Origin of the sequence: Microbacterium sp. NPDC076768, assembly GCF_040687205.1 — a bacterium.
In the GTDB taxonomy this organism is placed as follows: Bacteria; Actinomycetota; Actinomycetes; order Actinomycetales; family Microbacteriaceae; genus Microbacterium.
The window spans coordinates 1,085,690-1,143,360 of sequence record NZ_JBFBMU010000001.1 but is presented as its reverse complement, the minus strand read 5'-3'; the positions used below and the strand labels follow the sequence as shown (position 1 = coordinate 1,143,360).

53 protein-coding genes and 1 tRNA gene (2 of these 54 running past the window's edge) are annotated in these 57,671 nt (G+C 63.0%); 13 read left to right on the top strand and 41 right to left on the bottom strand.

Annotated elements, in window-relative coordinates; translation table 11 throughout:
• From AB0O87_RS05660 to AB0O87_RS05645, 4 genes are all read right to left on the bottom strand, one after another.
• Positions 1–609: the start of a cystathionine beta-synthase gene (locus tag AB0O87_RS05660; protein WP_363512508.1), read on the bottom strand. 780 nt of this gene lie to the left of the window's left edge; 609 of the gene's 1,389 nt are visible here — the first part of the coding sequence; the start codon lies at positions 607–609; the stop codon falls past the left edge of the window.
• 108 nt (positions 610–717) lie between these two features.
• Positions 718–1,680, bottom strand: a complete 963-nt coding sequence (locus AB0O87_RS05655) for a carbohydrate ABC transporter permease (RefSeq protein ID WP_363512506.1) — start codon at positions 1,678–1,680, stop codon at positions 718–720.
• Positions 1,677–2,816 (bottom strand): sugar ABC transporter permease, encoded by a 1,140-nt coding sequence (locus AB0O87_RS05650; RefSeq protein WP_363512504.1) that lies wholly within the window; start codon positions 2,814–2,816, stop codon positions 1,677–1,679. The genes AB0O87_RS05655 and AB0O87_RS05650 overlap by 4 nt, the downstream gene beginning before the upstream one ends.
• A 102-nt stretch (positions 2,817–2,918) precedes the next feature.
• On the bottom strand, positions 2,919–4,229 hold the full coding sequence (locus AB0O87_RS05645; RefSeq protein WP_363512502.1) for an ABC transporter substrate-binding protein: 1,311 nt from the start codon (positions 4,227–4,229) through the stop codon (positions 2,919–2,921).
• A 290-nt stretch (positions 4,230–4,519) separates the two neighbouring features.
• Here AB0O87_RS05645 and AB0O87_RS05640 point away from each other — a divergent pair, with 290 nt between their 5' ends.
• A complete protein-coding gene (locus tag AB0O87_RS05640; protein WP_363512500.1) occupies positions 4,520–5,524 on the top strand; it encodes a LacI family DNA-binding transcriptional regulator in 1,005 nt (334 codons plus the stop codon).
• A 123-nt stretch (positions 5,525–5,647) separates the two neighbouring features.
• On the opposite strand, the gene rplL is transcribed toward AB0O87_RS05640, so the two are convergent.
• The 3 genes from rplL to AB0O87_RS05625 form a co-directional block, all read right to left on the bottom strand.
• Positions 5,648–6,025: a 50S ribosomal protein L7/L12 gene (gene rplL / locus AB0O87_RS05635; protein WP_363512498.1), complete on the bottom strand. Its 378-nt coding sequence runs from the start codon at positions 6,023–6,025 to the stop codon at positions 5,648–5,650.
• A gap of 48 nt (positions 6,026–6,073) precedes the next feature.
• A complete protein-coding gene (gene rplJ, locus AB0O87_RS05630) occupies positions 6,074–6,562 on the bottom strand; it encodes a 50S ribosomal protein L10 (protein WP_363512496.1) in 489 nt (162 codons plus the stop codon).
• Positions 6,563–6,982: 420 nt separating this feature from the next.
• Positions 6,983–7,954 carry a hypothetical protein gene (locus AB0O87_RS05625; RefSeq protein ID WP_363512494.1) on the bottom strand — a complete coding sequence of 324 codons (972 nt, stop codon included), beginning with the start codon at positions 7,952–7,954 and terminating at the stop codon, positions 6,983–6,985.
• A gap of 217 nt (positions 7,955–8,171) precedes the next feature.
• Here AB0O87_RS05625 and AB0O87_RS05620 point away from each other — a divergent pair, with 217 nt between their 5' ends.
• The 3 genes from AB0O87_RS05620 (at position 8,172) to AB0O87_RS05610 (ending at position 11,221) form a co-directional block, all read left to right on the top strand.
• A complete protein-coding gene (locus AB0O87_RS05620) occupies positions 8,172–8,852 on the top strand; it encodes a YqaJ viral recombinase family protein (RefSeq protein WP_363512492.1) in 681 nt (226 codons plus the stop codon).
• Between the two features lie 145 nt (positions 8,853–8,997).
• A complete protein-coding gene (locus AB0O87_RS05615) occupies positions 8,998–10,728 on the top strand; it encodes an MDR family MFS transporter (protein ID WP_363512490.1) in 1,731 nt (576 codons plus the stop codon).
• Entirely contained in the window at positions 10,715–11,221 is a 507-nt protein-coding gene (locus AB0O87_RS05610; protein WP_363512488.1) for a MarR family transcriptional regulator, read from the top strand. The genes AB0O87_RS05615 and AB0O87_RS05610 overlap by 14 nt, the downstream gene beginning before the upstream one ends.
• Here the strand turns inward: AB0O87_RS05610 and AB0O87_RS05605 are convergent.
• A complete protein-coding gene (locus AB0O87_RS05605; RefSeq protein ID WP_363512486.1) occupies positions 11,154–12,104 on the bottom strand; it encodes a LysR family transcriptional regulator ArgP in 951 nt (316 codons plus the stop codon). The genes AB0O87_RS05610 and AB0O87_RS05605 overlap by 68 nt on opposite strands.
• A gap of 70 nt (positions 12,105–12,174) precedes the next feature.
• Between AB0O87_RS05605 and lysE the strand changes: the two genes are divergently transcribed.
• Entirely contained in the window at positions 12,175–12,852 is a 678-nt protein-coding gene (gene lysE, locus AB0O87_RS05600; RefSeq protein ID WP_363512484.1) for an L-lysine exporter, read from the top strand.
• 4 nt (positions 12,853–12,856) lie between these two features.
• Here the strand turns inward: lysE and AB0O87_RS05595 are convergent, their stop codons facing one another.
• The 9 genes from AB0O87_RS05595 to AB0O87_RS05555 all read right to left on the bottom strand — a co-directional run bounded on the left by AB0O87_RS05595 (position 12,857) and on the right by AB0O87_RS05555 (position 19,581).
• Positions 12,857–13,660 carry an amino acid ABC transporter ATP-binding protein gene (locus tag AB0O87_RS05595; protein WP_363512482.1) on the bottom strand — a complete coding sequence of 268 codons (804 nt, stop codon included), beginning with the start codon at positions 13,658–13,660 and terminating at the stop codon, positions 12,857–12,859.
• On the bottom strand, positions 13,647–14,312 hold the full coding sequence (locus AB0O87_RS05590) for an amino acid ABC transporter permease (RefSeq protein ID WP_363512480.1): 666 nt from the start codon (positions 14,310–14,312) through the stop codon (positions 13,647–13,649). Before AB0O87_RS05590 ends, AB0O87_RS05595 begins: the two co-directional genes overlap by 14 nt.
• 3 nt (positions 14,313–14,315) lie before the next feature.
• Positions 14,316–15,131 carry a transporter substrate-binding domain-containing protein gene (locus AB0O87_RS05585; RefSeq protein ID WP_363512478.1) on the bottom strand — a complete coding sequence of 272 codons (816 nt, stop codon included), beginning with the start codon at positions 15,129–15,131 and terminating at the stop codon, positions 14,316–14,318.
• A 223-nt stretch (positions 15,132–15,354) separates the two neighbouring features.
• Entirely contained in the window at positions 15,355–16,104 is a 750-nt protein-coding gene (locus AB0O87_RS05580) for a hypothetical protein (RefSeq protein ID WP_363512476.1), read from the bottom strand.
• Positions 16,105–16,621: 517 nt separating this feature from the next.
• On the bottom strand, positions 16,622–17,311 hold the full coding sequence (rplA, locus tag AB0O87_RS05575) for a 50S ribosomal protein L1 (RefSeq protein ID WP_363512474.1): 690 nt from the start codon (positions 17,309–17,311) through the stop codon (positions 16,622–16,624).
• Between the two features lie 11 nt (positions 17,312–17,322).
• Positions 17,323–17,754, bottom strand: a complete 432-nt coding sequence (gene rplK / locus AB0O87_RS05570; protein ID WP_363512472.1) for a 50S ribosomal protein L11 — start codon at positions 17,752–17,754, stop codon at positions 17,323–17,325.
• Positions 17,755–18,124: 370 nt separating this feature from the next.
• Complete coding sequence (nusG, locus tag AB0O87_RS05565) at positions 18,125–19,153, bottom strand: transcription termination/antitermination protein NusG (protein WP_363512470.1); 1,029 nt, start codon at positions 19,151–19,153, stop codon at positions 18,125–18,127.
• 42 nt (positions 19,154–19,195) lie between these two features.
• Positions 19,196–19,468, bottom strand: a complete 273-nt coding sequence (gene secE, locus AB0O87_RS05560) for a preprotein translocase subunit SecE (protein WP_363512468.1) — start codon at positions 19,466–19,468, stop codon at positions 19,196–19,198.
• 40 nt (positions 19,469–19,508) lie between these two features.
• A tRNA-Trp gene (locus AB0O87_RS05555) sits at positions 19,509–19,581 on the bottom strand.
• A 187-nt stretch (positions 19,582–19,768) separates the two neighbouring features.
• On the opposite strand from AB0O87_RS05555, the gene AB0O87_RS05550 reads away from it, so the two are divergent.
• Entirely contained in the window at positions 19,769–21,598 is a 1,830-nt protein-coding gene (locus AB0O87_RS05550; RefSeq protein ID WP_363512466.1) for an HSP90 family protein, read from the top strand.
• Between the two features lie 23 nt (positions 21,599–21,621).
• Positions 21,622–24,420, top strand: coding sequence for a hypothetical protein (locus AB0O87_RS05545; protein WP_363512464.1), 2,799 nt, complete (start codon positions 21,622–21,624; stop codon positions 24,418–24,420).
• Positions 24,421–24,427: 7 nt separating this feature from the next.
• On the opposite strand, the gene poxB is transcribed toward AB0O87_RS05545, so the two are convergent.
• From poxB to gabT, 8 genes are all read right to left on the bottom strand, one after another.
• The gene (gene poxB, locus AB0O87_RS05540) at positions 24,428–26,152 is read right to left on the bottom strand and encodes a ubiquinone-dependent pyruvate dehydrogenase (RefSeq protein WP_363512462.1); all 1,725 of its coding nucleotides are present in this window, start codon (positions 26,150–26,152) and stop codon (positions 24,428–24,430) included.
• Between the two features lie 39 nt (positions 26,153–26,191).
• Positions 26,192–26,629: a pyridoxamine 5'-phosphate oxidase family protein gene (locus AB0O87_RS05535; RefSeq protein WP_363512460.1), complete on the bottom strand. Its 438-nt coding sequence runs from the start codon at positions 26,627–26,629 to the stop codon at positions 26,192–26,194.
• A gap of 183 nt (positions 26,630–26,812) precedes the next feature.
• The gene (locus AB0O87_RS05530) at positions 26,813–28,177 is read right to left on the bottom strand and encodes an NAD-dependent succinate-semialdehyde dehydrogenase (RefSeq protein WP_363512458.1); all 1,365 of its coding nucleotides are present in this window, start codon (positions 28,175–28,177) and stop codon (positions 26,813–26,815) included.
• 120 nt (positions 28,178–28,297) lie between these two features.
• Positions 28,298–29,764 carry an NAD-dependent succinate-semialdehyde dehydrogenase gene (locus tag AB0O87_RS05525; RefSeq protein WP_363512456.1) on the bottom strand — a complete coding sequence of 489 codons (1,467 nt, stop codon included), beginning with the start codon at positions 29,762–29,764 and terminating at the stop codon, positions 28,298–28,300.
• Positions 29,765–29,790: 26 nt separating this feature from the next.
• Positions 29,791–31,335 (bottom strand): APC family permease, encoded by a 1,545-nt coding sequence (locus AB0O87_RS05520; RefSeq protein ID WP_363512454.1) that lies wholly within the window; start codon positions 31,333–31,335, stop codon positions 29,791–29,793.
• Complete coding sequence (locus AB0O87_RS05515; protein ID WP_363512452.1) at positions 31,335–32,219, bottom strand: universal stress protein; 885 nt, start codon at positions 32,217–32,219, stop codon at positions 31,335–31,337. The genes AB0O87_RS05520 and AB0O87_RS05515 overlap by 1 nt, the downstream gene beginning before the upstream one ends.
• On the bottom strand, positions 32,219–33,658 hold the full coding sequence (locus AB0O87_RS05510) for an NAD(P)/FAD-dependent oxidoreductase (protein ID WP_363512942.1): 1,440 nt from the start codon (positions 33,656–33,658) through the stop codon (positions 32,219–32,221). Before AB0O87_RS05510 ends, AB0O87_RS05515 begins: the two co-directional genes overlap by 1 nt.
• 61 nt (positions 33,659–33,719) lie before the next feature.
• A complete protein-coding gene (gene gabT, locus AB0O87_RS05505; protein ID WP_363512450.1) occupies positions 33,720–35,081 on the bottom strand; it encodes a 4-aminobutyrate--2-oxoglutarate transaminase in 1,362 nt (453 codons plus the stop codon).
• 98 nt (positions 35,082–35,179) lie between these two features.
• Here gabT and AB0O87_RS05500 point away from each other — a divergent pair, with 98 nt between their 5' ends.
• The gene (locus AB0O87_RS05500; protein ID WP_363512448.1) at positions 35,180–36,688 is read left to right on the top strand and encodes a PucR family transcriptional regulator ligand-binding domain-containing protein; all 1,509 of its coding nucleotides are present in this window, start codon (positions 35,180–35,182) and stop codon (positions 36,686–36,688) included.
• Positions 36,689–36,705: 17 nt separating this feature from the next.
• On the opposite strand, the gene AB0O87_RS05495 is transcribed toward AB0O87_RS05500, so the two are convergent.
• On the bottom strand, positions 36,706–38,166 hold the full coding sequence (locus tag AB0O87_RS05495; protein WP_363512446.1) for an MFS transporter: 1,461 nt from the start codon (positions 38,164–38,166) through the stop codon (positions 36,706–36,708).
• Between the two features lie 55 nt (positions 38,167–38,221).
• The gene (locus AB0O87_RS05490) at positions 38,222–39,562 is read right to left on the bottom strand and encodes a M20/M25/M40 family metallo-hydrolase (RefSeq protein ID WP_363512445.1); all 1,341 of its coding nucleotides are present in this window, start codon (positions 39,560–39,562) and stop codon (positions 38,222–38,224) included.
• Between the two features lie 115 nt (positions 39,563–39,677).
• Here AB0O87_RS05490 and AB0O87_RS05485 point away from each other — a divergent pair, with 115 nt between their 5' ends.
• Positions 39,678–39,899 (top strand): hypothetical protein, encoded by a 222-nt coding sequence (locus AB0O87_RS05485; protein WP_363512443.1) that lies wholly within the window; start codon positions 39,678–39,680, stop codon positions 39,897–39,899.
• A gap of 48 nt (positions 39,900–39,947) precedes the next feature.
• Here the strand turns inward: AB0O87_RS05485 and thrC are convergent, their stop codons facing one another.
• From thrC to AB0O87_RS05470, 3 genes are all read right to left on the bottom strand, one after another.
• Positions 39,948–41,351 carry a threonine synthase gene (gene thrC / locus AB0O87_RS05480; RefSeq protein WP_363512441.1) on the bottom strand — a complete coding sequence of 468 codons (1,404 nt, stop codon included), beginning with the start codon at positions 41,349–41,351 and terminating at the stop codon, positions 39,948–39,950.
• 99 nt (positions 41,352–41,450) lie between these two features.
• Positions 41,451–42,053 carry a response regulator transcription factor gene (locus AB0O87_RS05475; protein ID WP_363512439.1) on the bottom strand — a complete coding sequence of 201 codons (603 nt, stop codon included), beginning with the start codon at positions 42,051–42,053 and terminating at the stop codon, positions 41,451–41,453.
• On the bottom strand, positions 42,050–43,249 hold the full coding sequence (locus AB0O87_RS05470; RefSeq protein ID WP_363512437.1) for a histidine kinase: 1,200 nt from the start codon (positions 43,247–43,249) through the stop codon (positions 42,050–42,052). Before AB0O87_RS05470 ends, AB0O87_RS05475 begins: the two co-directional genes overlap by 4 nt.
• 156 nt (positions 43,250–43,405) lie before the next feature.
• On the opposite strand from AB0O87_RS05470, the gene AB0O87_RS05465 reads away from it, so the two are divergent.
• The 4 genes from AB0O87_RS05465 to AB0O87_RS05450 all read left to right on the top strand — a co-directional run bounded on the left by AB0O87_RS05465 (position 43,406) and on the right by AB0O87_RS05450 (position 46,000).
• Positions 43,406–43,945 carry a small multidrug efflux protein gene (locus tag AB0O87_RS05465; RefSeq protein ID WP_363512435.1) on the top strand — a complete coding sequence of 180 codons (540 nt, stop codon included), beginning with the start codon at positions 43,406–43,408 and terminating at the stop codon, positions 43,943–43,945.
• A 93-nt stretch (positions 43,946–44,038) separates the two neighbouring features.
• Positions 44,039–44,374 (top strand): metalloregulator ArsR/SmtB family transcription factor, encoded by a 336-nt coding sequence (locus tag AB0O87_RS05460; protein WP_363512433.1) that lies wholly within the window; start codon positions 44,039–44,041, stop codon positions 44,372–44,374.
• Positions 44,374–45,060 (top strand): cation transporter, encoded by a 687-nt coding sequence (locus tag AB0O87_RS05455; RefSeq protein ID WP_363512431.1) that lies wholly within the window; start codon positions 44,374–44,376, stop codon positions 45,058–45,060. The genes AB0O87_RS05460 and AB0O87_RS05455 overlap by 1 nt, the downstream gene beginning before the upstream one ends.
• Positions 45,061–45,094: 34 nt before the next feature.
• Positions 45,095–46,000, top strand: a complete 906-nt coding sequence (locus AB0O87_RS05450; protein ID WP_363512429.1) for an SDR family NAD(P)-dependent oxidoreductase — start codon at positions 45,095–45,097, stop codon at positions 45,998–46,000.
• Between the two features lie 7 nt (positions 46,001–46,007).
• Here AB0O87_RS05450 and AB0O87_RS05445 read toward each other — a convergent pair whose 3' ends face one another.
• The 11 genes from AB0O87_RS05445 to trxB form a co-directional block, all read right to left on the bottom strand.
• On the bottom strand, positions 46,008–47,285 hold the full coding sequence (locus AB0O87_RS05445) for a hemolysin family protein (protein WP_363512427.1): 1,278 nt from the start codon (positions 47,283–47,285) through the stop codon (positions 46,008–46,010).
• Positions 47,285–48,262, bottom strand: coding sequence for a TerC/Alx family metal homeostasis membrane protein (locus AB0O87_RS05440; protein WP_363512425.1), 978 nt, complete (start codon positions 48,260–48,262; stop codon positions 47,285–47,287). Before AB0O87_RS05440 ends, AB0O87_RS05445 begins: the two co-directional genes overlap by 1 nt.
• 180 nt (positions 48,263–48,442) lie before the next feature.
• Complete coding sequence (locus tag AB0O87_RS05435; protein ID WP_363512423.1) at positions 48,443–49,720, bottom strand: ankyrin repeat domain-containing protein; 1,278 nt, start codon at positions 49,718–49,720, stop codon at positions 48,443–48,445.
• Between the two features lie 18 nt (positions 49,721–49,738).
• Entirely contained in the window at positions 49,739–50,449 is a 711-nt protein-coding gene (locus AB0O87_RS05430; RefSeq protein ID WP_363512421.1) for a DUF4822 domain-containing protein, read from the bottom strand.
• Positions 50,450–50,579: 130 nt separating this feature from the next.
• Entirely contained in the window at positions 50,580–51,200 is a 621-nt protein-coding gene (locus AB0O87_RS05425) for a response regulator transcription factor (RefSeq protein ID WP_363512419.1), read from the bottom strand.
• Positions 51,197–52,414 (bottom strand): sensor histidine kinase, encoded by a 1,218-nt coding sequence (locus tag AB0O87_RS05420; RefSeq protein WP_363512417.1) that lies wholly within the window; start codon positions 52,412–52,414, stop codon positions 51,197–51,199. The genes AB0O87_RS05425 and AB0O87_RS05420 overlap by 4 nt, the downstream gene beginning before the upstream one ends.
• A 101-nt stretch (positions 52,415–52,515) precedes the next feature.
• A complete protein-coding gene (locus tag AB0O87_RS05415) occupies positions 52,516–54,723 on the bottom strand; it encodes a DUF5979 domain-containing protein (protein WP_363512415.1) in 2,208 nt (735 codons plus the stop codon).
• Positions 54,724–54,842: 119 nt separating this feature from the next.
• Positions 54,843–55,250 (bottom strand): arsenate reductase ArsC, encoded by a 408-nt coding sequence (locus tag AB0O87_RS05410; protein WP_363512413.1) that lies wholly within the window; start codon positions 55,248–55,250, stop codon positions 54,843–54,845.
• Positions 55,251–55,273: 23 nt separating this feature from the next.
• Positions 55,274–56,266, bottom strand: coding sequence for a metalloregulator ArsR/SmtB family transcription factor (locus AB0O87_RS05405; RefSeq protein WP_363512411.1), 993 nt, complete (start codon positions 56,264–56,266; stop codon positions 55,274–55,276).
• Positions 56,263–57,360 (bottom strand): ACR3 family arsenite efflux transporter, encoded by a 1,098-nt coding sequence (gene arsB, locus AB0O87_RS05400; RefSeq protein ID WP_363512410.1) that lies wholly within the window; start codon positions 57,358–57,360, stop codon positions 56,263–56,265. Before arsB ends, AB0O87_RS05405 begins: the two co-directional genes overlap by 4 nt.
• Positions 57,357–57,671, bottom strand: the 3' portion of a protein-coding gene (gene trxB, locus AB0O87_RS05395; protein WP_363512408.1) for a thioredoxin-disulfide reductase. It continues 660 nt past the right edge of the window; the window shows 315 of its 975 coding nt (coding positions 661–975); the start codon falls outside the window, past its right edge; the stop codon is at positions 57,357–57,359. The genes arsB and trxB overlap by 4 nt, the downstream gene beginning before the upstream one ends.

The following is a 57,671-nucleotide window of genomic DNA, read 5'->3' as shown; positions in this document are numbered from 1 at the left end:
GATGCGCACGCGATCATCCGAGATGTCACGCAGATACCGCCCGGTACCCGTGATCGTTCCACCGGTACCCACCCCTGCCACGAAGTGTGTGACCTTGCCCTCGGTGTCTCGCCAAATTTCCGGCCCTGTGCTCTCGTAGTGGCTGAGCGGCCCCTGGGGGTTGGCGTACTGGTTCGGTTTGAAAGCACCGGGGATCGCTCGCGCCAGGCGATCGCTCACTCCGTAGTACGACTCTGGGCTGTCTGGAGCGACCGCTGTCGGGGTCACCACGACCTCTGCGCCGTAGGCACGCAACACGTCGATCTTGTCTTCACCGACCTTGTCTGGCAGAACGAAGACACACTTGTAGCCGCGTTGCTGGGCCACGAGTGCCAGCCCGACCCCGGTGTTGCCGCTGGTGGGTTCGACGATCGTGCCACCGGGCTTCAGATCGCCTGCTGCCTCAGCCGCGTCAATAATTCGAGTGGCGATGCGGTCTTTCGACGAGCCACCAGGGTTGAGGTATTCGAGTTTGACGAGCACCGTGCACGCGACACCCTCTGCCACATGGCGGAGCTTCACAAGTGGCGTGTCACCGACGAGGTCGATGATCGAGTCTGCGTACTTCATGATTTCAGAGTAGACGCGCGAATGCCGCGACCGGGCCTGTGTTGCACCCGACCGCGGCATTCGTTGCGATCCCTGAGCTTGTCGAAGGTCCCTGAGCTTGTCGAAGGGTTAGCCCTTCGTCGACCCGGCCAGCAAGCCGCGCACGAAGTAGCGCTGCAGGGCAAAGAACACAATCAACGGAACGATGATCGAGACGAACGCACCAGCCGTGAGCAGGTACCAGTCGTTTCCTCTCGTTCCCGTGATCTCCGCCAAAAGCTTGGTGATCGGCGCCGCCGCTCCATCAGCGAACACCAACGCCACAAGCAGGTCGTTCCACACCCAGAGGAACTGGAAGATCGCGACAGAGGCGATCGCCGGCATCGTCAGCGGCAGAACAACACGGAAGAAGATCTGTCCGCGAGAGGCACCGTCGACGCGCGCCGCTTCGATGATCTCGCCCGGAATCTCGGACATGAAGTTGTGCAGCAGATAGATGGCCAGCGGGAGGGCGAACATCGTGTGCGCTATCCATACCTGCGCGTAGCCCTGGGAAGCATCCAGCGGCAGCGTTACTTGCAACCCGAAGAGATTGATCCCTCGCGAGAACGAACTCAGCAGCGGCACCAGGGCCATCTGGATCGGCACGATCTGCAGGGCGAACACGAAGATGAACAGCGCGTTGCGCCCCTTGAAGTCGATCCAGGCGAACGCGTATGCCGCCATCGACGCAATCATCAAAGGGATCAGCGTCGCCGGAATCGTGATCGCGATCGAGTTGACGAACGACTCGATCATCGTCAGCTGCGTGGTACCAGACTGCAGAACGTCGACGTAGTTCTCGAGTGTGACCTGCGGGTTAGCGAAGAACTCCCACCAACCGCTCGACTGGATCTGGTCACGCGGGCGGAACGACGAAATGAACAGCCCCAGCGTGGGGATCGTCCACAGCACGGCGATGAGAATAGAAGCGACCGATGCCCAGGGGCGAGACAGCCTCTTCTTTGCGCGACCGGCGGCTCCGTTCAACCCACCACCGGTGGTGATCGCCCTGGTGTTGTCAGCGGCTTCGGACTTCACGGTGTCGGTCATCGGATCTCCCGCTGCTTCTTGATCTGGCGTGCGTTGTAAATGACGATCGGCAGCACCAGCAGGAACAGGATGACGGAAAGTGCGGCGCTACGTCCGGCCTCAAACTTCGAGAACTGCGTATACATCTCGTTCGCAAGCACCGAGGTGCCGTAGTTTCCTGCTGTCATCGTCCTGACAATGTCGAACACCTTCAGTGAGGCGATCGAGATTGTGGTGAGCACCACGATCAATGCGGGGCGGATCGAAGGAATCGTCACAGAAATGAACCGCTCCCATGCGTTCGCGCCGTCCAGCTCCGCAGCCTCCAGAAGCTCCTGCGGGACACCCTTGATAGCTGCCGACAGCAGCACCATCGCGAAACCGGTCTGCACCCAGATGAGCACAACGATCAGGAAGAGGTTGTTCCACGGTTCGTTCAACAGCCACTGCTGCGGCTGGCCGCCCACCCACACCAAGATCTGATTGAGCAGACCAATCTGCTTGAACTCCGGTCCGCGGTACTCGTACATAAAGCGCCAGATGATGCTGGCCCCCACAAACGAGATCGCCATCGGCATGAACACAAGTACTTTGTAAATCTTCTCGCCACGGGTCCGATCGATGAAGACGGCGTAGGCGAGACCCACGATCGTCGAGACCGTCGGCACGAGCAGCACCCAGACGATCGTGTTGACGACCGCCGTGATTCCGTCTGACTGCGTGAAGATCCAGATGTAGTTGGCGAACCCGACGAACTCTTTGCCAGAAGAGTTGAGGAACGAGGAGTACATCGTCTGGATCGAGGGGAGCACGAGTCCCACCAGCAGCAACAGCAATGCCGGCGTCATGAACGCGACAAGCTGGATCAAGTACCCGACACCATCACGCGAGCGATAGTCGAGAAGGAAGAACACTCCACCGACAACGACGGCCACGCCCATCGCCCAGTAATAGGAACTGAAGAAGAACATCACGCCGAGTGGGATGAGCAAGCACATCGCCAGTCGGATCCAGGTGTACTTCGCACCCCTGCGTGGAGCTACGTCCACGCAAAGCAGGATGACGGCCACGACCACCGCAAAAGCGATGACCACAGCGACAGCCTGCAGGATCGGCGGGAGCGTGCCAATCCATTGGAAGAATGTTGTCGCGTTCACGGATTCCCCTTCATCACGCGGTGCGGATCGGCGATTCGCACATCGGTGTGCGGGATCGCGAAAGCAGAAGGGCCGCCTCCCAGAGGCGGCCCTCCTTCTTTATTAGCTGGCTGGCCAGCCCGTCTGGATCTGCGTGAGGACGTCGTCTGTCGACGTGCCGTTGATCCACGAGACCATGCCCTTCCAGAACGTTCCTGCGCCAACAGCACCCGGCATCAGGTCAGAAGCGTCGAAGCGGAACGTCGTGTCAGAGTCCTGAAGAATCTTGATGGTCTCCTGCAGGATCGGGTCCTTGGCGTTCGCCGGGTCAAGCCCATTGTTTGCCGAGGTAACGCCGCCGAGGCTGACGCGGGCGTTTGCCCACTCGGGGCTGGAGAGGTAGGCAAGAACCTTCTGCGTTGCCTCCGAGTCGCTGAATGCGCCCACGATCTCGCCCGCACCGGTGACAGCGGAGTCGTCTGCCGTCTCACCAGGAAGCATGAAGGCCCACACGTCGCCATCCTCAGAGATGTCGGTGCCCTCAGGGTAGAAGCCGGACAGGAACGAAGCCTGGTGGGTCAACGCGCACTCGCCTGCAGCGAGCTTGGGAGCAACATCACCGAACGCGGTCGAGTTGATGGAGCGGACGTCGCCGAAGCCAGCGTTGACGTTCGCCGGGTCCAGCAGAATCTCGCCGACCGAGTCGAAGGCCTGCTTGATCTGCGGGTCGGTGAACTCGATCTCGTTGGCAACCCACTGGTCGTAGACCTCTGGTCCGGCCTGACGAAGCACGTAGTCCTCGATCCAGTCCGTTCCCGGCCAACCGGTCGCGGTGCCCGACTCAAACCCGGCACACCACGCGGGTGTTCCGGTCGCCGCCTGGATCGACTCGGTCAGTGCTGTCATCTCATCGAGAGTCTCTGGGACTTCTACACCCCACTCGTCGAACTTGGTAGGTGAGTACCAGATCCACCCCTTGACGTTGGCCATCAGCGGCGCGCCGTAGAAGGTGTCGTCGACGGTGCCGTAATCGACCCAGTCTTCTGTCCAGTACTCGTTGGCGTTCTTTTCGACCTCTTCCGGTGCCGGCTTCAGGAAGTCACGCTGGGCGAAGTCTGCGAACAGACCAGGCTGCGGGAAGATCGCGATGTCTGGCGGGTTTCCACCCTGTGCCCTGGTTCCGAGCTGCGTCTCGAAGTCCTGGCTACCTTCGTACTTGATCGTGATGCCGTTTTCGTCAGCCCAATCGGACCAGGACTCCTGCAGGAGTTCCGCTTCGGCATCGACAATCGTGCCGTAAATGGTGACGGTAGCGTCTTCGCCGCTATCGCCGCCCGATGCTCCACCCGGAGCCCCGCAGCCGGCGAGCGCGATGCCTGCGACGCCCAACAGGGCGATCGGCGCGTAACGCCGGGAACGCTGTGACAGAGCCATGTGAATTCTCCTCTTCGAGTACAAGTTCCTGATTCGTGCGATGCCACCCCGGGGCATCGTTAGGGAACCGATTCCAGGACAACCTACTTGCCATAAGCACTCCCGCACAACATGAGCGAGTCACAAGCTCGCAACCATTCACTCCGCTGACTTCTCGCACATGGGAGCGCTCTCTCGCGTCACACCTGGAACCGGTTCCTTTTCTTCACGTTGGCGACTACGCTTTGTCGCGGTGCTTGAGCCGTCGCACCGCGTGAAACGCCCCCACGTTTTCAGGTCAAGGAGGACCAATGAGCACGATTGCGGATGTCGCATCGCGCGCTGGTGTCTCAAAGGCCACAGCGAGCCGGGCACTGAGCGGCCGCGGGTATGTCGCCGAAACCACCAGAGCGAGGGTGGCGAGCGCTGCCAGCGAGCTCGCCTACGTGGCCCATTCCTCTGCGACGAGTTTGGCCACAGGGCGCACACACACAGTCGGCCTCGTGATGCCACCGGTGAATCGCTGGTTCTTCGCCGAGTTGCTCGCCGGCGTACAGGAGTCATTGCTTGCGCTGGACTACGACCTCGCCCTCTACGGGGTCCCCGAAGGGTCAGCGACGAGAGAGCGGCTATTTGAAAGCGTTCTTCCCGGCAGGCGATTTGACGGGATCATCGCGGTCGGAATTCAACCGAGCGCCCACGAGCTTGAGCGGCTTCAGCGCACAGAACGCCCGTTGGTGATCCTCGGACCGTATGGAGAAGGCACCAGCGCGGTGTCGATCGACGACGTTGCCGCCGCCCGCATCGCCACCGAGCATCTGATCGAGCTCGGGCATACCAACATTGCGTTCATCGGTGGGCCAACGGGCGAGGCACCGGAGAGCTTTGGAGACGAACGGCGTCTTTGCGGCTATCAAGATGCGCTGGCTGCCGCTGGCATCTCGGCGAAAGCACGTGTCGTCGCAGCGGCGCCGACGATGCCGGGCGGCTATGCGGCTGCGGCGGGCTTGCTGGGCGACAGGCGCCACCGCCCGACGGCGATCATCGGGGTCTGTGATGAAGCCGCTATTGGCGCGATCATCGCAGCCAGACGTCTGGGTATCGCTGTTCCCACGGAACTGAGTGTGGTCGGCATCGACGATCACGAACATGCAGAGATGTTCGCCCTGACCACGATCGGCCAGTCACCTCGCGAACAAGGGCATGAAGCGGTGCGCCTGCTGACGAAGCAGATGGAGCAACCAGACCCTATACTCGAGCATCTTGCAGCGGAGTCGGCTCTTGTCGTGCGCAATACGACAACAGCCCCCCGCTAGAACGCCGTTCCCGGGTCAAGGCTTTTGTCTGCACACGCACTGTCCGCACACGCACTGTCTGCACACGCACGAAGGCCCCGAGTGAGAACCCGGGGCCTTCGATAAAACGCGTAAGCGTCGCGATTACTTGAGGGTAACCGTTGCGCCTGCCTCTTCGAGAGCAGCCTTTGCCTTCTCGGCGGTCTCCTTGTTAGCGCCCTCAAGGACAGCCTTGGGTGCACCGTCGACGACAGCCTTGGCCTCGCCGAGACCCAGCGAGGTGAGCTCGCGGACGGTCTTGATGACCTGGATCTTCTTGTCGCCAGCAGCCTCGAGGATGACGTCGAAGTCGACCTTCTCCTCGACCTCTTCGGCAGCAGCTCCGCCTGCGCCTGCAGCGGCGACGGGGGCAGCAGCGGTGACCTCGAACTTCTCCTCGAACGCCTTCACGAACTCGCTGAGCTCGACAAGGGTCAGGCCGGCGAACTGCTCAAGCAGTTCCTCGGTGGAAAGCTTCGCCATGATGTATCTCCTAGATAGATGGGGTTTTTAGACGAGATCGCAGATCGCTTACGCGGCTTCTGCGGTCTCCAGCTTTTCGCGAAGAGCATCGACGGTGGCAGCAGCCTTACCCATCGTTGCCTTCATCATGCCCGCAGCCTTCGCCAGCAGAGCCTCACGGCTCTCGAGCGCGGCGTACTTGTTGACCTCGTCCGCGGTGAGGGCATTGCCCTCGAAAACGCCGGACTTGATCACGAGAAGCGGGTTGGCCTTGGCGAAGTCACGAAGAGCCTTGGCGGTGGCGACAAAGTCACCGTGCACGAACGCGACAGCCGACGGACCCTTAAGGTCGTCGTCCAGCGCGGAGATGCCAGCCTTGTTGGCGGCGATCTTGGTCAGCGTGTTCTTCACCACGGCGTACTCAGCGTCCTGACGGATGCTGTTGCGCAGCTCCTTGAGCTGGGCAACCGTCAGACCGCGGTACTCGGTCAGCAGGACGGCGTTCGAGTTCTCGAATGACTTCGTGAGCTCGGCGACCGATGCATCCTTCTGCGCCATGGTCACTCCTTGGTGTGTACGAGGCGCCGCACGGTGGTGAGGCGCCGACCTTGACCACCTGCACAGAGAAAAAGCCCCGGCGCAAGCGCACGGAGCTTTGAAAGTTCGTGTCCTGCGCGGGCCCCTGCTGTGCAGAGCTTCGATCGCCACGTGCTTTCGCACACAACGATGACCAGCGGTCTTCGGTTACCCCAACTATACCCCACTTCTCCCCCACCCCCATCCACCCCCAGTCCCCCCAGTCCCCCCACTCCCACTCCCCGCACACCACCCAAAATCGCCGAGTGCACGGGCTATTGCCGAGTGCACGGGCTGTCGACGTGAATTCGCGGTGCATTCGGGCGTAGCCCGTGCACTCGGTGGAGTGGGTTGGGGGTGGGTGGGTTGGGGGTGGGGGGACGGGGGACGGGGGACGGGGTGTCAGGGTGGGGTGATGTGGAAGGAAGCGAGGCGGGCGGCGAGAGCGGCGGGGGTCGTGATGTGCTCCGAACCCCAGCGCGCGAATGCCCACTGCGTGCGTCCGCGGATCCAGTCTTCGCGCTGCTTCTCCGCCAGCAGAACCTGCTCAAGCGTGCGTCCTGAGCGCTGCGCCTCGTCTATGTACTTGCCTTTGCCGTCGAACTCGCCGAAGCATCGCACGTCAGCAAGTTCAAAGTCGACGAAGTAGCGGCGGCGACCTGGGCCATCGACAGGAATCTGCAGACCCGGATCGGCAAAGCCGAGCGTGCGCAGATGTAAGCGACTGATGCTCTCTCCCGGCAGTTGTGCCCGCCCGTCCGCGAAGTCCGCCACCCATCGGGCCTGCCGTACGCCCCGCGCTCCCCCTGCTTGGCCCAGACGCTTCACCATCGCGCGACGCCAAGCGACAACCGCATCGGTATCCCACTCCCACTGTCGCTCTGCCATCTGCCGTTCGGCCGCATCCGCTACAGCCACCGCGGCAGGCGCGGGCACCGAGCGAATGAGGTCGAAGACTGTTCGAGCGAGCGATGTGCACCGAATACCCGCACGCACAGTGATGTCAGAAGCCGGAAGCGGAGCCACATGCCGAAAGACATCCGGTGCACTCGAGATGCGCGTCGGTGCAGCCGTTGTCATATGCACGCGCACGAGCCGCATCGCGTGCAGCGGCAGATTCCACAGCACAGCGGCGGAGCTATGAGACATGATGGCCGGCCCGCTCGCATCGCGCGCCACCGCGATGACGTGCGCGTAATGCTGCTGCTCTGACCACAACGTTTCTCGCTCAGCCGCATCGATGAACCACCCCCGTCGGAGCGGGAACAACGCACCACTTTGCACAGCATCTGCAATGCGTCGATCCGTCCACCCACTTCGGAGCAGCATCACGCGGGACTGAACGAGCTGAGGCAATACGGGCGAAGTCGACATGCCCCATAGTTCCGCCCCGCCACTCCCACCCCCACGTCGCCCCACCCGTCTCCCGCACCCCCTGTTCCCTTCCCACATCTTCCGTGCTTTGTGCAGGAGCAGTCCCCCGCCTGCCGAGGGTGGGGACGGGGGGACGGGGGCGGGGGACGGGAGGACAGACGGGGCGGGGGCGGCGTGTGTGGGGAGGGAAGGGGGTGGGCGGAGATAGAGTCGAGGGGTGAATCCGGAACTCGCTGCACGCATCGTCGCGGACTCACGCGACCGCGTGGCGTGGTTGAGGGCGCGATCGCGCGGAATCACCGCCACCGATGTCGCATCGCTCACATCTGAGAACTCGATTGCGCGGGCGGCCGACTCGAAACTTGGCGGTGGGCCTCGCTTCAGCGGCAACGCCTACACCGACCACGGCAGGCGACGAGAACCGGAAATTGCCGCGTGGGTCGCCGCCACCCACGGCATCCTCCCCTCCTCCGCGCTCTTCCGCGCTGAGGTTGAACACCGGCACCTCGCGACCCCAGACGGCATTGCCGTGGATGCAGAAGGACGCGTCAAGCTCGCCGAGATCAAAACAACGAACAAGGCGTTCCGCGGAATCCCCCGCACCTATCTGCGCCAGGTGTGGTGGCAGCAGCACGTACTCGGTGCAGAGCGCACCCTGTTCGTCTGGGAAGAGCACGTCGACTTCGCCCCCATTCACGATGAACCTCGCTGCGTGTGGATCGACCGCGACGACCGCGAAATCGCGAAACTCGTGGGGCTCGCCACATCCCTCATTGACGAGCTTTACCGCCGTACGACCGGGCAACAGGTTCCGAGCAGAACGATCGATCCTGTCACCAGTCGCCGCGAGGAACTACGCGAACGCGACGCTTTCCGTGCGCTCGCTCTCGCCGACTGATCAACCACTCCCCTCGGCACTCGAGCGCACTCTTACCGATTAGTTGACGCACCTCAACGATCTGCGTATAGTTGACGCAGTTCAACCATCTTCGTGCGCGCCAGAGCTGTCGCAGCATCGTCTCTCTTACCGCGAAAGGTCACGAATGACCACGGATTCACCCGTCAAAATGACGCACCGCCAGGTGCTCGAGGCTCTCACCGGCCTCCTCCTCGGCATGTTCGTTTCGATGATCGCCACCACCGTCGTCTCCACCTCGATGCCCGTCATCGTGCACGACCTCGGTGGCGACCAGGCTGCCTACACCTGGGTTATCACGGCGACGCTTCTTACCACCGCGATCTCGACGCCGATCTGGGGAAAGCTCGCTGACCTCTTCAACCGCAAGCTCCTGATCCAGATCGCGATCATCATCTTCGTCGGCGCTACCGCGGCCGCTGGCTTCTCGCAAGACACGGGCACCCTGATCGCCTTCCGTGCACTGCAGGGCATCGGCGGCGGCGGACTCGCCGCACTGAGCCAAGTCATCATGGCCGACATCATCAGCCCACGCGAACGTGGACGCTACATGGGCCTGTTCGGCGCCGTGATGGCCGTCGCCACGGTCGGCGGCCCGCTGCTCGGCGGATGGATCACAGACGTCGCAAACTGGCGCTGGAACTTCTTCGTCGCCCTCCCCTTCGCCGTCGCCGCGCTGATCATCCTGCAGAAGACCCTGCACATCAGCACCGCACGCACGCGCAAGGCCTCGATCGACTACGTCGGCATTGTGTTGCTGTCTGCTTCGGTTTCTCTCATCCTCATCTGGATCACAAACGCCGGATCGACCTTCGACTGGTGGGGCACAGAGACCATCCTCATGGTGGGTGGATCATTGGTCGCCGCCATCGCGTTCATCATCGTCGAGCTGAAGGTGCGAGAGCCGCTCATCCCGCTCACCCTCTTCCGTGGACGCACTTTCACCCTCTCGGTGCTCGCGTCGATCTCTATCGGCGTGGCCATGTTCGGCACCTCGGTATACCTCGCGCAGTATATGCAGCTCTCGCGCGGTGCGACACCGACAGAGGCAGGCCTCATGACGCTGCCGATGATGGCCGGTCTCCTGATCTCTTCCATCGTCGTCGGCCAACTTGTCACTCGTTTCGGCAAGTGGAAGGGCTACCTGATTCTCGGTTCCGTTCTGCTGATCATCGGCTCCGCCACGTTGTCGACCCTGCACTACGACACGAACTTCGTGTTGGTATCGCTCTACATGTTTGCGATGGGTGCTGGCGTCGGCATGACGATGCAGAACCTCGTGTTGACTGTACAAAACGTCGCCAAGCCCAGCGAGATGGGCGTCGCGAGTTCCGGCGTCACCTTCTTCCGCAGCCTGGGTGGCACCGTCGGCGTTTCCGTGATGGGGGCGGTGCTCGCGAACAGCCTCACCAACCTCTTCACAGATGGCAAGGAGCGCGTGGGGGCAGCGATTGCGCAGCTCGGCGACAAGGGCGCTGAGGTCGCCGCGCAGCTCTCCAGCGGCACAGTCCCTGAAGTGCGACTCCTGCCGGAACCTGTGCGTTCCATCGTCGAAGACTTCTACGCTCAGGCGATCTCGAACGCGTTCCTGATCGGTATACCGCTCGCGGTCATCAGCCTGATCGCCATCCTCTTCCTCCCGAACCGTCCGCTCACCACGATGACGACCTCCGAGCGTGCCCACGCTGATGCGGCGAAGGATGCCGCATCAGACAAGAGCGTCCGCCCGACCGACGATGCGGCGCAGGTCGCTATCGATGACGCGACGGCACTCTCCGGCGCTCCCACCGGGAGCGTGACCGTGGTCGACAGAGCAGGCGATGGCCGCGACAAGGCGAACCCTGATGTCACACGCTGAGCAGAGCGCTGAGCAGAACGCTGAGTCTTCGGAGGCCCGGGCCGAAGCGGTCCGGGCCCTCGAGGCGGAGTTCGGCGAGCTAATCAGTCACTTCCGTCGCGTCATCACCGAGAACGCGAACAGGGTGAGCCCTGGGCTGTTGCCTGGCGCATACAAGATCTTCACGACGATTGCGCGATGCGAACAGGTGACCGTCTCGACCTTGTCCGAGCGCATGGTGATGGACAAGGGGCAGGTGAGCAGGATGGTGCGGGAGTTGGAAGATCTCAGCCTGGTCGAGCGCTCCGCCGATCCCTCAGACGGCCGCTCTTTTCTGCTGCAACTCACGGAACTCGGCACAGAGCGTCTCGCTGTGGCGCGACTACCTCAGGAGGGGATGTTGCTACGGACACTTTCCGACTGGAGTCTGTCTGACATCGACAACCTCACGCGCCTGCTCCATGCCCTTGGCTCCGGCGTAAAACCTGACTCTTCGGCTTCTGCTTCGTTCTGACGGGCTCAGCACTCAGTACACGACGGGCCTCTGCCGCAACTTCCGCTGCGATGCTGTCGAGGAGTTCTGATTGCAGGTTCCACTGCTGCCAATAAAGCTGCACGCGGACAGTGGGACCGCCGAGCGGGACGAGCCCTTCTGAATTCTGCAATACCGGCACCAGGCCCCAGCCCAGCCCAAAACTGACCGCGAGCGCGTAGTCGTGCGAGGCCGGAACGTAGTGACGAGGCACCCCCTCTTGGTCGACCGCCATCGCCGCAAGCCACTCTCTCTGCAGCGTGTCGCGGCGATCGAAGTCGACGAACGGCGCCGCCCGTAGAGCATCAACCGTCGCCCCCTGCGGGAACCAGCGCGCCGCAAAGCCCGGCTCCGCCATCGCCCGGTACTCGAGCATGCCGAGATTCGAGACAGAGCAACCAGCGACCGGAGTGTCTTCGCTGGTGACGGCGGCCATCACCGCCCCCGACTCCAACAGTCGCGCGGTGAAGTTCTGGTCGTCGCGGTGAAGGTCAAAGTCGATGCCACGTTCGTTGGAGAGCCGGCCGAGCGGCGCAAGAAACCACGTAGCCATCGAGTCGGCATTCACCGCCAGCGGGATGCTCACTCGGCGGCCACCGTCGTCTTCTTCCACTCCAACGCCCACCATCGCGTCGTGCTCCAACAATGCAATCTGCCGAGCCAGACGCACCACCGCTTCTCCGGCCGCGGTCAGACGCGCTGGCTTCGTGCGCACCACCAGAATGCGGCCGAGCTGTTGCTCGAGGGTCTTCAGACGCTGACTCACCGCCGACGGAGTGATCTGCAGTCTTCTCGATGCGGCGTCCAGGGTTCCTTCGTCGTCGATTGCGGCCACCGTGGCGGCGAGCTCTGGATCAATCTTCACATTAGTGATGCTAATGGTTCATCAGAAACCTTCGCTTCACTTCAGGTCAGCTACTTCCTAGTCTGAACACATGCTTCCCGTCCTCGCTGGCCTCGGTCTTGGCCTCTCTCTGATCGTCGCGATCGGTGCTCAGAACGTTTTCATCCTGCGCCAGGGCATTCGCCGTGAGCATGTACTCGCCGTCGTGATTATCTGCGCGGTATCTGACGCGGTTCTGATCGCGGTCGGCGTCGCGGGCCTCGGATTCGTCATCTCTGCCGCCCCCTGGCTCATCGTGGTTGCCCGATGGGCCGGCGCCGTGTTTCTGCTCACCTACGGTGTGCTGGCGGCCAGGCGCGCGTGGAGAGGTGGCGAAGAACTGCACGCAGAAGCACCCGAGAGCGAAGGGGCGAATGCGACGGCCTCGCCGGATGGCTCGACCCGTACCCTCGCGCGCCCACGGACGCGCACTCGTCTGGCTCCCGTGGTCATGACCGTGCTCGCGCTCACATGGCTGAATCCCCACGTGTACCTCGACACGGTACTGATGCTCGGATCAATTGCGAACACGTACGGCGACGACCGCTGGCTGTTTGGTGGCGGTGCGATCGCTGCCAGCCTGCTGTGGTTTGTCGGGCTGGGTTTCGGGGCGCGCTACCTGAGCCGCTGGCTGAATACACCTCGGTCGTGGCGCGTGCTCGATGCTCTCATCGCCATCATTATGGTGTCGATCGCGATCAGTCTCGTCTTGCCCGTATTGGGAGGCTGACCACTCACAGTCCGTCGAGCGGACGCATGATGCGCGTGAGGAATCGCTGCGTTCGCTCGTGCTTCGGTGCACGGAAGAGCTCGGCAGGCGGTCCCTGCTCGACCACCACACCGCCATCCATAAACAGCACATGGTCTGCGGCTTCGCGCGCAAAGCTCAGCTCATGAGTCACCACGGCCATCGTCCAGTTTTCATCCGCGAGCTCTTTGATCACGAGAAGCACCTCCCCCACGAGTTCAGGGTCGAGAGCACTCGTCGGTTCATCAAAGAGCAGCAGATCCGGCTTAAGGGCGAGAGCACGCACAATGCCGACGCGCTGCTGTTGCCCTCCGGACAGCTGGTGCGGGCGCGCGTCCGCCTTCTCTTCCAGGCCCACACGCGCAAGCAGAGCGAGAGCTTCCGCGACAACCTCTGCTTTCGGGCGCCCTTGCACCCGCCACGGCCCCTCGATGACGTTCTCAAGAACCGTCAAGTGCGGGAAGAGATTGTGATGTTGAAACACCATCGCCGAACGGTCCCGTAGCGCGAGTCGCTTCTGCTTCTGCACTCGCGGAGACGGCTTCGGGTCGGCGGCAAAATCGACCTCGGGCCCGCCATCGACGACGATCGTGCCCGCGTCAGGGGTTTCCAGACCGTTGAGGGCGCGCAGTACCGTGGTCTTCCCGGAACCACTGGGGCCGATCAGCACGACCACCTCGCCTCGGTGCAGGGTCAGGTCGATTCCGCGAAGCACCTCGTTATCGCCAAAGCTCTTACGCAGTCCGCGGGCGGTGAGCAAGGCCTCGGACGTATTTTCACTGGGAGACACGACTGTCGAGCCTCCTTTCGAGGGCACTCTGCCCGAAGGAAAGCACCAGGCAGAGAACCCAGTACACCAGCGCGGCGGCGAGGTACAGAGTCATAAACTCATAGGTCGTTGAAGCGATCTGTTGCGCTACCTTGAACAGCTCCGTCACCAGGATCAGCGATGTGAGCGATGTGTCTTTCACCAGCGAGATGAAGGTATTCGACAGCGGCGGCACCGACACCCGCGCGGCCTGAGGCAAAATGATGCGCGTCAGCGTGCGGGTGCGGTTCATGCCCACCGTGTAGGCCGCTTCCCACTGCCCCTGCGGAACGGAGAGGATCGCTGCCCGCACCACTTCGGCGCCATAACCGCCGACGTTGAGCGACAGGGCGATGATCGCACTCGGCCACGGATCGATCGTGACGCCGATCGACGGCATCCCGTAGAAAATAACGAACAGCTGCACCAGAAGCGGTGTGCCTCTGATCACCGAAATGTAGAAGCGGGCGATCCCTGAAACGAGCGGATTTCCCGAGATCCGCATCAGCGCGGCGCCGACAGCAATCACGAGCCCTAGCGCAAACGAGGCCAGCGCGAGCGGCACCGTCACCGTCAGGCCCGCCCAGGCGATGGGCCAGAGCGAGTCGAAAAACAGCTGCCAGGGGTTATCCATCCGCTACTGCGACACGTCTTCGCCGAAGTACTTCTCGCTGATCTCGGCCAGAGTGCCGTCAGCGCGCAGTTCCTCCAACGCCACGTCTACTGCCGAGGCGAGTGCCTCCTTGTCTTGTGTGAAAGCGAAAGCCTGCTCGCCTGCTTCCTCGGTCTCGGCTGCGATCTTGAGACCAGTGGGGCTGTTCGTCGTCTCGTAGTCGAGGAACGTGAGCTTGTCGTTGATCGTAGCGGCCACGCGTCCCTGGCGCAGCAGTTCGACGGCCTGCGCCCAACCCTCGACGCCCTCGACGTTGGCGCCAGACTCTGTCGCCAGCTCGTTCCAGTTACTCGTGAGCGACTGCGCGGTGGTCTTGCCATCGAGGTCATCAAAAGAAGAGATGGAGTCATCATCCTCCGTCACCACGATCACGCCGGGCGAAACCGTATAAGGAGCGCTGAAAAGGTACTTCGCTTCGCGCTCATCGTTGATGGAGACCTGGTTGGCGATCACATCGAAGCGACCGGCCTCAAGGCCTGCGAAGATCGCGTCCCACTGGGTCTCTTCGAACTTCACCTCAAGGTCGAGCTTGTCGGCGACAGCCTCGATGATCTCGACGTCGTACCCGGTGAGCTCGCCCGCGCCGTTGTCTTCGTGAAAGCTGAACGGACGGTAGGTTCCCTCGGTGGCAACGGTGAGCGTGCCTTCCTGCACCAGACCAAACTCGGAGCCTGTGGAGGTGTCACCACTCGTGCTATCGGGCGTGCTCGACGAGCTGCACGCGGTGAGCAACGCTCCGGCGGCAACGAGCGCGGCGATGGCAGTGAAACGACGAGACATGAACCCTCCTGGGGTAAAAAGCGCGGTGCGAGTTTACGCGACCGCGCACGAATTCCTTCACAGTACGCGGGACGCTGTCTTTCCCCGCATCTGATGACTCTCCGTGTCAACGCCCACCCTCCCCCCTTTGTTCCCCTTCCCTGTTTGCTCCCCTGTGCGCTCCCGTCGCACTTTCTGTCGCTTGGTGGGCGATCGGGCGACAGATAATGCGACGGGAGCGGGCTCAGCGTGCACGAAGGGCGCTACGAACACGGCGGACGAGTTCGACCTCGTTCTTCAAAAGCGCTGCGGTTACCTCAATGACGATCCAACCGGCGGCACGCAAGCGCGCCATCCGTTCCACATCCTTCGCGTAGGTGCGGCTGTGGAGGATCCCGTGATACTCCACAGCGACCTTCTCACGGAGATAGGCGAGGTCAAGGCAGGCAAGAAACTCGCCCTCGACGCCGAACACATCGACATTGAGAGCCGGTTCGGGAAGAGCGTAGTCACTCAGAATGCAGCGCACTCTCGTCTCCCGAGGAGACCACGAGTCTTCGCGAACGAGCTCGAGCGCGGTGCGCAATCGTCGGATCCCGACTCGCCGACCAGACGCCACCGCCTCGGCGAGATCCGCTCTGGACGTGATGGCGTCTCGGCCTGAATCTGGACGCCCTACTCCCACTCGCCACGCTCGACAAAGGTAGTCACCGACGGCGACGACGTCGTACAGCGGCAGCCTTCCGAGCGCCGCCCATGTGGTCGCCGCAGACGCCACCATGAGACCGTCGAGTTCTCGTGCATTCGACGTCTCGATACGTGCGCGGTGACCGATGACTCCATCGATCCGAGGAAGCGGCGCAGTACCGAAGACGCTGACGTGCACGGAGGGTGGCAAACGGGCAGCCGCTCCGTTGGCGTCGCGGGCGAGCGGAAACGGCGCTCCCCACAGCGCAGCAGCAGTTTCATGGCTGAAGAACTGGCCGCCGCTCATCCTCGGTGCGTATGCGCGAGCGCGCTCTCGCCGTTGTGCTGCTTGCCGTTCGAAATCGTCAACGTCGTCAGAGGGTCCTGCCGGTGCAACTTGTCGTACACGGACTCCAGCGAAAGGCCGCACGAGGTCGGCTCTCCGCATCCTCTCTGCAGTGATCCCTAACGCTGCAGCATCGTCAATGTGGAAAGTGTTTCCGAGTTCCGCAGGAAGTTGTCGAGGTGAGCGCATCTGCCACACCGTGTCAAACGGCTCCCGCTTCAGTTGCCCTTATCCACAGATCCTTCCCCCCACCCACCCTTGCTCCCGTCGCACTTTCTGTCGCTCCCCCGACGTTTGAGCGACAGAAAGTGCGACGGGAGCAGAGAGATCTGGGTGCGGAGGGGAGTCAGGACAGTACCGAGGGAGGTCGGGTGGGGAGGAGAGGTGGGGAGGAGAGGTGGGGAGGAGAGGTGGGGAGGAGAGGTGGGGACGCAAAAGCGCCCCCGGACGAATCCGGGGGCGCTTCAGAGAGTCAGACTCAGATGGAGTTGACGTCCAGCGGGATGCCGGGGCCGAACGTGGTCGACACCGCACCCTTCTGGATGTAACGGCCCTTCGAGCTCGACGGCTTCAGACGAACGATCTCCTCGAGCGCTGCACCGATGTTCTCGTTCAGCTGCTCAGCGGTGAAAGAAGCCTTACCAACGATGAAGTGCACGTTAGCGTGCTTGTCAACGCGGAACTCGATCTTTCCGCCCTTGATCTCCTCAACGGCCTTGGCCGGGTTCGGGGTCACGGTACCGGTCTTCGGGTTCGGCATCAGACCGCGCGGTCCGAGTACCTTTCCGAGACGACCGACCTGGCCCATGAGCTCCGGGGTGGAGACTGCAGAGTCAAAGTTGGTCCAGCCATCGGCAACCTTCTGGATGAGCTCGGCGCCGCCGACCTCATCTGCACCTGCGGCGATCGCTGCCTCGGCCGCTGGGCCGGTGGCGAAAACGATGACGCGAGCGGTCTTACCGGTGCCGTGGGGCAGAATGACGGTGCCGCGCACCATCTGGTCTGCCTTGCGGGGGTCAACGGCGAGCTTCAACGCAACCTCAACGGTCGAGTCGAACTTCGACGAGCCAGTCTCCTTTGCGAGAGCAACAGCCTCGGTCGGAGTGTAGAAACGGTCTGCCTCGATCTTCTCGGCGGCAGCCTTGTAAGCCTTGGACTTAGTAGCCATGATTATTCTCCTCAGCCCTCGACCGTGATGCCCATGGAACGAGCGGTGCCGGCGATAATCGAAATCGCGGCATCGATGTCGTTCGCGTTCAGGTCAGCCTGCTTGGTCTCGGCGATCTGGCGGACCTGGTCCTTGGTGATCTTCGCGACCTTGACGGTGTGCGGGGTCGCGGAGCCCTTGGGGACACCAGCGGCCTTCTTGATGAGCTCCGCTGCGGGCGGGGTCTTCAGGATGAACGTGAAGCTGCGGTCCTCGTAAACGGTGATCTCTACGGGGATGACGTTGCCGCGCTGCGACTCGGTCGCGGCGTTGTACGCCTTGCAGAACTCCATGATGTTAACGCCATGCTGACCGAGCGCGGGGCCGATCGGCGGCGCCGGGTTGGCTGCACCGGCGTTGATCTGAAGCTTGATCAGGCCGGTCACCTTCTTCTTCGGTGCCATTCTCTTTCCTTTCATCGAATCGAATACCAGAGCATTCGTTTCTCCCACAGGTCCGGCGTTTCCGAACCGTGGTTGTCTGTGCGTCCTTCGACAGGCTCAGGAACCCTTCGACAGGCTCAGGAACCCATTGCGAGTTCAGGAACTCAGCTGTGGGACATCACACAAACCACGTAAGTCTACCCGATGTTCGCCGTCCCGCGTGCCAGGCGACCTGCCCGCTCCCGTCGCACTTTCTGTCGCTCAATAGGCCTCCCAAGCGACAGAAAGTGCGACGGGAGCTAAAAGAGTTCTGGGGCGGAGGGGCGGAGGGGGCGGAGACGCGAGAACGGCCGCCCCGAAGGGGACGGCCGTTCTCGTGAGGTGTGTCTTGTTAGGCCATTTTGGTGACCTGGTCGAACGAGAGCTCGACCGGGGTCTCACGCTCGAAGAGCGAGACGAGAACGGTGAGCTTGCCGCTCTCCGGCTTGATCTCGCTGATCGAACCGGGAAGACCCGCGAACGAGCCTTCCTTGATCGTGATGGTCTCGCCGATCTCGAAGTCGACCTCGGCAGGAAGCGGACGAGCGACGGCGACGCCACCCTTCGACGCAATGTTCTTGGCCGTGGGGACGTCCTTGACCTCGACGAGCGACTTCAACATGTTGAAAGCCTCTTCGAAGCGCAGCGGCGTCGGGTTGTGCGCGTTACCCACGAAGCCGGTGACACCGGGGGTGTGACGAACAACAGACCAGGTGTCTTCGGTGAGCTCCATACGCACCAGCACATAGCCGGGGATGCGTACGCGAGTGACCATCTTGCGCTGGCCGTTCTTGATCTCGACGACATCTTCCATCGGGACCTCGACCTGGTAGATCTCGTCCTCGACCTCGAGCGTCGACTTACGCTGCTCGATGTTGGCCTTGACCTTGCGCTCGAAACCGGCGTAGGAGTGGATGACGTACCACTTGCCCGGAAGCATGCGCAGGTCCATCCGGAAAGACTCGTATGGGTCTTCCTCTGCGTCTTCAGCTTCGTCGTCGGCAGACGCTTCTTCGTCGCCGTTCACGTCGGGGCCGTCGTACGGGGCAACCTCTTCGGCTGCGGCGGCGTCGCTGTCAGCGGCATCTTCGGCCACAGCGTCGTTGAGAACCTCAGCGGCAGCCTGAGACTCAGCCGCTTCGTCCAGGTTGAGAGCGTCGTTCACGATCGCGTCAGCCTCCGGGTCGTTGATTTCGATGTCGGTGTCCTCCGTTGGGCCCTCTTCGCCGTCCACGTTTTCGACGTGAACCGCGACGTGCTCAGCCGGAGTGACCGAAAGCTCTTCAGCGGCGAGAACGTTGCCCTCCTGGGCTTCGTCTTCTTCGCTGGACTGCTCTGCGGCGGTCGCCCAGTCGGCGTCGTCGGAATATCGTTCAGACACGTTGTTTCATCTCCATAGCTGCGGGGTAATCCGCGGGGGTCATCAGCCAGGGATTCCGAACACCCAGGTCGTCAAGAGCGCGAACACTGTGTCCAAGCCGTAGACGATACCCATGACGATCAGAACGAAGACGAGCACCACCCCGGTGAACTTGAACAGTTCCTTGCGAGTCGGGGTGACGACCTTGCGGAGCTCGGCGATGACCTGACGGATGAACAGGGCGATACCCCCGAAGAACCGGGAGAAGGGGTTGCCCTTCTTCTCGCGGGTGGCGCCGGCCGCGACGACCTCGCCGCGCGGTTCGTCCTGATCCATCCTGAATGTACCTTTCGTGTGTCAGCGTTGCGCTGACGCGCAGGGCGGACAGGAATCGAACCTGCAACCTGCGGTTTTGGAGACCGCTGCTCTGCCAATTGAGCTACCGCCCTAGAGACCAAGTGGTCTCGGGGTGTTCCTCCACCCTGTCACGATCCTGAGCCCCGTAGGCCTTAGGCATGGCGAAAGAATGCAGAAAACAACTGCTCCACAAGCATACGGCATCGATCCGGTGGCGCCGAACCGGGATGCGCAACAGCGGTTCTTGTTAGGCTCGGCGAGCGGTTTTAGGCGGAAGGAGTGCGGGTGAGCACTGAAGTGCAGCAGTTCCAAGTGGACCTGCGAGGAGTCGTTGATCTGCTCAGCCGGCACATCTACTCAAGCCCGCGGGTGTACCTGCGAGAACTTCTCCAGAACGCGCGGGATGCGATTACGGCCCGCCGCGACGTAGACGGGGGCGGCGGAAGAATCCGGATCACCCCGCTGACGGCGGAAAATGGCGAGTTTGTCTTACGAGACGATGGGGTCGGTCTCACGGCAACAGAGGTCGCCGATCTATTGGCAACCGTCGGCCGAAGCTCAAAACGCGACATCTTCGACCTTCCCCGTAGCGACTACCTGGGACAGTTCGGCATCGGCCTTCTCAGCTGTTTTATGGTCGCCGACACCATCGTCATCCGCTCGAGAAGTGCCAAAGGTGGCGCATCCGTCGAGTGGACCGGCAGCGCAGACGGCACCTTCCAGGTGGCCGAGATAGAAGAAGAGCTGCCGATTGGCACCAGCGTGCACCTCGTTCCTCGCTTCGACGCTGACGATCTCTTGCGTCCGGCTGCTGTGCGTGACCTGGCCACGACCTTTGGCGAATTTCTCCCGGTGCGAGTGAGCATCGATACCGGCGCTGGCGATATCGACATCACCAGAAGCGCCCCCTTCATCGACGCGGAGGACGACCCAGAACAGGCCATGCAGTATGGGAAAGACCTTCTCGGCGCGAGTCCGCTCGATGTCATTGAACTGAGCGACCCTGCCACCGGCACTCAAGGCCTTGCCTACGTGTTGCCCTATGCGCCGCCACCCGGAGCGAGGCAGGCGACGCGCATGTATCTCGGGCGCATGCTGCTTTCTGAGCGCGTCGACGACGTGCTGCCTGACTGGGCTTTCTTCGTGCGGTCTGTGATCGATTCGACCGGACTCTCCCCCACCGCGAGCAGAGAGTCTTTGGTGGAAGACGCGGCGCTTGAGCGTGTGCGTGAGCAGCTGGGCCACAGCATCCGCCGCTGGGTGTTGGAGCTCGGACTGCGCGAACCACACCGCCTCGCGCAGTTCGTTGCTGTGCACGAAGTCGGGCTCAAGTCGCTCGTGCGCCATGACGAAGAGCTCGCGCACTTTATCTCCCGCTGGCTGTCGGTAGAGACGACGCACGGCACGTTGCGGGTGGGCGACCTCGTCGAGCAGTACCCACACATTCGCTATGCCCAGTCGGTCGACGAGTTTCGGCAGGTGGCCGGCATTTCCGGCACGGATGAGGTGCTCGTCAACGGCGGCTACCTCTACGACGCCGACCTGATCCGGATGCTGCCAGATCTGTACCCGCACGTCACCGTCGAACAGGTCGACGTGACCGGTGAACTCGACCGCCTCGATCCGCCACCACTGGACGATCGCGATGCCGCTGTTGCTCTCGAAACCAGAGCGGGCGCTGTCCTGGCCGCATCCGAATGCTCGGTCGTCGTGCGATCGATCAATCAGCGGGAGCTGACCGGGCTCTATGTTGCCGACCCTGAAGTGCTCCGCACTATCGACCGCAACCGCACGAAGGGCGTCACCGGTGCGCTCTGGGGCGGCGTCCTCGACCGCATCGGCCATGCGTTGCCTTCAGGTAGCAGCGACGATCTGCGCGCGCGCCTGTGCTTGAACTGGTCGAACCAGGTCGTCCGGGCACTGGTACGCGTGCACGACGACGCCGTCTTCGCCCGTACGGTGCAGTTGCTCTATATTCAGGCGCTCCTCGCAGGACACCATCCACTCACCGACGCCGATCGCACGCTGATGAGCACTGCGCTGGCTGACCTCGTCTCACTCTCGGCTGGACTGGAAGGGGATACGTTCCCTCTCGGCGACGCCCACTGACACTCCACCGAAGGGTTCCGTTCATGGCACGTCCGCAGAAGCGCTTTCAGCAGTTGATCGAAGAGATCGATCGCACCCCCTGGGGCCCCGCAGAGCACGCGCTGGTCGCAGAAGCAGTGGCGCTAGCGGTGGAGTTGGGCGATGAGAGGTTGGAATACGAGGCGCGGATGCGCTTGACCGCTTCCGCGAACATGAACGGCGCCACCGATGTGATGCTCAACTCGTTTGCCTGGTGCCTCGCACACCACGACGCGGATCCACAGCGGTTCCCTGCCGACCTTGGCAATGGCGGAGCCGACCTAATGTGGCAGTTCAAGTGGATGGCGTCTTCGTTGCGCTCCTCCCCTGCGTTTTCTCAAGAACAGGTCGCGGCAGTGCTCGACGATATGGAGACGCACTACCGCGCGGCCGGTCTCGGCATGAGCGGTGTGCTCACCGCACGATTCGAGGATGCGTGGGATTCCGGTCGCACGGAAGAGGCCGAGGCATTGCGGGTGCAACTCGAGGCCGCCCCGCGCGATGACCACAGTCACTGCGATGCGTGCGGGCGTAGCCAGGTTGCCGGGTTCTTCGCTGATACGGACCGTGATGCCGCGGCTATCGCTCTCGTTGAGGAGATGATCGAAGGCGGTTTTTCCTGCGGCGAAGAGCCAGAACACGCGCTCTCTCGGGTGTTGCTGCCTTACCTGCGTGCCGGCCGTCTCGAAGAGGCTAAGACGGCGCACCTGCGCAGCTACCGGCTGGCGAAAGAGGCTCCGGACAATTTGCGCATCGTCGCCAACAACATCGTGTTCGCTGCCGTTACCGGCAACGAAGCACGCGCCCTTGCGCTGGTCGAGCGCCACATTTCCTGGCTCGCGCACGATGGCCTGAACGTAGACGCGCATTTCGCGGCGCTCGGCGCGCTGGCCGTCGCACTGGAGCGCGTCGCCGCGGCCGGCCATGGCGATACCCCGGTGCGGGGTGCAGACTCTGCGGCACTTGTTCCGTTCTTCGGTGAGCATGAAGGTGTCTGGGGCGCCGCCGACCTCGCCGCCTCCGCCTGGGCCGCGGCGGAACGCATCGGTGCAGAATTCGATGAGCGTGACGGTACCGATGGGCATGCGCGCAACCTCGAGCGCATGCGCGCACTGCGTTCAGAGCAGTATGACGTTCCGATCCGTTCGGATGCCTTCGTCGCTTCGACCCCGTCTGCGCTCCCGACAGACGCAGACGGCTGGTTCGAGCGGGTGCTACAGCTCGCGCAGTTCGGGGCAGAGCAGGAAACAATCGAAGCCCTCCCCCGCGCGCTCGAAATCGAGGACCCCGCGAAGCGCGCACAACTCCTGTCGATGCGTCTCGGCGTTTTGATCGCGCTCGAACACCCAGACGAAGCCGAGATGGTGCTTCCTGAGCGGATCTCCGCGCTGCGTGCGGCCGGCCTCGATGCGCAGGCCGACTTGGAGGAACGCATCGGCCTCGCCACCTTCGGCGCCAACACGCAGGAAGCGATGGCAGACCTCGAAGAGGCGATCGCGCAGTCCGACGACCTTCCCGCGTGGACGCGCGGCGATCTTGCCCTCAGCCGTGCCGCACTGCACCTGCGAGCAGGCGAAGCAGATGCAGCGCTCAACCACGCCGAGGTTGCCGCACGGTCGTTCGCCGAGGCAGAAGACACCCGCCTGTCGAACACGACCACTCTGGTGGCAATCTCGTCTGTGCTGAGCAAAGGCGACCTGGAGGCTGGCGGATCGATGCTCGACGCGTTCCTCGACCAGGATGACCTCAGCGCAGGGCACAGAGCGCAGGCGCTTCTCACGCGCGCACGTGTGCGTGGCGGCGGAAACGCGTATGTGGAAGGCGCAACCGATGCGGATGAGTCGTGCAGACTGCTCGCCGAAATCGGCGCCACCCGTGCGCTCGGAGACGCTCACCTCCTCGCAGGAGCACTCTGGGAAGACGCCAATGATGCCGAGAAGGCCGTCTCCCGATACCGTCTCGCTGCCCGTCTAGCGGGCGAAACCGGCGGCGACACCACAGCGGTTGACTTCCGTCTCGCGCGCGTCATGCTGAGCATTGGCGATGCCGAAGAAGCCGCCGAACTTTTCGGGGACATCCTGCAACGGGAAGAGGTCGCCGGGGTCGATGCGGGCTCGCGCGCGGTGACGGTGTCGATGCTCGCACGAGCACTCAGCGCGGCAAGCGAGTTCGGTCAAGCGGTCGGCGCACACGGCTATGCCGCTGAACTGTTCGGCGAGGCGGAAGAGCACGCTGACCAGGCGATGGCACTCGCCGAACAGGCGAAGATCCTGGCCCGCTTCGACGAGCACGACGAGGCGACAGCGCTCCTGGAATCCGCCGCAACCATCGTGCGACAGGCTCCGGATGCGGTGGGCGCTCTGGTCGACGTGCTGCACAGTCTCGGGCAGGCATACGCCGGAAGGCAAGATGAGCGCGCATTCGCTCTCTTCGATGAAGTGTCGACCCTCGCCCAAGAAAACGACGCAGCGTGGCTCGTCGCCGATGTGATGGACTCCCGCGGACGTGCTTTCGCAGCGCTCGGACGCATCGACGACGCCGTGGCGGCGGGGCTGACCGCCGCCGACGGGTTCGCGACACTTGGCGATACGGCATCTGCGGGCGGGTCAGAACTGTTCGCCGCACGGGTGCTCGCCGGAAACGAGCGAGCAGCCGATGCCGTACCGGTCTACCGCAGCACCATCGATCACGCGGCGGAGTTTCCGTCACTCCTGCAAGTGGCAGCACTTGAGCTCGGCGACGTTCTTACCTCACTCGGCCGACACGGCGAGGCCACAGAGGTCCGCGCGCTGATCGAGAGCTGAGCTTCGCCTAGAAAAACTGACGCCAGTTCGCCTTGGCCAGGTCGAGCAGTTCGTCGCCACGGCCAGACATCACCGTGCGAATCGCGTAGAGCGCGAAGCCCTTGACCTGCGCTGCCTCAATCGCTGGCGGCATGGAGAGTTCCTGTCGCTCTGTCACGACATCGAGCAGGGCCGGTCCGTCGTGGGCGAGTACCTCGCGCACCGCATCAGGAAGATCTTCACTGCGCTCCACTCGGCGCGCAAAAATGCCCATCGCTTCCGCAATCGCCGCGAAGCTGGGGTTCTCCAAGTCGGTCGCGTAGGTCACCAGACCCGCGGCCTTCATCTCCAGCTCAACGAAGTTCAAAGACGAGTTGTTGACCACGATCGTCTTCACCGGCAACTTGTTTTGAGTGAGTGTGATCAGCTCCCCCAGCATCATGGCGAGTCCGCCATCGCCGGCCAGCGCAACCACCTGCCGGTCGGGGTGAGCTGTCTGGGCACCAATTCCGTGCATGAGCGCGTTGGCCATCGATCCGTGAGTGAAAGACCCGATCAGACGCCTATTTTTTGTCATCGACAGGTAGCGCGCTGCCCATACCGTGGGGGAGCCGACATCGGCTGTGAAGATCGCATCATCGGTCGCCTGCTCATCCAAAAGCCGGGCGAGGTACTGCGGATGAATAGGTCCATCGCCGCGGGTGGGGACGGCCAGCTCATCGAGCTTCTTCCTGGTCTTGCGGTAGTGCGCGGTGGCGTCATCGAGGTGATGACGGTCATCCTTTTTCGCGATTCGTGGCAGCAGCGCCTCGGTAGTCGCACGCACATCCCCCACGAGACCCAGGTCGAGCGGATGCCGCTTGCCCAGCTGCGAGCCGCGAATATCGACCTGAATTGTGGTCGCATGCTCCGGATAGAACTGCTCGTAAGGGAAGTCACTGCCGAGCACCAAGACGGCATCGGCCGCCTCCATCGCTCTGAACCCAGAGGCGAAGCCCAGGAGTCCTGTCATCCCCACATCGAAAGGATTGTCGTATTCGATGAACTCTTTGCCGCGGAGGGCATGCACGATCGGCGCTCCGAGCTTGTCGGCGAGCGCGATCACTTCGTCATGCGCACCCTCCACCCCTGCTCCCGCAAGGATGGTGACCTTCTTCGAGTCGTTGAGCAGCGTCGCCGCCTTCTCGAGCTCAGTCGGGCTGGGGACGACAACGGGACGGGTGCGTTCGATCACGACGTTGCGGTCGTCGGCGATTTCAGCGAGGGCAACATCGCCGGGGATCACCAGCACGGCGACGCCACGTTGCTCGATCGCCGCACGCATGGCGATCTCCATCAACCGCGGCATCTGCTTCGCGTCGGCGACATACTCCACATAGACACTGCACTCACGGAAGAGTTCCTGAGGGTGCGTCTCCTGAAAGTAGCCCGTACCGATTTCGTTGGTGGGGATCTGCGCGGCGATGGCGAGCACAGGCACGCGCGAACGGTTCGCGTCATACAGGCCGTTGATGAGGTGCAGGTTTCCCGGGCCGCACGAACCGGCAACCACCGCGAGTTCACCCGTTGTCGCCGCGTCGGCAGCGGCGGCAAACGCAGCCGACTCTTCGTGGCGCACATGCATCCAGCGAATCGTGCCGTCTTTGCGCAACGCGTCAGTGAATCCATTGAGCGAGTCGCCCGGGATACCGTACACACGGTCGATCCCGTTGGCGCGCAGGGTTTTGACGATGTTCTCAGCGACGTTAGCCATACTTCGACCCTACGCCCGTGTCACCACTTTGGATCCGACTCAATACTCCTGCGGGCCATCGCGGTCTGGCTCTGCGCTGCGGTGGAATGCCCTGCCGGACACTGACGCGGGGGCGATCCGTACATAGACCCGCTTGAGGGTGGGGATCCAGGGCCGAAGCCCGGCGGCATCCGCGCGCTGTACGTCGGCGTCCGATTCCAACGCGATTGCATGGCCGCGAACAATCACGCTCCATGCGTCGGTGTCGGTGTGATCGTCAACCTCAAACAGCACGTCGCTGTTGACCGTCAGCTCGAACAGCTTGGTGCCTGGTGCTGTCCGCAACAAAATGCCCTCTCCATCAACGACGTAGTTGACCGGAAAGACATCGATCCTCTCGCCGACGTGGGTGATGAGTCGCCCGAGTTCCTGCGACCTGAGCCTCTCCCAGCTCTGTTCCGCAGTCAGGGTGTCGACGGGGTCAGTGTGCGCGCTCATGCCGCCATTGTGCCTGACCCGCGCCTCATCCGCACCCCTCCCTCTCGCTCTCCCCTCCCTCTCCCCCTCCCCTCCCAAGACTCGCTCCCGTCGCATTATCTGTCGCCTGGAACGATTCTGAGCGACAGAAAGTGCGACGGGAGCGAAATGGTTTGGGGGTTAGGAAGGGGAGGGGTGGGGGGGTTAGGCGATGCGGATGAGCTTCTTGTTGACGAACTCGTCGGCGGCCAGGTGGCCCAGCTCGCGCGAGGTGCCGCTGCGCTTGATGCCACCGAACGGAAGCTCTGGACTGTCGGCGAGCACGAGGTTCACGTAGACCATGCCTGCCTCGATCTTGTTGGCCACCCGTTCTGCCTGTTCGGCATCTGTCGTGAACAGGTAAGACCCGAGCCCGAAGGTCGTATCGTTCGCGAGCGCAACCGCCGCATCTTCATCTGCCACCCGGTAGACCACCGCCGCTGGGCCGAAGAGCTCCTCGTGGTACACGTTCATGTCACGGGTGACGTCGGCGAGCACGGTCGGAGCGAAGAACGCACCGTCTCTCGTGCCGCCAGTCAGCAGGGTCGCCCCCTGCTCCACAGCCTGATCGATCTGCTTCTGCAGGTTCTCTGCAGCGACCTCGGAGGAGACAGGTCCGAGGACCGTGTCATCGAGCGTCGGATCGGTCGCTTCGACGGCTGCCATCTTCTCGGTGAACTTCTGCACAAACGCGTCGTACAGATCATCGACCACGATGAACCGCTTCGCCCCGTTACACGCCTGCCCATTGTTGTCGAGACGCGCATCGACGCCCGCCTGGACAGTGGCGTCAAGGTCATCGGTCGAGAGCACAATGAACGGGTCAGAGCCACCCAGCTCCAGCGCGACCTTTTTGAGGTTGCGGCCTGCGATCTCCGCCACAGCGGCACCTGCACGCTCCGAACCAGTGAGCGAGACACCCTGCACGCGCGGATCAGCGATCATGCTCGCGATCTGCTCGTTCGTGGCGAGCACGTTCTGGTAAGCACCCTGCGGGAACCCTGCATCGTGGTAAATCGCCTCGACCGCTGTCGAAGACTCCGGGCACTGTGGTGCGGGCTTCAACAGAATCGTGTTGCCGACAATCAGGTTCGGAGCAGCGAAACGGACGATCTGATACGCCGGGAAGTTCCACGGCATGACGCCGACGAGCGCACCCAAAGAAGAGCGCCGCACAACCGCCGACCCCTCCCCCATGATCGCGATCGGCTGATCAGCCATGATCGCCTCCGCCTGATCTGCGTAGTACTCCGCAATGTCGGCAGAAAAATCCACCTCGCCGAGAGCAGCTTCGCGGGGCTTACCCATCTCGCGCACAAAGATGTCTGCCAGCTCTTCGCGACGCTCTCGATGCAGCTCCGCCGCGCGGCGAAGAAGCGCCGCACGGTCAGCGACCGTCGACGAACGAGACCAATCGCGGTGCGCTGCATCAGCAGCAGCAACCGCCTCCTCGATCTGCGCATCGGTGAAAGTATCGAAAGACGACAGCGTCTCTCCTGTTGCGGGGTTGATAACGGCGTAGTCGGTCATGACATGTCCTCTCGTGTGGTGGTGCGTGCCCTTCGACAAGCTCAGGGACCTACGGACTGCGTGCCCTTCGACAAGCTCAGGGACCTACGGACTCAAGCTCAGGGACCACCGGTGGTGGGATCAGGTGATCGGGATCAGCGTGTACTTGGTGGACAGGTATTCGTGGATGCCCTCGAGGCCGCCCTCCCGGCCGACACCCGACTGCTTGACGCCACCAAATGGAGCGGCAGCGTTGGAGACAACCCCCACGTTGAGTCCCATCATGCCGGTCTCGAGCTTGTCGATCATCCGCTGGCCGCGCTGCAGGCTCTCCGTGAAGACGTACGACACGAGACCGTACTCGGTGTCGTTCGCCAGGTGCACTGCTTCGTCTTCGGTTTCGAACGTCGCGATCGCGAGCACAGGACCGAAGATTTCTTCCTTGAGGATCGCGCTTCCCGCGACGACGTCTGTAAGCACCGTCGGCTCATAAAACGTGCCTGTGCCCTCGACAGCCTTGCCGCCGGCGAGCAGTTTCGCGCCCCGCTGCACAGCATCTTCGACGAGCTCGCTGGCTTTGGAGACCGCATCCGCGTCGATGAGCGGCCCGATCGCCACACCATCTTCGGTGCCTCGGCCGATCTTCATGTCGTTGACCCGCTCGGTCACACGACGCCCAAACTCCGCTGCGACGTCTTTGTGCACGATGAAGCGGTTCGCTGCGGTGCATGCCTGACCGATGTTGCGGAACTTGGCGGCGAGCGCACCATCCACTGCCTTGTCGAGATCTGCGTCGTCGAACACCACGAATGGGGCGTTGCCGCCGAGCTCCATCGACACTCGCAAGACACCTTCGGCGGCCTGCGAGATGAGCTTGCGGCCCACCTCCGTCGATCCGGTGAAGGAGAGCTTGCGCAACCGCGGGTCAGCGATGATCGGCGCCGAAAGAGCACTGGACTTCGACGTCTGCACAACGTTGACGACACCGGCAGGCAAGCCGGCTTCTTCCAGCAACTGGGTGAAGAACATGGTCGTCAACGGCGTGAGTGCCGGTGGCTTGATGACCACGGTGCACCCAGCGGCGAGCGCTGGTGCGATCTTGCGCGTTGCCATCGCGAACGGGAAGTTCCACGGTGTGACGAAGAACGACGGTCCGACCGGACGCTGCGAGACCACCATGTGGCCGGTGCCCTCTGGGTTGATCCCGTAGCGGCCGCTGATGCGCACGGCTTCTTCGCTGAACCAGCGCAAGAATTCACCGCCGTAACCGACCTCGCCTCGTGCTTCGGCGAGCGGCTTCCCCATCTCGAGGGTCATCAGCAGCGCGAGGTCTTCTTTGCGCTCCTGCACAAGGTCGAATGCGCGGCGAAGGATCTCGCTGCGTTCGCGTGGTGCTGTCGCTGCCCAGTCATCTTGCGCGGCGACAGCCGCGTCAAGAGCGCGCATGCCGTCTGCCGGGGTGGCATCGGCGATGGTGCGGATGACGTTGCCCGTTGCGGGGTCCTGCACATCGAAGGTGCCACCGTTTTCGCCATCAACCCACTGACCGCCAATGAAGAGGCCGGTGGGAATGCTGTCGAGAAGCGCCTGTTCGGTCTGAGTGCTCATGAGTCTCTTTCTGTCAGGAGTGGGAGTCAGCGGCGGCGTGCGCTCGGCGGGGCGTCGATGCCGAGAGTCTCACCGCGGAAGAAGGCTGGACGATGAATCGCGTTCCAGATCATCACCGCGATGCCGACGACAATAATCAACATCCCGAGAATGAACACAATTCCGACGCCGCCGATCTGCGAACCAGATCCGTAGGCAGGGTCCATCGAGTCGATCAGCGTGGTGAAGAACAAGACCACGAGAATGACGCCACCGACGAGCGGGAACAGGAACGTGAAGAACAGGTTGCGTGTGGAGTCGAACCACTGCTTACGGAAGTACCAGACGCAGGCGAACGCGGTGATCCCGTAGTAGAAGCAGATCATCATGCCGAGCGTCAGGATCGTGTCCCACAGCGTGTCTTCACTGACGACGCGCATCACGGCGTAGAACGCAGAGGCTGCGATGGCCGAAACGATGGTGGCGTAGCCGGGGGTGAAGAAGCGCGGGCTGACCTTGGCGAACGACTTCGGCAGTGCGCCGTAGTGGCCCATCGCCAGCAGTGTGCGGGCAGGTCCCACGAACGTGGACTGCAGCGACGATGCGGAGCTGGTGAGCACGGCGAGCGAGACGAGGAAGGCCAGCGGTCCGAGGATAGGACCGGACAGGAAGAAGAAGACGTTCTCTTGGATGTCTTCGTTGCCGAGCCCGAGGGTACCGGTGCCGACGCCCGCGAACATGATCATCGCGACGGCGAGCAGCAGGTACAGCGAGACGATTGTCAGCACCGTGGTGGTGGCAGCGCGACCCGGTGTTTTCTCCGGATCTTTGGTCTCTTCATTCATCGTGAGCGTGACGTCCCAGCCCCAGAAGATAAAGATCGAGAGGGAGAGGCCAGCTGCGACGGCGCTGAAGGAGGGGATGGCGAACGGGTTGAACCAGTTCAGGTCGAAGGGCTGGTAGTCGAACCCGTTCCCGTTGACGGCCTGCACGATCGCGGCGACAGCGAAAAACACCAGCACCAGCACCTGGAAGCTGACCAACCAGTACTGCAACTTCTGGGTGGTCTGCATGTCGCGGTACGACACCCAGGTCGCGCCGAGCATGAACAGCAGACAGACGCCGATGTTGATCCAGGTGATGCCGGCGATATCCGCGATCTCGGCGTTGCCGGTGATCTGCGAGATCAGGAGAAAGAGGAAGTCGACGGCGACGCCAGCGAGGTTCGATAGCACGAGGATCGTGGCGACGACGAGGCCCCACCCCGCCATCCAGCCGACCCACGGACCGAAGGCCCGCGCTGCCCAGGTGAAGGACGTGCCGGAGTCCGGCATCCGGTTGTTGAGTTCCCGGTATCCAAAGGCCACCAGGAGCATCGGGATGAAGCCGACGAGGATGATCGCCGGGATCTGTGCGCCGACCTCGGAGGCCGTGGGTCCGATCGCCGCGGTGAATGTGTAGGCAGGGGCGATGCAGGAGATGCCGATAACTACGGCACCGATGAGACCGACTGTTCCTGCACTGAGGCCTTTGGTCGAGATGCCGGTCGTGACGCCGGATTCAGGCTCTGTGGCCTTGTTGGTGCTGCTCATCAGCGTTCTCCTGCTTCGTTGCGGGTGCGCGGGACGACAACCATCGGGACGGGAAGTTCGTGCAGCATCTTCGCCGCGGTGGACCCAAGGAAGAGTCGCTTGGGTTGAGCGAGCCGGCTGGAACCGACAAGCACGATCTCGCCAGGGAGCCAGGCGAGGCGCGCGACGGCATCCTCGACCGAATCGCCGGGGGCATCTTCGGCCACAGCCTGAAGGGTGTCTGGCAGCACTTCGCGGGCAACCGACAGCACTTCTTGCGCATGCGTGGTGCCGACGACGCGGATTGCCCCGGTGTCGAGCCCCGGAGGAACATCGAAAGGCACCAGCGACACAAGGCGAAGGTCTACTCCGCTGTCACCGGCGAGCGCGACTGCCTCATCCAGCAGAGCATCAGCGCCAGGACGAGTTCCGACCGCAGCGGTGACGCGCGGAATCAGGTGGTCGTCCTGTTGGGCGGTGCCTACCGGGGCGAGCGCTACCGGGATGGTGGAGGAGTGCAGCAGCTCGGATGCGACGCTGCCGAGACGGTGACGACCGAGGATTCCTCCACCCGCCGCACCGATCACGATTACTCGGGCATCGAACTCTTCACCGGCGGCGATGAGCCCTTCGGCAAACGACTCCGAAAAGCGCACGTGGCCGCTGCGGCGCAGTTCCTGGGGCAAACTCACCACTGCATCGCTCAGCCACTTCTTGGCCTGCGCCTTGACGTGCTCTTCGTAGGCACGCTCCGGGGGCACGGCTGCACTGCGGGTGCCTTCATTCGGCAGAACGATGACGAGGTGCAAAGTTGCGTTGAGGCTCTGGGCGAGGCGCGCGCCGAGGGCCGCTGCGTCTGCGCCGGAGTCTGTCGCCGTGTATCCGACGACGATCGAACCGGCCATCAGTTGCTGCTCTCGGCGACGCCAGCGTCACGGCCGGCTTCACGGCTGGCCTCAACGATGTTGGCGGCCACGAGGTGGCCCATCCGGATGGCACCATCGACGTGCTGGTAGCCAGCGCCTGCCATGTCGCTGCAGGCGAACTGGATAGGACCGACGGCGGTACGAAGATCAGCTCCGTACCGGTGCAGACCTCCCATGTCGAAGCTTGCGGCGTACGCACCGCGTGTCCACTCTTCGCTACCCCAGTCGCTTTCGTAATAGACGACAGGGTTCTTCGCTTCTGGCCCGTAGTAGTGCGAGAGCGACTCGAGGATGCGCTCTTTGCGCTCTTCTGCCGACAGCTCGAACACGCCGTCTGCGTTCGCGTCGGACACGAAGCCGACAAGGGTGCCTCGTTCGTCGCCGTGGTTGGTGTTGTCGTACGCCTCGTGAGAGAGCTCGTACGGGCTGAAAGCGGTGCCGCTGAGGCCCTGCTCACGCCAGAACGGACGGTCGTACACGGCGTGGACCTTGATCACGAATCCCATCGACAGGTGCTGGTGCAGCTGGTGCTGGCGACGCGGCAGTGGCGGGACAAAGGCGATGCGACTGTAGAGCACTGGTGCGTGCGCGAGAATCGCGTGGCGAGCGCGAACGGTCACCTCGTCTGTGGTCGCGACGACACCGGCATCCGTCCACTCAAGGCCACGCACCGGCTGGTTCAGGAGCACGTCGTCGCCGAGACGCTCAGCAAGGCGCAACGGGACTTCCTGCAGCCCGCCGACGACGCGCTTGTCGAGAATGAAGTCGGCATCGACGAGATTCGAGTACGAGCCCGCTGACGCTGCCATCAGCAGCGACTGCAACAGAGAGAACGTGTGCGTCGGCTTGGTGAGCATCGCAGAACCTGTGGCAAATGCGAGGTTACGCACGGCCTCATCGTCATCCGTCTGCTTGCGTAGCCAGGCATCCCACGTGATGGAGTCCCAGTCGGCAGCGTTCGGGTGCGCCCATGGACGGTCGGGGTCGATCTCGGCGACGAGGGCGTCGAGGATGTCGGTGATCCGAGCGATCTCTGCCTCGGTCTCCGCGGCCACGGGGAACATCTCGCCGGTGAAGCGGTGCGCCTTTCCATCGGGGCCGACATACACACTGTCGCCTTCGCGGTAGCGGCTGTACGTTTCCAGGCCCAGCTCTTCGATGGTCTCGATGAGCGCCTCTTGATCTGGCGACACCCACTGGCCACCGATCTCGAGCATGGCACCGTCGATTACATCGGTCCAGAGGCGTCCGCCCACGCGGTCGCGGGCCTCCAGCACGGCGACAGAAAGACCAGCCTTGCGCAGGTCGTTCGCCGCGGTGAGCCCTGCGGCTCCTGCTCCGATGATCAGTACGTCACGAGTGATCTCAGTCATCTGCAACTCCTTCGTTGGTGTGTAGTACCGGTCGCGACCCGAAATCCCCCGATTTGGGTCGCGACCGGACAGGGGTGGAAGCCGCGCGGCGCGCGGCTTCACGCTTTTATGCCGCGGCGAGAGCCGCTGCGACGACGTCGATTCCTTCGTTCAGCAAGTCATCTCCGATAGACAACGGAGGCAGGAAGCGGATGACGTTGCCGTACGTTCCGCAGGTGAGCACAATGACGCCCTGGGCCACGCACGCCTTGGCGACAGCAGCAGTCAGTGCAGCGTCTGGAGCGTTGGTCTCGGGATCAACGAACTCGGCAGCGATCATCGCACCGTGGCCCCGCACATCGCCGATACGTGCATCGCTCTGCTGGATTACCGAAAGTCGCTCGGTGAGGATCGCACCAATCTCGCGCGCACGCGCGATCACGCCGTCGTTCTCGAACACGTCGATCGCGGCGAGCGCCGCCGCACAGGCGATCGGGTTGCCGCCGTATGTGCCACCGAGGCCGCCAGCGTGGGAGGCATCCATGATCTCTGCGCGTCCGGTGACTGCCGCGAGCGGCAGACCGCCAGCAATACCCTTCGCCGTTGTAATGAGGTCTGGCTCGATGCCGAAGATCTCGCTCGCGAACATGTGTCCGGTGCGGGCGAAGCCGGTCTGCACCTCATCGGCGATGAACACCACGCCGTTTGCGCGGCACCACTCGACGATTGCGGGAAGGAATCCGTCGGCGGGGACGATGAATCCGCCCTCGCCCTGAATTGGTTCGATGACGACAGCGGCCAAGTTGTCTGCGCCGATCTGCTTCTCCAGCTGGAGGATGACACGCGCTGCGGCCTCGTTGCCCTCCAGTCCGTCCCGGAAGGGGTACGACATCGGCGCCCGGTAGACCTCGGGAGCGAAGGGCCCGAATCCACTCTTGTATGGCATCGACTTGGCGGTAAGAGCCATCGTCAGGTTGGTACGACCGTGGTAGCCGTGGTCGAACGCAACGACCGCCTGGCGACCGGTGTACTTGCGAGCGATCTTGATCGCGTTTTCCACAGCCTCGGCGCCGGAGTTGAACAGGGCGCTCTTCTTGGCGAAATCCCCGGGCGTCACGCGGTTGAGCGCTTCGGCGACACCGACATACGACTCGTAGGGCGAGACCATGAAGCAGGTGTGGGTGAACTGCGCCACCTGAGCGGCCACGGCGGCAGCGATCTTCGGGTGCGCGTTTCCGACAGACGTCACCGCAATGCCGGAACCGAGGTCGATGAGCGAGTTGCCATCCGCATCCACCACGACTCCACCACCGGCAGCAACCGCAGCAATCGGCACGCTGTGCCCGACGCCCGCGGCCACCGCATCGGCCTTGCGCGCCAGAACCTCAGCGGAGCGAGGACCAGGAAGATCCGTTACCAAGCGACGTTCCTGAGGAAGGTCGGGCCCGCCGAGCGGGACTGCAGGAGCTGAGGTGTCAACAAGAGCCATGCTGGTGAGCGTACGACCACGGAGGAGGCGAGCACACTCGCCGCTCTGTACAATATTTGGAAGATACTCGCCAATTCGTATAAGAGTCAGAAGGTGCCGTGGTTACGACCGCAGAAACGAACCTGCGCGCACTGCTCAACCGTCGAGACCTCGGACTCTCGCTCGTGCACAGCGAAAGCGAGATCCCCGCTGGCGCGCTCGATCGTCCGCTGCGATGGGTGCACAGCTCCGACCTCGCTGACCCCACCCCTTTTCTCTCTGAAGATCTCGCCCTCCTGACAACTGGCACGCAGTTCGACCAGGCCGTGAACATCGACACCTACGTTGGCCGGCTCGCAGACCGGGGAATCCTGGGCTTGGGGTTCGGCACAGAGGTACACAGAGCAGGCATCCCTGAAGCGTTGGTCACAGCCTGCGCTGCACACGGGATTCCGCTTTTCGAGGTGCCGTACCGCACACCGTTCATCGCTGTGGCTCGCGCCCACTCCGAGGCGATTGCCGCTCAGGCGTATGCACGACGGTCGTGGGCGCTGGACACCCAGCGCGCGCTGGCCCTCGCTGCACTCCGCCCTCATGGCCTGGATGCGACAGTCTCAGAACTCGGCAAGCGACTGGGCGTCTGGGTGGGACTGTTCGACACGGCCGGGGCGCTGAGCTTGTCGCGTCCGCGCGATGCCATCGATCCTGACGTGCGGGAGGCGCTCGACGATCGCGTGGCAGAGATTTTGACCCGCGGACTCGAAACAGGACAGTCCCTGCGGATCGACGCGCATGCCTTCATGCTCTTCACCATCGGACGCGGCGGCCACCTGCGCGGAGTCATGGCGCTTGCCGTCGACTCGCTAGACCCCGAAGCACGCTCCGTCGTCACCTCTGTGATCGCGATGGCGGGGCTCGCACTTGAGCAAAGCGGACAGCTGGCGCGCCGCCGTCGACGACTGCACACCCAGTTGCTGCGGTCTCTGCTCACCGATGATCCTGCTCTCGCGAGGCGTGTGCTCGGCGGACTTCCCCCCACCCCAATGGTGGTGGCGGTCGCTGCCGATGTTCCCTCCGGCCCCCTCTCGGACTGGTGGGAGAGGCATCGCGCAGAGCACGGCACTCCGGTCTTTCTCGCCGATTCTGAAGACGGCGTCACGATGTGTGTCTCCGCCGCTGACGAGGAATTGCTGGACCAGGTGGCCGCGCGATTCGGCGGTCGGATCGGCGTCTCAGACCAGGAGACGTATACCTCGTTCAATCGCGCGCATGCACAGGCCGTCACCGCGCTCCGCCAGCAGGCATCGCCCGGCATCGCGCGATACGCCGACACCGTGGGCTCAAGCATTCTTACCGCGCTGGCGACCGATGAAGCCCGCCTCGTCGCAGAGTCGCGCCTTGCTCCCATTCGGGAGCACGACAAACGGAACAGCACGGAACTCGAACGTTCGTTGCAGACATGGCTGGAACATGATGCCAAGACCGAGTTCGCCGCTGCTGTGCTCGGCGTACACAGACACACGTTGCGCTCCCGGATCGCTCAGGCAGGGGCGATGCTCGAAATCGACCTGTCGACGTTCCCCGCCAGAGCCGAACTCTGGACCCTCTTGCACACGGCCCGCGACTGAACGCAAGACAACAGCCGTCAGATGACCGGCGTCACCTCTGCGTCGACCAAGCGATCGGTGAACGCGGTTTTCGGGACAAAGACCAGGATGATGGCGGCGACAATCGCCGTCGCTCCGCAGACGACCCACACCGTGAAGTAGCCGGCCAAAGAACCAGCGGTTCCTTCGCTTCCTGCCGCGGTGCTTGCGACACCCTGCAGCAACGCGATCCCAAAGACACACGAAGCGATAGCTCCGCCGACCGTCTTGACGGAGTTCGTGAGGCCTGTCGCCACACCGGTCTGTGTTGCCGGAGCGGCGGAGGCGGCAGCCGCAGGCAACGCGGCAACCAACGCACCAGATCCCAGCCCCACGATCACCATGTTCGTCACGACCTGGGCATAGGTGTCGTGGAAGGGCAGGAACATCAAGAAGCCGATGCCGACCAGCACCGAAGCCCCCATCAGAGTGAAGCGCGGTGTTGCCAGTCGGGCAGCTGTCGCGAAAGACAACGCCCCCACGATCATCGCGATCAGGTAGCCGCCGATAATCAGCGACGTCGCGAAGCCACCGGTACCGAGGCCATAGCCATACATGTCTGGATCGGTGCGCGCGAACGTCGAAAGCGGCGCCTGGGCTCCCAGCACGCTCACCCCAAACAAACCAGCGGTGAGGAACACAGGGCCGAGTGCAGGTGAGCGGAACATCCGCACATCAATCAGCGGATCCTTGCAACGTAGCTCCCAGAGCACGAAAGGAATGACAAGCAGCAGACCGAAAACAACGACGGCCCACGACCAGGGATTCACCAGGCCACCCTCGAGCCGAAGCAGGCTGAGCCCCCCAGTGAAACAGACAAGAGCGAGAGAAATAAGGATGAGGCCGATCGTGTCAAACAGCCCGCCCACGGGATCTGGCGACTCGGTAACGCCAAACAGGATGACGAAGAAACACACCACGATCAGCAGGGCGGGGATCAGCAACACCACCGTGAGCGGCAGCACATCGATGAGCGCCCCTCCGACGAGCGCGCCGATAATTGCGCCACCTTCGAGAGCGGCCACCAGAAGCCCCGCCGCCTTCGCGGTGATAGACGAGCGCCCCTCCATCCGCCGGGAGCGCGACCAGATCAGCGCAATCTCCAACGGAAGCCACACCACGTAGAAGCCCATCAGCGCCCACGCGGCAAGGAACACAGTAAAGGAGTCGGTGAAAGGAAGCACCAACGCGGCTGCCGCTGTTATGGCAGTCGAGATGAGCAGCATCCGCTTGTGGCCCACCATGTCGCCGAGCTTCGCGAAGGCAGGAACAACCAGCGCAGACAACATGAGCTGCGCGCCTTCGAGCCAGTTGACGTCCGCGTCATGGATACCGAGGTTGCGCGCGATATCGCTGAGCATCGGCGTGTAGTAGCCCTGCAGCACACCGCTGGTGAACTCCACGAAGGCAAGGAAACCGACGACGGTGGCGAGCGTGCCCAATGTGCGATTGCGCGACATCGCGTCTCCTACTTCCTAAGCGGATATCCCTGTACGAAACAGAGAGCGGGTGAAATCACCCTAGCCGTTCGAGGAGCGCCCGATGGAATCGCTCCCCCCGCTCCAGGGCGGCGATCTCGACGCTTTCATCGACACCGTGGATCGAGGCTCGCTGCGCGTTTGACATATCCAACGGCGCGAAACGGTACACCGCTGGCGCGAATCGGTGGAAGTGACGAGAGTCGGTGGCGGCCATCATCACGTACGGTACGGCTGGCACCCCCGGGTACGAAGCCTCAAGCGCTGAGGCGAGCAGCGAGAACTGCGCGTTGTCTGTTGCGGACTCCGGCGACGGCTCGCTCGCTTCGATCACGTGAACGGCGACGAGTGGGTCACGAATGCGTCTGCGCACCCTAAACACGGTCTCTTGGGTGGTCTCCCCCAGCGCAATGCGCAGGTTCACCGTGGCTGATGCCTGCGACGGCAGCACGTTTGCCGCTGTGCCGCCGGACTGCATGGTGGGCGCGACGGTCGTGCGCACCAGCGCTGCCGGTTCGCCACCGAGGGCAGCGAAAACTTGAGCGGTCAGCAGGGGCGCCGAGCCGAGCAGCCGGAGCAGATGTTTGGCCGGGCCCGGCGTCTGCACAGACAGCTGCGACAGCATCCGGAGGATCGCCTTCGAGGCGCGTGGACGGAAAGTCGTGGGCCCCAGCCGGTCGACAGCTCTGGCGATGCGTCGCACCGCGGTAAGAGATGGTGGCGCTGACGCATGTCCACCCTCGCCGCGGGTTGTCAGGCGAAGCGTCATCACGCCTTTCTCACCGACACCGATCATCGCCGCTCGACCGGGAACAAACGGCAGTGGTGCGTCGACGACAGCGCCACCCTCATCGACCACCAGCCAAGGCACAATCCCGCGATCGCGCAGCACTCCCGCGATCTCTTCAGCAGCCTTGCCGTAGGTCTCCTCGTTGCCGCCGAAAGAGAGGTAAACGTCGCGCGGCGGCACGAAACCGTCAGCGAGCAGGTTCTCGACCGCTTCGAGAACGACGATCAATGGGCCCTTGTCGTCCAAGGTTCCGCGGCCATAAACCGAGCCATCGGCAATCACACCGGCAAAAGGGGGGTGTGTCCACGCATCACTTTCATCGACAGGCACGACGTCGTAATGGGCCATCAGCACGGCGGGACCGCCGGTAGCTTCGCCGCTTCCCTTCCAGTGGAACAGGAGTCCGAAGTCAGTGTGCCGTTCCAGGTGTAGCTGCTGATGCACGAGCGGATACAGCTCGGCGATCAGTGCAACGAACTGCTCGAACGGCTCAGAACCACGCTCATCGAGCTCGGCCGAGACGGTGGGGATGCGAATCATCTGCGAAAGCCGTTCGGCGATGCCGGGGCGCACTGTCGGTATCGTCACGTTTCCATCGTATCGAGGGGCCCTCCACAGATCGCCACGGAACCACCTTCTCCCCATTCACCGTGGGCGAGGGTTTGCCCTTGGCAAGATGGGAGCTTCCACCGAGAATGAGAGCGTGCCGACCTTGACCGAACCGCAAACCTGGACTTTGATCATCTCCGCCATCGCGGTGGTGATCGCGATGATGACGCTCATCTCGACCCTGTTCGTCCGCATCATCAAGACCGAGATTGGCGGGGTCACTGCGCAACTCGGAGCTCTGAACACGAAAATCGAGGGTCTCGACCGAGACGTGCAAGCGCTCGTTAAGCGCAACTTCGGACTCGACCGCGGCTAGCGCTGCGGAGAGCGAAAGCGTTCGTCCACCCACGCCCGAGGCGTGAGCTCAGTGCAGTGCGTTCACTTCGATGAATGAACGGAGTGCATGCTCGTCATCCGCCATCTCGGTCACGTGCTGCGGAGCATCGAGCATCGCCTGCAGCTCAGGCGCGTACCCCAGCTCCACGCCGATGGCCTCGTGGATAGTTTCGGCGAACTTTTCTGGCTTCGCAGTCTCCAGCACGAGCATCGGCACACCAGGCTCGATGTATTCACGGCCCACCTTGACGCCGTCTGCCGTGTGCGGATCGATGACCTCGCCTGTCGTCTCGTAGACCGCACGGATCGTGGCAAGCCTGTCTTCGTGGGTTGAGGTACCGCTGACGATGCCGAACTCCTCGACGAACCGCTCCTGCTCAGCAGTGAAGTCGAAGTAGCCCTGGGCTTCGAGATCGTCCCACGCGCCCACCACACGGGCAGGGTCGCGTCCGACCAACTCGAAGATGAAACGCTCGAGGTTGGAGGCCTTAGAGATATCCATCGACGGGCTCGAAGTAGCGAGTGTCTGGGCGGCGCTCCGCGGACGGTAGATGCCGGTACGGAAGAACTCATCGAGCACGTTGTTCTCGTTCGCCGCGAGCACGAGACGGCGAATAGGCAGTCCCATCTGCTTCGCGAAGAACCCGGAGAGAATGTTGCCGAAATTGCCAGAAGGCACCGTGAACGACACCTCCGTCCAACCGCCCGCATCTGTCGCCCGCAACCAGGCCCAGAAGTAATAGACAGTCTGCGCAGTGATGCGAGCGAGGTTGATGGAGTTCACCGCGCCCAGGTGTTGCGCGCGCTTGAAGTCCAGATCGCCTGCAAGTTTCTTCACCAAGTTCTGGCAGTCGTCAAAGACGCCCTCGACCGTGATGTTGTGCACATTCGCATCGTCGAGCGAGAACATCTGCGCCCGCTGGAAGGCACTCATGCGGCCCTGGGGAGACAGCATGAAGACCGACACGCGGTCTTTGCCACGCAATGCGTGCTCTGCCGCCGAACCGGTGTCGCCGGAGGTGGCACCAAGAATATTGAGAACCGAGTCGTTGCGCTCCAGGGTGTACTCGAGCGCCTGTCCGAGGAACTGCATGGCCATGTCTTTGAACGCCAGCGTTGGCCCCTCAGAAAGGCCGACGAGCGTCAGGTCAGCGTCGATTGCGCGCAGCGGAACCACGCCATCGGGGAAGTCGGCGTATGCAGCATCGGTCATTCGTGCCAGATCGGCACGCGGAACGTCGGTGGCGAAGAGCCCGAGCACTTCAGTCGCCAGCTGCGGGTAGGTCAACGCGCGCCAGCGCTCCAGCGTCTCGCCGTCAACAGTTGGCATGGCCTCGGGTACAGCCAATCCGCCATCGGGGGCGAGACCCTCCAGGAGCGTCTCGCTGAAGGACTGCGGCTGCATGCCGCCGCGGGTGGAGATGAATTGCACGTTGGCTCCTCGGCTCTGGACTCGGCGTGTCCATTCTCGCAGGCCAACGCGCGCCGCGTTGACGCTGTGACGGATCCCTCCGTGCCCGCGGACGGCAGGTTAGATCCACCCACGCTCTTCGGCGATCAGCACCGCCTGTTGCCGCGTGCTCACCGCGAGCTTTCCCAAGATCACCGAGATGTGGTTACGCACGGTACCGGGGGCGAGGGCGAGCGCTTTGGCGATTTGACCCGTGGTCTCCCCGCGACGCCCTGCCCTCAAAACATCGAGCTCCCGACCGGTGAGTGGCGAGCGCTCATCACTTAGCGCGTCGGCTGCGACCTCCGGATCGACATATCGGGCACCGGCTGCCACCCGCCGGATCACGGCTGCGACTTCGTCTGCCCCCCGCGATTTGGGCAAGAATCCAGAAACGCCCGACGCCAGGGCGCGACGCAGCACGCCGGGGCGAGCGTGGCGGGTCACGACGACGCAGCGCGTCACGATTGCCTTATTCAGCTTTTCTGCCACTTGCACCCCGTCGAGGCCTGGCATCTCGAGGTCTAAAAGGCACACGTCTGGCTGCACGCGCAGAGCTTCGGCAACGGCACTCTCGCCGTCGGCGCACTCCGCGACCACCTCGATGTCTGGCTCCAACCGCAACAGTGCCGCAAGAGCCGAGCGAATCATTCCCTCGTCATCGGCGAGCAATACGCGGATCATCTCGCACCCTCCCCCGCCGGTGGCACGGTCACCACGACCATGAAGTCGTGCGCACTGCGGCGAATCTCCACAGCACCGTCTGCTTCTTCAATTCGGCGTTGCACACCGGCCAACCCTGAACCGTCTGTTTCATGCTCTCCCCCTGGCGCCGGATCGTTGGCAATTTCGTATCGCCATGCGTCAGCTGTTCGCGTCAACGAAAGGCGCGCACGCTTTCCGCCGCCGTGTCGCAGCACGTTAGTTGTCGTCTCTCGGATGACAGGGCCCAGCGCTGATGCGGGCGCAGAATTGGCAGCCGCGTCTATTACCGCCTCAACTTCAAGACCGGCTGCGGTGAGCAGATCGCGGGCGTTGGCCAACTCGTCACCCAATGGCACTGAACGAAAACGCATTGCCAGATCTCTCGTACCCCGGCGTGCGTCATCGACGCTCACGCGGGCGGCACGCAGTTGCTCCATCCCCTCTTCCGGGGTGTCTGGGAGTAGCCTCTCCGCCAACTCAAGTTGCAACGCAATGACCTGAAGATGATGCCCCTGCAGGTCGTGCACGTCGGTGGCCACCCTGAGCCGCTCTTGGGTGGCGGCGAGCTTCGCCTCCGACGCGCGCGCCCGATCGAGAGTGATCAGCACATCCCACCACCAGAGCGAGCTGACAGTCACCGCCGGAAGGATTACCGTGATGACGGCAACGAACAGCGAATCCCCCTCCGGCGAGTCCCCGAGCGGCGAGTCGATAGCGGCGAGCGCAATGAGCAGGATGGTGACCGCGACCACCACTTTGTAGCGCACTCCGCGCGGCCAGTTGAGCAGCACAAGCGCCTGCACGATGGGGATCAGCGCCAACTGCCAACTCCCTACAACTGCGCCGGCGGCAGCGCCGTAGAGGACAGCCACCAGAATCGGCGCAGCGAGGCGTCTCCAGCGCACAGCTGACTCTTCGTCAGACCTGCGCCGATAGTCGAGCATCATGAACACGGTCGACGCACACCAGATGAGCCCTCCCCCCGCCACGATCAGGCTGCTGAAGCTCTGTCGATCGAGCACGAGGGCGATGGCCGCCCATGCCCCGATCATGACTAGCTCGATGGTCAGTATCCCCGCCACGGTGTACCACCATGCGACGGTGATACCGCGCGACAGATGGCGAGCTCCCGGCCGGTTTGCGACGGGAATGAAGGGCTCGTTGGGGCTGGTCACGGTCTCACGATACGGGCGTGACAGTTGTCACGGATACGTCGTGCAATCCACCTGCAAAGCGGTGACAGCTCGACACTGCCGCGCTGGCTCCTGTTCCGGTGGACTGAGGTCATCGCAACGGAGACACCGTTTCGAACCAACAGCCGGGAGCACCCCATGAACCTCATCGAGAACTTTCAGAACCTAGTAGCCCAGGTTCCCGAGCTTGTGCAGCCGCTTGTCGTCGCACTTGCCGGAGCTGTTCCGTTCATCGAGGGCGAGGGGGCAGCCAGCATCGGCATTATCGGTGGAATCAGCCCCGTGATCGCTGTGATCGCCGCCATCGTCGGGAACTTCGTCTGCGTCGCCGTGCTGGTGACGCTGAGCTCAGGTGCCCGCGCTGCCGTCGTCAACCGTACGAAGGCGAAGCAGCTGGCACTCGCTGGTGGAATCGCAACCGATGTCGAAGTCGAACCGGCACCCCACACCCCCACTTCGGCCCGTCATCAGAAGTTTCAGCGTGCGTTGGAGCGCTACGGCGTACCGGGAGTCAGCCTGCTTGGACCGTTGCTGCTACCCACACAGTTCACCGCGACGACGCTGGCGGCAATGGGGATCAGCAAGGCACGAGTCTTGTTCTGGCAGGCACTCGCGATCATCGGGTGGACCAGCATCATCGCTTTCGTCATCGAAAACGCACTCCTACCGATCAGCTGACATAGCCAAGAGGGGGGAGCGCGATCTGAGGTCGCGCTCCCCCTCTGCTAGTTCATCGTCCCCTGAGTTCATCCTTTTGTGTACTGTTGGAGCATGACCTCCGCCCTCGCGTCGCTCACCCACACAGCGGCAGTCGCCCGATTGGGTCACGCCCTCTCTGATCCCACCCGCGCCGGCGTCTTGCTGGCGCTGAGGGAATCCCCCCGCTACCCCGCCGATTTGGCAGAAACCCTCGGCGTCTCACGGCAGGCAATGTCAAACCACCTCGCCTGCCTCCGCGGGTGCGGACTGGTGGAGAGTGAGCCCGATGGCCGCCGCAGCAGCTACCGCCTGGCCGATCGTCATCTCGCGCCTGCGCTCGACATGCTGATGCGCGTCACACTTCTTGTCGAGCCAGACTGCTGCACGGGCGAAAGCTGCACCTGCTGATGACGACGACAGCCTCCGCCGCGCGTCGCGAAACGCTGCACCGCCGCATCCGCCTGATCGTCGGCATCACGATCGCGTACAACCTCATCGAGGCGATCATCGCGATCACCGCCGGAACCATCGCCTCGTCTGCCGCTCTGGTCGGTTTCGGACTGGACTCCACAATTGAGGTGCTGTCTGCGGCGGCCGTCGCATGGCAGTTCACCCGCCGCGATCCTGAGCGCTGGGAAAAGCCGACACTGCGCGTGATCGCTGTCGCTTTCTTTGCTCTGGCGATCTACGTCACCGCAACCTCCGTCTCCGCGCTGATCACGATGGAGCGTCCGGAACACAGCACGATCGGCATTATCCTCACCGCCGTCAGCGTCGCGGTGATGCCCTTTCTCTCCTTCGCTGAGCGACGTGCAGGACGCGAACTGGGATCGGCCACCGCGGTAGCCGACTCGAAGCAAACCCTCATCTGCACCTATCTTTCTGCCGCAGTGCTGGTCGGACTCGTCGCCAACTCGCTCTTCGGCTGGTGGTGGGCCGATGCGGTCGCCGGGTTGGTCATCGCCGTGTTCGCGCTGCGAGAGGGAATTGAAGCGTGGAAGGGCGATGCGTGCGCGACGTCTGTCGGAATGCTCTTGGAAGACGAAGACGACGATCACCACGACCATGACCATGGGCACGACCACCACCACTAGCGTCAACGGCGCCCGCTCCGCCTAAGTTGGAGAGATGGATACCTCTCCCCTCCCGCCGGCAGATCTGCGCGGCCGCACCGTTCTCATCACGGGAGCAAACGCCGGCATCGGCTACTGGTGCGCGGAACAGCTCGCGGCGCGCGGTGCACGGGTGCTGCTCGGATGCCGCTCCCCCGAGCGTGCAGAGATCGCCGTGGCGGCGATCCTGAGCCAGGTGAAGGATGCGGACCTACGCATCATCCCCCTCGATCTCGGATCGCTCGAGAGCGTGGCCCTCGCCGCCGCCGAGGTGGCGGAACCACTCGATGCGATCATCTGCAACGCGGGCGTGAAAGCGGCAAAGCACACCGACCGCACCAGCGACGGGTTCGACTTGATGGTCGGTACAAATTTTCTCGGCCACTTCGCGCTCGTCGCTCAGCTAGAACCGTTACTCACTCCTGACGCCAGGGTCGTGACGGTCGGTTCACTCGCCCACCGGTTCGCTCCGCTTGACCCTGCGAGCATCGGAACCCAGTGGCAGGGCGCCTCACTCCGGCACTACGGACGCTCGAAAGCGGCACTGATGGCATTCACATTCGCGCTTGCCGAGCGGTGGTCTGACTCTCAACGCATCGCGGTCTGCGCCCACCCCGGCTATGCGGTTGACCCGCTCACTCCGCCCCGACCAGGCCTCGCGGAGGTTTCTCGTTTGGTGCGCACCCTCGCGAAGCCAACCCGCGTGCTCGTGCAGGGCAAAGATGGCGCAGCGTTGCCGATCGTGCATGCCACCACCGGCATAGACATTGCCAATGGCGACTATTGGGGTCCGAGTGGGCTCAATGAGTTCCGCGGAGCGCCGGTGCGCGTGAGCGCGTCTGACGAGGTCCGTTCGCCAGAAACGGGAGCTGCCCTGTGGGCAGCGGCTGAACGACTCACCGAGGTGCCCTTCCCCGATTAAGCGGGGATCACACCTCAATCTCGGCGATGGGCTCTGGGGTGATCCGCACGCGGGCGATGCGTCGGCGATCCAGCTCAGTGACCTGGATTGTTGCTCCTGGCACCTCGACCACGTCTCCTACGACCGCTAGCCTGCCCAGCTGCTCCGTCACGAATCCGGCGATGGTGTCAGATGAACCACGCGGCATCGACAGCCCCGTGGCCTCCTCGAAGTCCTGCAGATTGAGGCGGCCGTCAAGACCGTCGTCTGCAGGAACCACCTCGGTGTCGTATTCGTCGAAGATCTCTCCCACTACCTCTTCGACCAGGTCTTCGAGGGTCACGAGACCGTCTGTTCCGCCGTACTCGTCGACAACCACCGCGATGTGGTGCCCTTCCGCGCGCATCCGCGTGAGGGTCGGCAACACACGTGCCGTCGATGGAATATAGGGGATATCGCGCACGAGCGCGCTCAGCTGGCGGGTGGCATCGTCGCTCGCTGCCTCGAAGAGGTCACGCACGTGGACGAACCCCGTGATGTCATCGATCGATGTGTCTGAAACCGGGTAGCGGGAGAACGGAAGTTCGCGCACCTGAGCCAACACCTCGCCAACACTTGACGCTTCGTCGAGTGCGACTACCTCTGGCCGCGGTCGCATGACCTCGCTTACCTGGCGATCACGCAGCGAGAGAACATCATCGAGGATGCGTCGTTCGTCGTCCGGTAGCCCCTGGTGGCTCGCGACGATGTCGCGCACCTCTTCATCGGTCATCTCATCGCTGGTCTTGTGGGGGTCGCCACCGAGCAGTCGCACAAGCGCGTTCGTTGATACCGAGAGCAGCCAGATCACCGGACGCATCACAGTGGCAAAACCGTTGAGCGCCGGCGCAATGGCGTAGGCGAACTGGGCGTTGCGTTGCAACGCGAGTCGCTTCGGAACGAGTTCACCGAGCACAAGCGAGAGGTAGGCGATCACGAGGGTGAGCACGACCGTGGCGATCGTGAGGGAGAGTGCGGAGGCAAGACCCCACGACTCGAACACCGGCGCTAGAGACGGCGCGATCGACGTGGCCCCGTACGCCGCTGAGGCGAACCCGGCCACAGTGACACCGATCTGCACTGCAGAGAGAAACGTATTGGGGTTGCGAGCGAGCGCTGCGACCTTCGCCCCGCGACGACCACGTTGGCCGATGGCGTTGATCTGGCTTTCGCGCAGCGTCACCAACGCCATCTCTGTGGCGGCGAAGACTCCACCGATCAGGACAAACGCAAAAACGAGCGCGATGTTCCAGAGCAGTCCGTCCATCAACTCGACACTTCCGGCGCACGGCGCGTCTTCATGAGGCTCGCTACCGTGGCCACGGCGATCGTCGCGGCGATGAAGAGCAGCGAGAACCAGATCGGAATCTCCGGCGCCCACTCCACACCTTCGCCGCCGTTGATGAACGGAAGCTCGTTCACGTGCAGCGCATGCAGTACGAGCTTGACGCCGATGAAGGCGAGGATGACGGCGAGGCCCTGCGCCAGGTAGACGAGGCGCTCAAGAAGCCCCCCGATAAGGAAGTAGAGCTGGCGGAGTCCCATCAACGCGAAAGCGTTCGCCGTGAAGACGATGTACGCCTGATCGGTGAGACCGTAAATCGCCGGGATGGAATCCACAGCGAAGACCAGGTCGATAAACCCGATGGCGATGATGGTGAGCAGCATCGGAGTGATGAAGCGCTTGCCATCTTTTACGACCGTGAGCTTGTCGCCGTTGTACTCGTCACTGACCGGAAGAATGCGGCGCACAAACTGCATGAATCGACCGTTTGCCGGGTCGCTCTCGTGGTTGCTGAACGCCTGTCGGTACGCGAGCACAAGAAGCAGCGCGCCGAACACGTAGAAGATCCACGAGAAGTTCTCGATGAGGGTTGCCCCGACGGCGATGAAGATGCCGCGCAGAATCAGAGCGATCACGATGCCGACCATCAGCACCTTCTGCTGATACTTCTTCGGTACGGCAAACCCTGTCATCACGATGAGGAAGACGAAGAGGTTGTCGATCGAGAGCGCCTTCTCAGTGAGGTACCCCGCGAAGTACTCCCCGCCGAACCCCCACCCGGATACGACACCAATACCCACACCAAACAACAGCGCGAGGCTGATGTAGAAAACCGACCAACGGGCAGACTCCCCGATCGTCGGCTCATGCGGGGTGCGCACATGCGCAAAAAACTCGTACACGAAGAAGGCGATCGTGATCGCGATCGTGATGATCCAGATCAGCGGCGTGATATCCAAATGGGGACTCCAGACTCGGGGTACGAAAGCACCGCCAAAGTCTTCTCCATTCCTAAACCAGGAACCGGTGGGCCGGGATGCAACCTGCATCCGTAATGACGACCCGACCGTATCGGAGTACTCCCCTTGGGGTTTTTAGGGTACGGGTCGAATCTTTGCAGTTGCTGTGGATTTCTGTGATCAGTTCGCCCCTGCCATCTCCAATGCGCGCGCGATGTCGGTAAGTCCCCTGTTGCGCGCGTGCTCCAAGGCCGTAACGCCGTCTTTGTCTGGAATGCTGACATCGGCTCCAGCCTCGATGAGCACGTTCACGATTTGCGTGTATCGCTGCGAGCCATCTCCGAAGAGCACCGTCTCCAGCAGCGCGGTCCATCCGAGGTTGTTGACGTGGTCAAGGTCTACATCTGTGCTGACGACCCGCTTGATGTAGTCCAGATGGCCGCGCTCTCCCGCGGGGATCGGCGACAATCCACCGAATCTGTTCGGGATCGCCATGTCGGGGGTTGCGGGCAAAAGCGCCTCAAGCATCTCCACACTTCCCGTCACCCCCGTTACCAACCACGCAGTGTCTTGCTGGTGGTCTAGCGCGTCGGGGTCTGCCCCCAGCGCCACGAGCAATCGCGCCACATCGACGTGATCGTGGGTGGAAGCCAGCAACAGTGGTGTCTGTTGAAGACGGTTACGTGCCTCGATATCTGCTCCCGCGCGCAACGCAAGCGCGGCGGCATCGGCGTCCCCCTCCTCCGCCGCGGCGAGCAATCTCTGGTCAGCATCGGTCTGATCCTCTGTAATCGCCTTCGCTGCGTCGAGCAGTTCGGCTTGCGGTGCCAGCGATTCCTGCTGAGCGAGTTGCGTGGGTGTGCGCCCATCGCGCTCCGTACGGATGGTCACATCGGCCCCCGCGGCCACCAACACCCGTACGGTGTCGACGTAGGCGTCGACCTGTGCGGGCTTGGCGAAAACGAGCGCCTCATGCAGGGCCACCCAACCGAGATTGTTCACGTGGTCGAGATCAATGCCGGCCTGCACCAGGCGTCCCACGATCCCAGCGTGACCACGTTCTCCTGCGCGAATGAGACCAGTGCCATTCCACGAGTCGAGGCTCGCCACATCCGCACCGTTCTCTAGGGTGAGGTTGAGAAGGGGCAGATACCCCTCACTCGCCGCGATCAGGTAAGCACTTTGAACAGTCGAGTCCTTGGCGTTGACATCGGCGCCCGCGGCAATGAGCAATGTCGCCGCATCGAGATCGTTGGCCCAGGCCGCCGCAATGAGCTTCGTGTCCAGTTCTTCCTGGCTAAGCCCCGCATATGGGCTGTCCGGATCGGCGGCGACGGGGGCAGGCGTCGCTGCCTCGGTCGCTCGTATCGCTGAGGGCGGTTCGGCTGCGGCGCAGCCCGTCGCGAGGAGCACGAGGGACACTGTAGCCGCGGTGGCGGCAAGGAAACGCTTGTTCATGATCAGGCCCTTCCGACGTCAGCTCTTCGTGTTTCCGCGGCGCATGAACTTCTTCATGACCAGCGCTGCGCCACCAAGAACTGCCACGATGCCCGCAACGATTGCTGCGATCGGGCCCGCGTTGCCAGCCACTTCAGCTTCATCTGCGGCGCTCTCGTTCCCCTCCGCGATGACCGTGCCGTCTTCCTCAACAGCGTCCGACGTGGTCCCCGGTTCTGCGTGGTCGGTGGGAGTGTGGACGACGTCGAAATACGTCTCCGGCGCAGCCTCATCTGGCACCACACGGTAGGTGAACGCATCGGTAGTGAGCTCGGTGATGGGCACAACACGCTCGAACAGGATCTCGCCGTCGTCGTCCTTCGCAACGAGAGTGCGCTCCGAGCCATCCGGCGAGACAGCCCAATCACCCTGCATCTTTGGAGTGTCATCGAGGTTGTACATCGTGAACGTGCCGTCGGCGTCGTAGTAGGCCCAACCCACAAAGTTCACGACGGCTTCATCGGTGAGCGCAACCTCATTGCCGTCTTGGTCAATGGCTCCGGTGGTCTCCCACGGCGTGCCCGCCAACAGGTCGGCGCCGGTGCTGGACGATGCCGAAACGGCCGATGTTGCAGCGACAGGAGCGTCTGCCGCGAATGCTGTTCCGGCGGGTGCCGCTCCGAGCGCGACGGAAAGGAGCACCGCTGCGCTGAGCTTGGTGGCACGAGAGGGCATGGTGTGGTTCGTCATGGTTTCTTCTTCCTGAAGTGAGAGTGGAACCTCGACTCGGGTAGCCGAAGTGAACACAATCCACGTTAGAAATCAGAAAGCGGGGACACATCAACCGATCAGTTGAAGCCACCTGACAGACACCTATGCCTCAAAGACGAATAATCCCCCGCTTGACCGCCACGGCAATCGCCGCCTGGCGGTTATCTGCGCTGAGCTTGATGAAGGCGTGGTGCAGATGCGTCTTCACCGTCGCTTCGCTGACATGAAGCTCGCGCGCAAGGTCACGATTGGAGAGACCACTTGCCGCCAATCTCAAGACTTCAAGCTCGCGCGCCGTAAGCACGTCTTCTGGACGATCGATGCGCTCGAGGAGGCGTGCACCAATCGGCCCCTCCAGCAGACGACCACCGTCTGCTGCGGTGCGAATGGCACTAAAGAGGTCAGCAGGTCTGCTGTCTTTGACGAGGTATCCGACCGCCCCCGCATCAAGCGCACGCACAATGTCGGCGTCGGAATCGTACGCGGTAAACACGAGAACGCGAGTGTCAGCGCGCGTACGAAGAATGGCGCGAATACCTTCGATGCCGTCGGGCACGTCGTCACCGAGATCAATGTCTACAAGAGCCACATCGATCACTTGCGTCGTGGCGGCAGCTTCTTCGACGGATCCAGCTTCGGCGACAACCTCAAAATCACTCTGCGTTTCTAGCAGCGACCGCACACCGTGACGTAGCACCGGGTGATCATCGAGCAGCAGGATTCGAATCATGATTCCTCCAGCTGGGTGGGAACGACCGCCGCGATGACGGTGCCCTCGTCTACCTGCGATTCGATCGTCAGTGCGCCGCCGAGCGCCTCGACCCGCCATGCCATGGCGCGGAGGCCGAACCCTCCCGAACCCACATCAACGGGTGCTTCCTTGCTGGATCGCTCCGCGGCCTTCGTCGGTGAGAACCCGATGCCATCATCGGCGATGTCGACGCCCACCTCCGAGTCGAAGTAGGTGAGGGTCACGTGCACGGACGTCGCAGCGGCATGTTTGCGCGCGTTGGTGAGGGCCTCTTGCACCACCCGCTGAAGAGCGTGCGCCACCTGATCGGAGACTCGTCGTTCGACTCCACTGACAGCGAAGTCGGCGCCAGCGCTCTCTGTCTGTGCCCGCAGCGCCGCCGCGAGCGAATCCCCCGTGGAGCGAGGGTCAGCGAGCCCATGAAGCATCTGGCGTGTTTCGATCAGGCTTGCTCGCAAAGCATCACGAACTTCTCCTACCGAGGAGCCACTCGCTCCCGCGCGCAGACCGTCGGACTCCAGCATGAGCAGCGCCGTTGCCGTGCTCTGCACCACCGTGTCGTGCAGCTCGCTGGCCACCCTTTCACGCTCAGCGAGAGCCCCCGCATCCCGCTCAGATCGTGCGAGTTGCGCGCGTGTGTCAACCAGCTGGCCGATCAGTACCTGCTGTTCATCGAGGGCGCGATCTAGCGCCGCATACGCGTAGGCGAGCACCATGCCACCAACGAACGGCCCCAAAACCAATCCGAGATCATCGCCGTTGGACATGAGGAACAGTCCGACGCTCACGGCAACAACAATCATGGCGGAGACCACGAGGGCGAGCCTTCCCCGTATCACCCGGTGCGCGGCGAAGAAGAGCGCAAATCCGCACCATCCGAACGAAGGCGCAATCACCACAAGTGGCAACCAGAATGCGGTGGCGAGAAGAATGCCGGTGCTTTGCCGCGAGGCGGTCGCAGCGGGCCCCCTTCGCGCCGGACTCACCCCGGGGCGGCGGCCGGCGACCGCGATCGCGTAGCTGACCCCGGAGCAGACCGCGAGGACAAGCGCGACGATGCCCGCACCATCCAGATCGTGCCGGCTGAAGTACCGTGCGCCGCACACGAGCAGGAGCACCGCGAAACCGATATCGACGGCGCGATCCATCGCCGGCAGTCGGCGCCGCTCTCGCACTGTGGGTCCCTGGCTCACGGTGCCCTCCGTGGGTACTGTGCGAACTCATGGAGTGCGCGAGTGACAACGCTCATATTCCGATGGTGCCACGGCTCATCGGCGCTCGGACTGCCCTCGCGCTACTTGAGCGAGTTGCGCTTCTTCCGCTTGAGGAAGATCAGCAGCGCTCCGAGAAGCAGGGCTACGACCCCGAAGCCGATGAGGAAGGGGTTCGCGGTTCCACCTGTCGCCCCGAGCGCATCGGCGTTGGAGCCTGTGTCTGGGTTAGCGGGATCGGTGGGATCTGCGGGGTCTGGCGGCGTCACCACCGGCACCGTGACGAGTTCAGCGGGATTGGTCAGCTGAACCTCGACCGCGTCCGCTCCAATCGTCAACGAAGATGAAGAGAACGTCGGCTGCCCCCATGTCACGTCATCGATGGCAGCAGGTGTCTGTTCGCTCAGCGATACGACAGCGCCCGCGGGTAGTGCGGGGCTGGAAACAGCTACTCCGTCGTTCTGCACGACCAGAGTTCCCGAGCCAGATTCGGATCCAACGGGACCGTCGACCCACTCGTAGTCGACCTGGAAAGACGTGTCTTCAGGAACCGTGCCAGCACCGGTACCCGTCACATTCTTGAGCACGGTGAAAATACCGAGACCGGCATCCAGCGCTGCAGGATTGGTGAGGGTGACGGGAGTGGGATCTTCGTCGATTGTCACTGGCGAAGACGAGAACGAGCCCGACCCCCACGTCACGTTGTCGATGGCCGCAGGAGTCCGCTCAGTCAGCGACACCACGGCACCGAGAGGGATCGCGTCACTGGCCACCGCGACACCGTCGTTGCGCACCTCGATTGTGCCAGTGCCCGCAGGATAGATGTTCGGGTTTCCTGCCGCGTCTACACTCGCGGGAACATATGCCGCGCTCGGGTAGCTGTAGTCGACAGTGAAAGCCGTGTTCTCGGGAACGGAAGAAGACCCCGTTCCCGTGACAGCCTTGGTGAGAGAAACAACGCCGGTCGGGTAGGTCGGGATAACCGCCGTCGACACATCTGACACCGGCGTGTTTGACACAGTGGTCACACCGTTCACTTGACCCGTGTTTTCGAACTCGCCTGCGGCCGCCTCTGCGGCAGACAGCGGCCCATATGTGCCTGTGCAGAGGAAGGAGTCTTGTGGTTGGAGCTCTGTCGCAGGACAACTGATGTCCGCGATCTTCGGGTCTGTGACAACGATGTCGCCCACTGGCTCGGTCGCTCCCGTATTCGTCACCACGAAGCTGAACGGCACGGTTTCCCCAGCAGTGAAGATAGTTTGCGGCGTTCCGGTGACGTCGGTGTGGTCAACCGACTTCACCAGGCTGAGCACGCTGGGCGTCTCGAGCGTCGACACCGAGAAGAGGTTGATGAGGTGCACTTCGTGCCCCTGACCCGTTGACGCAGAGAATCCCATTTTGAAGGTGGGCGGAGCCGCCACCGTCATCTGCACCGATGAAATCAGCACCCCATCGATGATGACTGTGATTGTCGGAAACGGCTCAGCGGCCGTCACGGGCGTGACCGTGATCTCGACAACGCGCCCCGCGTCGGTGTAATCGTTGCCCTGAAGGTTGGCGTAAGGGGTAGTGGAGAGCAAGCAGTATCCATCGCTACCGTTGCCGGGGCCTCGGAGAGCAACGGCACCAGGTGATCCGTTTGACGTGGTCGTGCACGACTCGCCAACAAACGGCTGACTGGAGTAGTTGCCGAATACATCCAGCCCTAACCCGAGATACCCCTGTTGCACGCCATCCTGGCCGTCGATGGTTCCGTACCCCAACGCGCCGCCGGCGAGAGTACCTGTTGGTCCTGGACTGTCGAGTGTGTAGCGACCGTCCGTAAGGAAGAATCCGATGCCGTCTGCGGGACCGAGACCAGGGTCTGATACCGCGTACTGGTACTGCGTGAACTTGATCTCAAGTCCGACAGTAGAGGGGAAGGCGCGGTCGAACAGAACGTTGCTGGTGGAGCCAGGAGAGTTGTCGGTCAGCTGCAGAAAGCCGGGAGTGTCACCCAGAGGAGGCGAATCTACTGTCTTCGCACAGGCGCCAATATCGGCGGCACCTGCAGGAAGAGCTTGACCAACAACGGCGCCGGTGAGGCAGGCATCGCCGAAGGCCTGCCATCTGCCGTCCGCGACATAGTCCCCTTGGAAAGTCTCGGTAGACAGATCACCGTCGGCCGCAAAGGCCACACTCCCGGGGACCACGAGCAGGGAGACCACCGCAGTCACCATCAACAGCAGAAGCGCCGCTATGCGACCGCTTCGACGCTGTCTCGTCTGGCTAACGACAGTAGGAGAAAGCATGCTTTCCTCTCGGTGAGACGCGGCTCTCACATGAGTCCCCGCGAGCCCAGCATGACCTCGAACGCGGCGCCCGTCAACGGATACTCACCTGGGCAAGACGATGCGAACGCCGCGGAGTGTCATACCAGTTCGCTTACGAGCTGCTCAATGCGCGCCTTGATGTCGTCCCGAATCGGGCGCACGGCGTCGATGCCCTGGCCTGCCGGGTCGTCGAGCTTCCAGTCCTCATACCGCTTGCCGGGGAAGAAGGGGCATGCGTCACCGCACCCCATCGTGATCACGACGTCTGAGGCCTGAACCGCCTCCGTCGTGAGCACCTTCGGCTGCTCGGCGGTGATGTCGATCCCCAGCTCGGCCATGGCTGCTACCGCCGTCGGATTGATCTGGTCGGCGGGCATGGAGCCCGCAGAGCGCACCTCGATGCGGTCACCCGCGATGCTGCGAAGGAACCCGGCGGCCATCTGCGAGCGTCCGGCGTTGTGCACGCAGACGAAGAGAACGGAGGGCTTGGCGGTGTTGTCAGTCATGGTTGCTCCCTGAAAAGTAGTGGTCAAGAAATGAGGTCGTCGACGAGCGCACGCACTCGTCCAGAAATGTCGTCACGGATCGCTTCCACACCCTCGCGCGAAGCAAGGGCAGGGTCACCGACAGCCCAGTCTTCGTAGCGCACGCCGGGAATGATCGGGCAGACGTCGCCGCAGCCCATCGTGATAACGACGTCGGCGGCACGCACGGCGTCGTCGGTGAGTGGCTTCGGGAATCGGTCGGATGCGGCGTCACCTTCGATTTCGGCGAGCAGTGAGCGCACATGCGGGTGGATGACGTCGGCGGGGCTTGACCCCGCCGAACGCGCGACAACCTTGCCTGCAGCGAGCTTGTTCACGAGTGCGGCGGCGAGCTGCGAGCGCCCCGCGTTGGCGACGCAGACGAAAAGCACGTGCGGCACAGAGAAATCGCGGTCGCGGGTGAGGTCGGCAAGTCGCTGGCGGGCAAACCGTTCGGTGAGCGGAACCAGGGCAGAAGTCACGCGCGCCGTGCGCGCGAGTGCCGTGTAGGACTCGCGCACAATGGTGAGCACAACATGAGGGTCGAGTTCTGGCACCTCTGCCGCGAGCTCTTCTGCGAGATGAGTCACCCTGGTGTCGAAGTCGGGCCGGCGCTCTTCGTCGTCCGCTTCTACGCTCCACGGGGCGACGGAGGCCGGAGCGAACGAGTCAAGGAGAGCGGTGACTGCGCTGCGTCTGCTCGGGTTGATCCGGTACCAGACCCACGTTCCACGTCGTTCTGAGACCAGAACATCGACATCTTTCAGCACCTTGAGGTGGTGGGAGACGGTCGGCTGGGCGACATCGGCGAGCTCGGCCAAATCGCACACGCACGACTCGCCGCGGGGATCAGCGGCGATGGCAGAGAGCATCCGCAGCCGCAGTGGATCGGACAGTGCTTTCAGTGTGGCGGCGACGGATGACGCTGCTTCGAGCCCGATGGCATGCGTGGCAGCAGGACTGCACGCGTCGCCCGTGATCGTTGATGACGCACTCATGACGGCATCCTTTCTGCGGTGTATGGATCGGTGTGGAACCAGTGGCGGGCAGCCCAGAGTGAAACGTAGACGAGACCGACGAGCACGGGAACCTCAATCAGAGGCCCGACAACGCCGGCGAGCGCCTGGCCCGAGGTTGCTCCGAAGGTGCCGATCGCCACCGCGATGGCGAGTTCGAAGTTGTTGCCTGCGGCGGTGAAAGCGAGCGTCGAGGATCGTGCGTAGCCGAGCCCCAGTGCTTTGCCGGTGAAGAGTCCGATAAACCACATGATCGCGAAGTAGACCAGCAGCGGCAGCGCGATGCGCGCGACGTCCCACGGATGACTCGTGACCTGCTCCCCCTGCAGCGCGAACAGCAAGACGATCGTGAACAACAAGCCGTATAGCGCCCACGGTCCGATCTTCGGCAGAAAACGGTCTTCGTACCATTCGCGGCCTTTCGCTCGCTCTCCGATCAGGCGGGAGGCGAAGCCAGCGACGAGGGGGATGCCGAGAAAGATCAGTACGTTCAGGGCGATCTGCCAAATGGACACATCGAGCCCTTGGGAATCAAGGCCCAGCCATCCGGGAAGAACGGTGAGGTAGAACCATCCGAGGAGCGAGAACGCGACCACCTGGAACACGGAGTTGATAGCGACGAGCACGGCTGCCGCTTCTCTGTCGCCGCAGGCCAGGTCATTCCAAATCACGACCATGGCGATACACCGCGCCAGGCCCACAATGATGAGTCCGGTGCGGTAATCGGGCAGGTCGGGCAAGAACACCCAGGCGAGCGCGAACATCAGCGCCGGTCCGACGATCCAGTTGAGGACCAGGGAAGAGATGAGCAGTTTCTTGTCTCCGGTGACGGCGGCGACTTTGTCGTACCGGACTTTCGCCAGCACCGGGTACATCATCACCAGCAGGCCGAGCGCGATCGGGATGGAGATTCCGCCGACTTCGAGGCGCGCCAGCAGAGTGGATACGCCGGGGATGAACCGGCCGATGAGGATGCCCCCGACCATTGCAAGGCCGATCCACAGTGGCAACCAGCGGTCAAGTGTCGAGAGGCGGCGTGTGGTGGGCGTGGCCACGGAAGCAGTCGCGGTACTCATGCGAGGAGCGCAACCGCGGGGGCTGGGGTGGCGGCCTCATCGAGGGACGAGAGGTAGTGCTGCACATCCTGCGCGGCGGCGCATCCAGTGCCAGCGGCGGTGATCGCCTGGCGGTAGGTGTGGTCGACAAGGTCACCAGCCGCGAAGACACCAGGGAGGTTCGTGCGTGTCGAGGGGTGATCCACGCGCACGTAGCCATCTGCATCTGTGTCGACGATTCCGCTGACGATCTCTGAGCGTGGGTCGTGACCGATGGCGATGAAGATGCCGGTGGCGGGCAGATCGCGTTCGACTCCAGAAACCGTGTCACG

Bases quoted from the DNA above. Each gene is read 5' to 3' on its own strand.
- AB0O87_RS05655 (WP_363512506.1), bottom strand. From the start codon at position 1,680: ATGACCGACACCGTGAAGTCCGAAGCCGCTGACAACACCAGGGCGATC.
- AB0O87_RS05645 (WP_363512502.1), bottom strand. From the start codon at position 4,229: ATGGCTCTGTCACAGCGTTCCCGGCGTTACGCGCCGATCGCCCTGTTG.
- AB0O87_RS05640 (WP_363512500.1), top strand. From the start codon at position 4,520: ATGAGCACGATTGCGGATGTCGCATCGCGCGCTGGTGTCTCAAAGGCC.
- rplL (WP_363512498.1), bottom strand. From the start codon at position 6,025: ATGGCGAAGCTTTCCACCGAGGAACTGCTTGAGCAGTTCGCCGGCCTG.
- rplJ (WP_363512496.1), bottom strand. From the start codon at position 6,562: ATGGCGCAGAAGGATGCATCGGTCGCCGAGCTCACGAAGTCATTCGAG.
- AB0O87_RS05625 (WP_363512494.1), bottom strand. From the start codon at position 7,954: ATGTCGACTTCGCCCGTATTGCCTCAGCTCGTTCAGTCCCGCGTGATG.
- AB0O87_RS05615 (WP_363512490.1), top strand. From the start codon at position 8,998: ATGACCACGGATTCACCCGTCAAAATGACGCACCGCCAGGTGCTCGAG.
- AB0O87_RS05610 (WP_363512488.1), top strand. From the start codon at position 10,715: ATGTCACACGCTGAGCAGAGCGCTGAGCAGAACGCTGAGTCTTCGGAG.
- lysE (WP_363512484.1), top strand. From the start codon at position 12,175: ATGCTTCCCGTCCTCGCTGGCCTCGGTCTTGGCCTCTCTCTGATCGTC.
- AB0O87_RS05590 (WP_363512480.1), bottom strand. From the start codon at position 14,312: ATGGATAACCCCTGGCAGCTGTTTTTCGACTCGCTCTGGCCCATCGCC.
- AB0O87_RS05585 (WP_363512478.1), bottom strand. From the start codon at position 15,131: ATGTCTCGTCGTTTCACTGCCATCGCCGCGCTCGTTGCCGCCGGAGCG.
- AB0O87_RS05580 (WP_363512476.1), bottom strand. From the start codon at position 16,104: ATGAGCGGCGGCCAGTTCTTCAGCCATGAAACTGCTGCTGCGCTGTGG.
- rplA (WP_363512474.1), bottom strand. From the start codon at position 17,311: ATGGCTACTAAGTCCAAGGCTTACAAGGCTGCCGCCGAGAAGATCGAG.
- rplK (WP_363512472.1), bottom strand. From the start codon at position 17,754: ATGGCACCGAAGAAGAAGGTGACCGGCCTGATCAAGCTTCAGATCAAC.
- secE (WP_363512468.1), bottom strand. From the start codon at position 19,468: ATGGATCAGGACGAACCGCGCGGCGAGGTCGTCGCGGCCGGCGCCACC.
- AB0O87_RS05545 (WP_363512464.1), top strand. From the start codon at position 21,622: ATGGCACGTCCGCAGAAGCGCTTTCAGCAGTTGATCGAAGAGATCGAT.
- poxB (WP_363512462.1), bottom strand. From the start codon at position 26,152: ATGGCTAACGTCGCTGAGAACATCGTCAAAACCCTGCGCGCCAACGGG.
- AB0O87_RS05535 (WP_363512460.1), bottom strand. From the start codon at position 26,629: ATGAGCGCGCACACTGACCCCGTCGACACCCTGACTGCGGAACAGAGC.
- AB0O87_RS05530 (WP_363512458.1), bottom strand. From the start codon at position 28,177: ATGACCGACTACGCCGTTATCAACCCCGCAACAGGAGAGACGCTGTCG.
- AB0O87_RS05525 (WP_363512456.1), bottom strand. From the start codon at position 29,764: ATGAGCACTCAGACCGAACAGGCGCTTCTCGACAGCATTCCCACCGGC.
- AB0O87_RS05520 (WP_363512454.1), bottom strand. From the start codon at position 31,335: ATGAGCAGCACCAACAAGGCCACAGAGCCTGAATCCGGCGTCACGACC.
- AB0O87_RS05515 (WP_363512452.1), bottom strand. From the start codon at position 32,219: ATGGCCGGTTCGATCGTCGTCGGATACACGGCGACAGACTCCGGCGCA.
- gabT (WP_363512450.1), bottom strand. From the start codon at position 35,081: ATGGCTCTTGTTGACACCTCAGCTCCTGCAGTCCCGCTCGGCGGGCCC.
- AB0O87_RS05495 (WP_363512446.1), bottom strand. From the start codon at position 38,166: ATGTCGCGCAATCGCACATTGGGCACGCTCGCCACCGTCGTCGGTTTC.
- AB0O87_RS05475 (WP_363512439.1), bottom strand. From the start codon at position 42,053: ATGATCCGCGTATTGCTCGCCGATGACGAGGGAATGATTCGCTCGGCT.
- AB0O87_RS05465 (WP_363512435.1), top strand. From the start codon at position 43,406: ATGAACCTCATCGAGAACTTTCAGAACCTAGTAGCCCAGGTTCCCGAG.
- AB0O87_RS05460 (WP_363512433.1), top strand. From the start codon at position 44,039: ATGACCTCCGCCCTCGCGTCGCTCACCCACACAGCGGCAGTCGCCCGA.
- AB0O87_RS05455 (WP_363512431.1), top strand. From the start codon at position 44,374: ATGACGACGACAGCCTCCGCCGCGCGTCGCGAAACGCTGCACCGCCGC.
- AB0O87_RS05450 (WP_363512429.1), top strand. From the start codon at position 45,095: ATGGATACCTCTCCCCTCCCGCCGGCAGATCTGCGCGGCCGCACCGTT.
- AB0O87_RS05445 (WP_363512427.1), bottom strand. From the start codon at position 47,285: ATGGACGGACTGCTCTGGAACATCGCGCTCGTTTTTGCGTTTGTCCTG.
- AB0O87_RS05435 (WP_363512423.1), bottom strand. From the start codon at position 49,720: ATGAACAAGCGTTTCCTTGCCGCCACCGCGGCTACAGTGTCCCTCGTG.
- AB0O87_RS05430 (WP_363512421.1), bottom strand. From the start codon at position 50,449: ATGACGAACCACACCATGCCCTCTCGTGCCACCAAGCTCAGCGCAGCG.
- AB0O87_RS05425 (WP_363512419.1), bottom strand. From the start codon at position 51,200: ATGATTCGAATCCTGCTGCTCGATGATCACCCGGTGCTACGTCACGGT.
- AB0O87_RS05415 (WP_363512415.1), bottom strand. From the start codon at position 54,723: ATGCTTTCTCCTACTGTCGTTAGCCAGACGAGACAGCGTCGAAGCGGT.
- AB0O87_RS05410 (WP_363512413.1), bottom strand. From the start codon at position 55,250: ATGACTGACAACACCGCCAAGCCCTCCGTTCTCTTCGTCTGCGTGCAC.
- AB0O87_RS05405 (WP_363512411.1), bottom strand. From the start codon at position 56,266: ATGAGTGCGTCATCAACGATCACGGGCGACGCGTGCAGTCCTGCTGCC.
- arsB (WP_363512410.1), bottom strand. From the start codon at position 57,360: ATGAGTACCGCGACTGCTTCCGTGGCCACGCCCACCACACGCCGCCTC.